The following is a 41130-nucleotide window of genomic DNA, read 5'->3' on the forward strand; positions in this document are numbered from 1 at the left end:
GAGCCAATCGGGCTTTTACAGGCACTTAACTCTCGCTTATCGTTCTTAACTGTCTTGAAATCTTGAAGCGGGAGTCTTAGTGCCTGTTAATGCGGGATACAGTGAAACTTTACTCAGTAGGGGCTCTTCATACCCTACTGAGTATTAGTTGAGCCAATCGGGCTTTTACAGGCACTTAACTCTCGCTTATCGTTCTTAACTGTCTTGAAATCTTGAAGCGGGAGTCTTAGTGCCTGTTAATGCGGGATAAATATTCATTTTATTCCCACGCACGAATCCAATTATGGTTAAGTTAGATTTATGTGCTAAGTCAATTGCTATATCTGAAGGTGCTGATCTTGATACTAGCAATGGCACTCCACGTTTTATTACTTTATTAACAATTTCTGATGTTATCCTACCTGTAGTAAGTACTATCTTATCATGAAGATCTACGTCATCTAGAAATGCTTTTCCAAACACCTTTTCTAGAGCATTATGTCTCCCAATATCCTCTTCAAAATACAGAATTTCTTCATAAGTACAAATAGCACAGCTATGTACTCCACCAGTAGCTTTAAATAACTCTGATCCATGGCTAAATTCTTTAACTAGCTCTGATATTCTCTGGTGATCAATATTAATCGAATTGATCAATACATTTTGTGGTTCTGTCACTGCAAATGATACTGTTCTTCCTTTTCCACAAGCAGTAGTTAAAGTTCTCTCTGAAATTACATGATCTCCATTATATCCAAATAAGTCCTGTGAATTTAGTTTAATATATGCCGTTGAAGACTCTTTATTTATTTTGATGTCATTTATGTCGTTAAGCTCTTTAATAATCCCTTCAGATCGTAAAAAACCTACTATTAAAGCTTCCAATGAGCTAGGGGTACATAGTAGTGTCACAAAGTATGTACTATTAATATAGATAGATAGAGAGTACTCTACTGCTATCTTATCTTCTATGATATGTTCTTGATTATTTTGTATTCTAATTATCTTGTAAGTTTTAGATTCTCTCATCTGCTGTCACCTAGCCTATTGATTTATTTATTGAATTATTTACATATTTTTCTAGATCTTCTTTTGTATTTAAATTTAAAAACATTTCCCAATTAGGACTGTATTCTCTCGCTTTAACTTCATCTATATAATAACAATTTACTTGCTTTAGTAGATGAAAAACTGACTTTCTATCCCTTAGCAAATAACTTTCTATATCACTTAATATAGATTTAGAATAAAACCCATTAAATGGCTCTATCCATTCGGTTCCAAACATAGTAATACACGCATCAGATTTTGTCTCATTAATTCTATCTTTCATGAATTTAATATAATCAAATTTAATATTTGGCATGTCACATGCAATAACATAAGCATACTCACTACTAGATTTTTTCAAGCCAATATGAATTCCACTTAAAGGACCTTTTTGAACTATCTCATCCTCTACAGTTATGCAAGGTAATCCACTATAATAAGCAGGAGTATTAGTCACTACGATAATTTCATCAAATTCTTTAGATAGCTTGTGAATAATATGATTGATTAATCGATTGTTATCGACATTTAATTGCTGTTTATCAAATCCCATTCTACTGCTTTTACCGCCTGCAAGAATAATAGCTGTTCCAAACTTTTTCATATCTACACCCCTTACGCAATGCGCATGTATTAGACGCTAGATTACAATTATTAATCATTTTTTCTCAATATCGATATAGAAGTATCCGTGAAAATATTCCACGGATACTTCTTACTGTATTATTAGAATCTAATCTCTATTTTGTTGTCAATTTTTATTATCATCCTGTAATAGATCATCATCTATTTTGTACGAGTGTATTAAAAATTCAAGTTATAAAAACCTAATCTTTTATACGCTCTATTTTAACAGCAGATACTTTAAACTCTGGTATTTTAGCAGTAGGATCTACAACAGAATTTGTCAGATAATTTACTGCGCCATCAGCAAAATGGAAAGGCATGAATACAACATCTTCCTCAACTTTATCTGTAATAGTAACTGTAGTAATTATTTCTCCTCTTCTTGAAGAAACTTTTGCTTTCGAACCATCTTCTAATCCAAGTCTATTTGCCGTAGTAGGATGGATTTCCATATAAGAGTGAGGGAATAATCTATTGATTCCTTCTACTCTCTTAGTCATAGTCGCTGTATGATAGTGATACAACATCCTTCCTGTAGTTAAGATATAAGGATAATCTTTATCTGCACTTTCGGCACTTTTTATATAATCAGCTGGTTTAAACAAACCTTTTCCTCTAGAAAACTTACCATCTTTGTGTAAAAACTTAGTACCTGGATGATCTTTATCTGGACATGGCCATTGTAATCCTTCTTGATCAATTCTATCAAAAGATATTCCACCATAAGAAGGTGTAACAGATGCAATTTCGTCCATAATCTCTGAAGCATTTGAATATACTTTATCATATCCTAGTTTGTTCATTAATGTCATTAATATTTCCCAATCTGGTTTAGAATTTCCAATACAATCGATAGCTTTTCGTACTCTCTGAATTCTTCTCTCCGTATTAGTGAATGTACCCTCTTTTTCCGCAAAACTAGCTGCAGGTAATACTACATCTGCTAATTCTGCTGTCTCAGTTAAAAAGATATCTTGTACTACGACAAAATCTATCTTTTCGAGTGCTTCTTTCACATGATTAATATCCGGATCAGAAAGCATTGGATTTTCTCCCATTACATACAGAACCTTAAGGTCACCCTCTGAGCCCTTAGTCATAACCTCAGTAACAGTAAGACCAACTTTATTAGAAAGTTCTACACCCCAAGCTTTTTGGAACTTGTTAATTACATCAGGATTCGCAACCTTTTGATAACCTGGTAAATCTCCTGGCAATGCACCCATATCACAAGCACCTTGTACGTTATTCTGGCCTCTAAGTGGATTTACACCCGCAGATTCTTTACCAATATTTCCACAAAGTAACGCTAAGTTTGAAATACTCATAACACCTTGAGTTCCTGTACTATGCTGTGTAACGCCCATTGAATAGAAAATAGAAGCTTTATCGACACTAGCGTACATTCTAGCAGCTTTTCGTATATCTTCTGCATCTATACCACAAATTTCTGCTACTCTTTCCGGAGTATAGTCTTTCATAACACTAACTAATTCATCATAATTTTCTGTGTTTTTTTCTATGTATTCTTTATCTTGTAGATTTTCATCTATAATTACATTCATCAAACCATTAAACAAAGCTACATTCGTTCCTGGTGTTATCTGAAGGAATATATCAGAATGCACCGCAAGATCGATCCTTCTTGGTTCAGCAACAATTAATTTTGCTCCTCTTTTTAAAGCTTGCTTAATATGAGATCCAATTACTGGATGAGTCTCTGTAGTATTAGAGCCAGTAACAAAAATAACTTCACTGTTTAATACTTCAAAATTACTATTTGTCATAGCTCCACTGCCTAAAGTAGTAGCTAATCCAGCCACTGTTGAAGCGTGACATAATCTAGCACAATGATCAACATTATTTGTGCTTATTACTCCTCTAAATAACTTTTGAAATAAGTAATTTTCTTCATTTGTACACCTAGCAGAAGAAAATCCAGCTATTGAATCTGGTCCAAATTCTTCTTTTGCAACTTTGATTTTTGAAGCTATTAAATCATAGGCTTCATCCCAAGTTGCTTCTACAAACTTACCCTCTTTTTTAATAAGTGGAGTTTTTAGTCGATCCTTGTGATCAATAAATCTATATCCGAATTTACCTTTTACACATAATAGACCGTTATTTGCTAATCCTTTATCACTTGGTTGAACTTCAACCACCTTATTATCTTTTACTAATAAATCCATTTGACATCCAACACCACAATATGAACATGTTGTTTTAACTTTGTTAGTTTCCCAATATCTAAACTTCTCTTTACGTTTTGGTACTAATGCCCCAACTGGACAGTTAGATACACAATTTCCACATGATACACATGTAGAATCTTTAATTTTTAATTCAAAAGGAACCGCTACATGAGTGTTATAACCTCTCTCGCTTAAGCCAATAGCTCCGACCTGTTGTAACTGTGAACATACTCGTACACATTTACCGCATAAAATACATTTGTTTTCATCATAGTAATAAAACTGATTTGTGTGATCAATTGGTTTATCTAATTTTTCATCGTCATTGTTAAAGTTAGCACTTTTCACGCCGTATTGATAACAATAATCTTGCAATTTACACTTGCCAGCTTGCACACAAGTCATACAATCTAAAGGATGTTTTGATAATAATAATTCCAACACTGTTCTTCTTGAACTTCTTACACTTTCGCTATCTGTGTATACTACCATTCCATCTGTCACAGGAATAGCACAAGATGGTGCAAGGCTTTTCGCCCCTTCAATTTCAACGAGACAAATTCTACACGCTGCGCCATCAATTATATCTAATAATTCATGGTGGCAAAACGTAGGAATAATTATACCTATCTTTTTAGCAGCCTCAAGGATAGTAGTACCTTCAGCAACTTCTAGTATCTGTCCATCGATTGTAATTTTTATCATACTCATTCAGAATCACCTCAATATGTAGTTTATACCTTATTTATATTATAGCATAATGTTATTCCATTTTATAATCATTTATAAGTATCTGTCAAGTAAACGTTGTCATTTTACATAATATGTAATAATGTCTTTTTTTGTATAACTCTAATAATATTTATTGATTTTTTATATTGTTAATTCACAAGCACAAAAAAAGTGAGTTGCCTCACTTTTTTCGTGTTTTCTATATGTTACTCTACTATTGTTGTTGTCTTCATTTGAAAATCAGCATATCCTTCGATGCCATGTTCATGTAAGTCTAGTCCTTCTAACTCTTCTTCTGCTGTTACTCTAAGTCCGATTGTTTTATCTAGTACTTTAAATAAAATAAATGAAGTTCCAATAGTCCATACTGCAACTGTTAGCACACCTATAGCTTGGATACCTAGTTGTGTAAAACCACCACCATAAAACAGACCGCCTTCTAAAGCAAATACACCTACTAAAAGTGTTCCTATAGCTCCACATATACCATGTACGCTGATAGCTCCAACAGGATCATCAATTTTTAATTTATGATCGAAAAACTCAATAGAAGCTACTACTACAAGTCCTGTTATTGTACCAATTAAAGCTGCACCTGTTGGCGATACAACTGCACATCCTGCTGTAACACCTACTAAGCCTGCTAAAGCTCCGTTTAATGTCATGCTTACGTCTGGTTTTCCATATTTTATCCAAGTATATACCATTGCGATTACCGCACCAGCTGCTGCTGATAAATTTGTAGTCACAAATATATTGGAAATTGCTGTGGCATTTTCTAAACCTGCTGCCTCTAATTGAGATCCAGGATTAAATCCAAACCAACCAAACCATAAAATGAATACTCCTAATGCACCTAATGTAATACTATGACCAGGGATAACTTTTGATTTACCATCTTTGCCATACTTCCCAATTCTTGGTCCTAATATCATCGCTCCTACTAAAGCTGCCCAGCCTCCAACTGAATGAACTGCTGTCGATCCTGCAAAATCAATAAATCCAAGTTCACTTAGGAATCCACCACCCCAGATCCAATGACCTGCTATTGGGTATATCACTAAGGAAATTACAAAACTAAAAATACAGTAAGTTATAAACTTTGTCCTTTCTGCCATCGCTCCTGATACTATTGTAGCAGCTGTTGCAGCAAATACTGTTTGAAATATTAAAAATGCCGCTGTAGGTATTCCAAAGTCGTAACTACCTCGTACAAAGAAATCCGCTTTACCAATAAATCCACCTATACTCTCACCATACATTATGCTAAATCCTACTGCCCAGAAAATAAGAGATCCAATTGAAAAGTCCATTAGATTTTTCATGATAATATTGCCTACATTCTTTGACCTTGTAAATCCTGTCTCAACCATAGCAAAACCTGCTTGCATAAAAAACACTAATGTTGCTCCAAATAATACCCATATAGTATCTATAGAAATTGCTAAATCCATTATTACCCCTCCAGTTTAATAATTATTACAAGCTTTGCTTGCTACTTTTTATGTTATAATTTCAATTTTTCCTTTTAACTTAATGCTGCAGAACCTCTTTCACCAGTTCTTAATCGTATAACTTCAGAAACATCATAAACAAATATTTTACCTGAACCTACTTCAGTTCCCACTACTTCTTGTGCAACTCTTACAACATCATCTACTGGTACAGAAGATACTACTACTTCTACTTTTACTTTAGGTAGTAGATCTATTTTATACTCAGTACCTCTGTAGAACTCAGTTTTACCTTTCTGCATACCACATCCCAGTACTTGTGTTACCGTCATACCGGTAATACCAATTTCATTCAACGCATCTTTTAATTCTTCAAATTTACTCCCCTTAATGACGATTTCAATTTTGCTAATTTTTTCAGACATTTTCACTACCTCCTTTATTTTTTTAAATTCACCCCAATAACATGCTCTAAGAGTTTCTCTGTCATACGAGTAGTCCCCAAATGATCTACGTCTTTCACGTATTATTTTCATATGATTTCTTATTTGACTTCAGCAAGCTAAGTCATACTTTCAATCATATGAAAATGCGTCTTCGACGCTATCGCTTGGCTTCTTGCCTTCGCGGTAATTAAAAAACGGAGTCTATATTTTATAAAATATAGACTCCGTCGTCATACAAACGTTATTACTTGATAAATGCTTTAACCATTATATCTTTACAAATCATAAATAGATTTATATTATATAATTGATATAAAAAAAGATCTGTATATATTAGATATACAGATCTGCATCGATCAAAATTATTAACTTTTAATTAACTATATTATATTCGCTTACAGAAAAAATGTCAACAAAAAATCGAATTATTTTTCAATCTATTTTTATATTGTTCACTTTTTCTTATATAGTTATTTGTAACAATTTTATATGTCACCCTATATATATTTAGAATTTAGTCACACGAGGCTCTGTCGTAAATGAATAAAAAGTTGCAACAGCATCTTTAAGATATAAGACTTCTGTGTTATCATCATCTACCTTATATCTATCCTTTAAACCAGGATACTCGTCTAACATATGTTGTTTTGCCTCGATTCGCTCATCCCTAATGGCTGTTGCAGCGATACGAATCCACTCTCCACCACCAAAAGCACAAATTTCAATTTTAGGATTTGCCTGCATCTGCTTTGATACCTCTTTTACTTTTCCTGTTTGAATGTATAGTTTATCCTCAAATATATCAACAGTTCCAAAAGGTCTAACCTTTGGTTCATCTCCTTCAACCGTAGCTAGATAATATGTCTGACAACTCTTTAAAAAATCATAGACTTCTTTCATCGTAAAACCTCCTAGTATTTTTGACCATTAGTGCTAACTTACTACTAAATTAACATGTTTACAAATTCTATTATATCACTTTACAAACTTTCGTAATAGATATAAATTGACATTTTTTATATGTTAGTTTGATATAGCTTTTATTCCATTTATCTATATAGCTAATTCAGTTCTACGGATTAAGTCATTCTGTCCATCAATATGTAACTCAACAAAGTATGCACTGAAGCCAGCTACCCTAACTATAAGGTTTTTATAGTCATCTGGATTCTCCTGAGCATCTGTTAAAACATCTGAACTTATTATATTTATTTGCATTTCCATGCCCCCCATCCCGAAATAGGTCTTGATGAGATTAGTAAGTTTTATTACACCTTCTTCTCCCTTCATAGCACTTGGATGGAATTTCATATTTAACAATGTACCATTAGGATACTTGCTTTGATCAATATTTGCAACAGACAATAGTACACCCGTTGGTCCATTTTTCTCCATTTGTTGAACTGGTGATATCCCATCAGCCAATGGTTCTCCTGCAAATCGTCCATCAGGAGTAGCGGCTGTTAATTTTCCAAATATTATATTTGTTGTAACCGGATATAACCCTGCACTAAACCTTCCCCTAGGACCGGTGCATGAGTTAACAGCATTGGCGAATACATCAGATGCCCATCTTGCATACTTATCAATTTCTTTATCTCCATTTCCATAATGTGGAGCTTTATATATAATATACTCCTGTAATTTTTCGTGGCCTTCCCAGTTTGATTTTAGGGCATCATACAATTCTCTTGAAGTGCAAATTTTTTCATCATATACTAAGTGTTTGATCATGGCAAGAGAATCTGCTACATTACCAATGCCTACCCCTGCAATACCTGTTGAATTGTACTTAGCACCTCCATACATTACATCCATTCCTTTTTCTAGGCAACCTTCCATTGTAGCTGATACCACTGGTAATGGTAAAACTTGCCTAGCTACATATTCAAAAGAATTTATACTACTAGCATGCCATTTGACAAAGAATTCTGTTTGTTTCTTAAAAGCTTCTAATACATCTTCAAAGGTATTCATTTCATAGAGGTAACCAGTTTCCAACCCACAGCTCTCTTCACTAGGTGGCATACCGAAGAATCCCATAGGATTCTTACCATTGTTTATTCCAAGCCATAGGGCATTTGCCATATTCCAATATGTTTCAGTTCCTGTACCACCACAGGCAGGCCATTCATCACCACATCCTGCAGGCTCTACACAACCGATAAGACAATAATTACGTGCACTCTCAAGGGAAAGCCCTCTACTCATTAATGCAGGTATTATCAGATCATCATTCTCAAAGGTAGGTACTCCGCCTGCAATTTTTGTGGTTTCTAATGCAGCTTCCCACAACTCCGCAGGAGTGTCTTTATGTATTCTCAAAGCCTGAGGTGGATCATGTAAAAGTAGTCGCCCAGACGCTTGTAGCATCATGTAAGTTACTGCATTAGAAGCATCAGTACCATCTTCTTTAATACCACCCATAGTCATCAATTGCCCACTGGTATAACCAGGATTTGATTGCGTTGCTCCGTAGCTCCATGGCTTATTCATTTCTGCTACCTTTAGATAGAATAAATCCATTAACTCCTGCCCTTGTTCTGGTGTAATTGTACCATTGGCTATATCAGCTTCATAATAATCTATAAGATATTGATCAACACGCCCAAAACTTATACCATGCATACAAGCATCTAGACACATGCATGTTTGGTACATGAATAATGTTTGAATGGTATCTTGAAAACTTCTACAAGGATTATCCATCACCCAATTTAGACTATCTGCCATGGCTTCTAACTCTTTTTTTCGTTTAGGATCTGTCGTTGTTTTTGCTTGATTTTGTGCTAGTTGAGCATATCTTTTTGTCAGAATTATCATTCCCTCTGATACAATAGATATAGAACGATAAAAATTATACTTATCTATCGTTTCTCCGAATATCCCATTATCCTCCATATCTTTAATGTAGGAATCAGCTTCAGCTTTTATTGCTCCAAACCCTTTATTTATAGCGTTTTTATAGTTGGCACAGAAATGGCCTACTGGCGATGCACTTTGCCCTTTTGGCCCAAAAAACGTAATACCATTACCGCAATGCTTAAAATATCCATCTGGTATATAAGCATCTGTCTTGGCACTCATGCATTCTTTCATCCAAAAATCACCTGTACTTAATATGTATTCTCTATCTTCCTCTGAAAGAATATATGGATCTATATCTCTTGTAGATATATATCTACTCTCTACTTCATCAATAAGCCAATCAATTGCATTTTCTGGATAAAGAGCACATGCACGGTATTTAGACGACTGTGCTCCTACAATTACTTCATCTTCATCTATGCGTACTGGTATGTTCTCGCAGATATTCTTAAAGTTTTTAGCGCGCTTCATGCTACCTGTGATATCGGGGTTCTCCATGTAAAATTCTGTGATAAGCTTATAACGAGCTATACATATTTCTGGTTGAGTCTCTCGATATTTATTACGCATTTTTTTAACTCGATTGGAAATTGGTTTCAATGTATACATAATACACCTCCTGAATTTTGTAAATCTAGCTATTTTTACTGTCTAATCATTTCTATAATAAAAACATATCATATATACTTTGTATTGTAAACGTTTTACACAATTTTTTACATTTTTGTAGTTTCCCATCTGTTTATCTAAGTATATATGTTCATCCCAATCACCTTTTCAGACTACTTCTCTGTTAAACCCAAACTTGTATAAATTTAAGTATTGTAGATTAATACAAATTATTATCTTATTAATAAGAGTACTCAACTTTTCATAGTATATTCAACTAGCAGCAAATTCATTATAAATATTTTTTTAAGATTTAATGTATCTCTTATATTTATTAACAGAGATTTTTACAAGTACCAGTAGCTGTTCTGTTTTTAATTATCCTTGAATAGCTCCTATGCGTATAATATAATAATCTTATATATACTTAAATAAATCTATTCGGAGTGATTAATATAATGAAAAATCGTTTAATAGAAGTATTCAAAGAAATAGGTTTTGACGAATATAAAGAAATTAAAATCAGTGATATCATTTTTTCTAACGATGTTTTTAACCAATGTTCTAGAAACATATGTGGTAATTATGGAAAAAGTCACACGTGTAAAGGTGGAAGTGTAGAGGAAAGCAAAGAGAGAGTATCAAAATTTCAGAACGGATTTTTAATTAACAAAATAGTACCTATAAGAACAAGAAAAGAAATGATGGACTCTATAGAATTAGTTGCTACATCGATTAAAGCTCTCCGAAGATCGTTTGAAAACGATCCTATTATGGTAATGGGCGCAGGACCTTGTACTGTATGTGAAAGTTGTACTGCCTTATTAGGTAAACCCTGCCTTTTTCCAGATAAAATACAATATTCTATGGAAGGTAGTGGAATTGATGTAGTTCGTATGTCCATGAAAGAAAAAATGACCTATAACGGTGGTGAAAAAGGAGTAGGTTACTTTACTCTAGTATTATACAATTAATCCATTAATAGTGAATTTTAGAGTCAAATTACATAAATTTATCAATTACATATCTCCTCTTTTAAGAATAATAAGAAGGACCCCAAGGTCCTTCTTATTATTTTCTATATATTTAACAACTGCCTAGATTACAAGGAACTAATTTAGCTAGTTTCTTTTGTTATTTCAGTACCGTACTTCCCATTAAATGCTTATCAACTTCTCTAGCTACGAGTTTACCTTCTTGTATTGCCCATACTACTAAGCTTTGACCCCGTCGGCAATCCCCTGCTACAAATACTTTATCTATATTCGTTTCAAATTTTTCATAATCTGCTTTAATATTGCTTCTACCATCTCTATCTAAATGCAACTCATCTGCTATGGTATCTTCTGGTCCTAAAAATCCCATTGCAATAAGGACAATATCAGCTTTCCATACTTTTTCACTTCCTGGTACTTCTTGCGGTCCAAATCTTCCATTTGAATCTTTTTCCCAAACTACATTAACAGTGTGTACTTCCGTTACTTCACCTTTACTATTACCTACAATTTTTTTAGTATTTATATTGTAGTTTCTAGGATCACTACCGTATAAGTGAATCGCTTCTTCTTGACCATAATCTACTTTAAGCTTTTTAGGCCATTCAGGCCAAGGATTATCTCCTTGTCTAGATGATGGTGGTTCAGGCATGATTTCAAATTGATAAACTGTATTACAACCATGTCTAATAGATGTTGCTACACAATCTGTTCCCGTATCGCCACCACCGATGACAATAATATTTTTATCTTTTGCTGAGATGTGTTTTTCATCTGATAATTTTGAATCTAGCAAACTTTTAGTATTAGCTTTTAAGAAATCTACCGCATTATGAACGCCCATTAAGTCAGCCCCTATTACAGTAAGTGCTCTAGGTTTTGTAGCACCACAACACAGTATCACTGCATCATACTTGTCTACTAGTTCCTCTGATGAAATATCTATTCCAACCTCTGTATTTGTAATAAACTGTACCCCAGATTCCGATAATAAATCTACTCTTCTTTGTACTACCTTCTTATCTAATTTCATATTAGGTATTCCATACATAAGTAGTCCACCTATTCGATCATTTCTCTCATATACTGTTACTAAGTGACCTACAGCATTAAGATAATAAGCAGTTGCTAGCCCGGATGGACCAGATCCTACTACTGCAATTTTCTTACCAGTTCTTTTAGTTGGCTTGTTATTTTTCACCCAACCTTCTTCAAATGCCCTATCAATTATTTCTTGTTCTATATTATTTATAGCTACTGCTTCTAATATATATCCCTCGGTACAAGAACCTTCACAAGGAGCTGGACACACTCTACCTGTAAATTCTGGAAACGGCATGGTTCTAATAAGTCGTTTATAAGCATCTTCCCACTGACCTGTATACACTAAGTCATTCCACTCTGGTATTAAATTTCGAGCTGGGCAACCTGCTGCCATTCCATTTAATAACACACCACCGTGGCAAAAAGGTATACCACAGTCCATACATCGAGCACCCTGTTTTGAAAGTTCATCGTTATCTTGTCTTATTTTAAGTTCATTCCAGTCATTAATTCTCTCTTCAGGAGGTCTCTTTGCCGGATTTACTCTTTCATACTCTAAAAAACCTGTATACTTTCCCATTACTAAATCCCTCCTTTAGTTTCCAGACTTTCTATTGATATTTTTATGATTTTCTTCAAATGCAGCCATTAATGCATCATCGCCATCTAATCCAGAAGCATAAGCTGTTTCAATATTTTTAATCATTCTCTTATAGTCACTTGGAATTACTTTAGTAAATCTTCCTACATTTTTTTCCCAGTCTTGTAATATCGTTGTACCTAATGGACTATTAGTATACTCTACATGTTTTTCAATCATGGCTTTTACCTCTTGTTGCTCTTTAATATCAACAATTTCATCCATATCCACCATTGCTTGATTACAGCAAATACCATCAAAGTCTAGAGCATACACAATCCCACCAGACATTCCGGCTGCAAAATTTCTACCTGTCTTGCCCAGAACAACAACTCTACCACCGGTCATATATTCACACCCATGATCTCCGACACCTTCAACTACTGCATTTACACCACTATTTCTAACACAGAATCTTTCTCCTGCAACACCATTAATATAAGCTTCTCCTTGAGTTGCTCCATAAAATGCAACATTACCTATTAATATATTCTCATTAGGTATAAAATCGGAATTCTTTGAAGGATATACGACTATTTTACCACCAGATAACCCTTTGCCAATATAGTCATTAGAATCACCTTCTAGTGTTAATTTCATTCCTCTTGGTATAAAAGCTCCAAAGCTTTGACCAGCAGAACCCACAAATGTCAATTGAATTGTGTCTTCTGGCAATCCTTCTTCACCATATCTTTTTGATATTTCACTTCCTACTATAGTACCTACCACTCTATCAGTGTTATTTATTTCAAGTTTACTTTTTATTGCTTTCTTATTCTCTAGTGCAGGTTTACACATTCTAAGTAATTTCCTCATATCTAGAGATTCATCTATTGAATGATTTTGTTTTTTCGTACAGTGTCTATTATTAGTGTCTTCCATATATGGCTGGTATAGTATTCTAGATAAGTCTATTCCTTTTGTCTTCCAATTTTTCATAGATTCTTTTGACTTTAATCTATCAGATCTACCTATCATCTCATCTATAGTTCTAAATCCTAATCTTGCCATTATTTCTCGCATTTCTTGAGCTATAAACATCATGAAATTAACAACATATTCTGGCTTTCCATTGAAATTTTTTCTTAGTTCTGCATCTTGAGTAGCAACACCTACAGGACAAGTATTTAAATCACATACTCTCATCATTATACAACCTAATGCAATAAGTGGAGTAGTTGCAAACCCATATTCTTCTGCACCTAATAGAGCTGCTATTGCAACATCTTTACCAGTTAATAACTTCCCATCGGTTTCTAATCTCACACGATCTCTAAGCCTATTTAACAACAGTGTTTGATGCGCTTCAGCTAGTCCTAATTCCCAAGGCAAACCTGCATTTCTTATACTAGTTCTTGCAGCCGCACCTGTACCTCCGTCATAACCACTTATTAAAATAACGTCTGCCTTTCCTTTTGCAACCCCTGCTGCAATTGTACCAACCCCGACTTCAGATACTAATTTTACATTGATTCTAGCGTCCTTATTGGCGTTTTTTAAATCGTGAATTAGCTCTGCTAAATCTTCTATTGAATATATATCGTGATGTGGTGGTGGAGATATAAGCCCTACTCCTGGAGTGGATTGTCTTACTTTAGCTACCCAAGGATATACTTTTCGTCCAGGTAATTGACCACCTTCACCAGGTTTTGCACCTTGTGCCATTTTAATTTGAATCTCTTTTGCATTTACAAGATAATTGCTAGTTACACCAAATCTCCCTGATGCCACCTGCTTAATTGCACTGCATTTCGAATCACCATTTTCCATTGGCAAAAATCGTCCAATATCTTCTCCACCTTCACCAGTATTACTCTTTCCACCTAGCCTGTTCATAGCAATAGCTAAGGCTTCATGAGCCTCTATACTAATGGAACCGTAAGACATGGCACCAGTTTTGAATCTTTTCACAATAGACTCAGCGGATTCTACTTCTTCTATTGGTATGATGTCACCACCTGCAAAGTCAAAATCTATAAGTCCTCTAATAGAGTATATTTCTTCTTTATTCATCCTTTTGGAAAATTCTTTAAATAATTCGTAGTTTCCAGAACGAACCGCTTTTTGCAACATATATATAGACTCTGGATTGTACATATGTTGTTCTCCATCGTCCTTACTCTGGAAATGTCCTCCTACTTCTAGGGTATCTGTATAAGGTGAATTCTCACTAAATCCACTTTCATGTCTCATTTTTGTTTCTTGAGCAATTTCATCTAATCCAATTCCTTCAATACGCGTTGGAGTAGCTGTGAAGTACTTGTCTACAACCGTTTGGCTAATTCCTATTATCTCAAATATTTGTGCACCATGATAACTTCTCATAGTGGAAATACCCATCTTAGATAAAACCTTCATCATGCCTTTTACTACAGCTTTTATATAGTTATTTTTTGCACTCTCAAAGTCTAAGCCTTTCAATAATCCTTTCGAATGATAATCTTGTATACTTTCAAATGCCAAATAAGGATTTATTGCTGTCACGCCATATCCAACTAATGTACAAAAGTGATGTACTTCTCTTGGCTCACCTGATTCTAATACAATACCAACTTTTGTCCTGTTTTCTTCTCTTATTAAGTGATGATGTAAACCTGCACTAGCTAGTAAAGCTGGCACGGCTGCATTATCTTCATTTACACCTTTATCAGATAATATTAATATGTTTGCACCATATCTAATAGCTTTATCTGCTGCTCTAAATATCTTTTTCATTGTTTTCTCTATACCATGTGAACCTTCGTTGGGATCATAGAGCATAGATATTGTAACCACTTTAAAACCAGAATCTTTTAACTCTTTTATACTAGCCAATTGTTCGTTTGTAATTATTGGATGGTCTAAGGTAATAGCCTTTGAATGATCTGATTCAACCTCTAGAAGGTTACCTAATGTTCCTACGAGGGTTTTGCTTGAGGTTATAAGATCCTCTCTAATACCATCTATTGGAGGATTTGTAACTTGAGCAAACAATTGTTTGAAATACAAGTATAACATTTGAGGTTTTTCAGATAAAACTGCTAAAGGGGAATCCATACCCATTGCACCAATAGGGTCAATTCCTTCTATAGCCATTGGTATAACAGTCATTGTCAAATCTTCATAAGTGTAACCAAAAGATTTTTGTCTTTTAATCAAAGATGCTTTATCAGGTATACTTTGATTTTCACTAGTTGATAAATCTGATATAGGTAACAAGTGATCTTTTGCCCATTTCATATATGGGTTTTCTTCAGCGATTTTTGCTTTAATTTCATCATCAGAAATAATTCGTTTTTCTTTAGTATCTATTAGTAGCATCTTGCCTGGTTCAAGACGTCCCTTATATTTTACATTCTCTGGTTTCACGTCTATTACACCTACTTCAGATGCCATAATCACCCTATCATCTTTTGTTACATAGTATCTTGAAGGTCTAAGTCCATTTCTATCTAAAACTCCTCCAATAATATCTCCATCAGTAAAACCCATTGCAGCTGGACCATCCCAAGGTTCCATTAAAAAATTATGATATTCATAAAATGCCTTTTTTTCTGCAGACATTTGTGCATTTTTTTCCCAAGGTTCTGGTATCATCATCATCACTGCGTGAGGTAAGGAACGACCTCCTAAATACAAGAACTCCAAGCTATTGTCAAACATTGCTGAATCGCTTCCACATTCGTCGACAATAGGGAAAACTTTTTCTATATCAGATCCAAATAAAGGTGAATTAAGACCTTTCTGTCTCGCTCTCATCCAGTTTACATTACCTCTAATAGTGTTGATTTCTCCATTATGAACAATGTATCTATTAGGATGTGCTCTCTCCCAACTTGGAAAAGTATTTGTACTAAATCTTGAATGAACCATAGCTAATGCTGATTTAAAATCTAAATCTGCTAAATCCAAATAGAAGTCTCTAAGTTGTCCAGCCGTTAACATGCCTTTATAAACTAATGTCTTACATGAAAGGCTTGAGATATAAAAAGTACCTCCCTTGCTTTCACACAAAGGCATAATAGTTTTTTCAGCTTGTTTTCTTATTTCATATAGTTTTCTTTCAAAATCCATATCTGTAGTTACAGCTTGATCTTTTTCTATAAATACTTGAATAAATCTAGGCATTGCCGCTTCTGCAGTTGATCCAATAGCTGACTTGTCAATAGGTACTTCTCGCCAACCTAGTATTTTTTGTCCCTCTTCTGCTACAATCTTTTCAAAAGCTTCTCTTTGCACTTTTCTAAAATCATCATACTTATGGGCAAAAATCATTCCTACTCCATACGATCCTAGATCAGGTAAATCAAAACCTAATACTTCACATTCTCTTTTAAAGAATTCATGAGGTATTTGTACCAATATTCCAGCACCATCACCTGTATTTTCATCTGCCCCACTAGCACCTCTATGATTAAGATTTTCTAGTACTGTTAAAGCTTCATCTATGATGCTATTAGACTTTTGTCCTTTTATATTAACTACAAAACCCATTCCACACGCATCGTGTTCGAATTTTGGATCATATAGTCCCTGTCTTATAGGTAAACCGTATTTCTGCATTTTCCTCACCCTTAATCTAGTATTGTGGAAATTATTTTATATAATATTATAAAGAAATTTATATCATAGTACAATGTATTTTTATATGTACACTCAAGATTGAATTGTTCAATAAAAACACAGATTTTAATTAATTGTATAGAAGAAGAACTGTTAATTAAATAACAGTTCCTCTTCTATTTAACCACCTAAATACGCCTTTTTAATATCGTCATTTTCTATTAAATCTTTTGCTAATCCTTGCATAACAATTTTACCAGTCTCTAAGACGTATGCTCTATTTGAAATGTGTAGTGCCCTATTAGCATTCTGTTCAACAAGAAGAATCGTAGTACCTGATTTATTTATACTTTCGATAATATTAAAAATTTGATCTACTAAAATTGGTGCTAATCCCATAGAAGGTTCATCGAGAAGAAGTACTTCTGGTCGGGACATTAAAGCCCTTCCAATAGCAAGCATTTGCTGTTCCCCTCCACTAAGAGTTCCAGCATGTTGTTTTCTTCTTTCTTTTAGACGTGGAAATCTGGTAAATATTTCGTCTAAATCACTTTCAAATTCAACCTTATTTTTTTTTCTTGAGTATGCACCCATTTCAAGATTTTCCTGTACTGTCATCTGAGAAAATACCCTTCTACCCTCAGGAACATGTGCCATACCCATTTCAACCATCTTTTGAGGAACAACATTACTCATATTCTGCCCTTTAAATGTAATTGAACCACTTGAAGGCTTAATCATTTTTGACACTGTATGAAGAATCGTTGTCTTTCCAGCACCATTAGCACCGATTAAGGATACTATTTCACCTTGCTTTACATCAAAGCTTATACCTTTAATAGCATGGATTTTACCATAGTGTACATTTAAATTTTCGACTTGCAACATGTATAATTCTCCTCCTATTCTCCTAGATAAGCTTTGATTACATTTGGGTCACATTTAATTTGTTCAGGATTACCAACGCAAATGATTTTACCATAATCTATAACTGTAATTTTTTCACATATACCCATAACTAGACTCATATCGTGTTCAATTAAAAGTATAGCTATATTAAATTTATTCCTAATTAAATCAATAGTCTCCATTAACTCTTTTGTTTCTTGAGGATTCATCCCTGCTGCTGGTTCATCTAACATTAGTATTTTAGGACCAGTAGCTAGCGCTCTAGCTATTTCTAATTTTCTTTGTTTCCCATAAGGAAGGTTCTTTGCTAAAGAATCCGCATATGGCTTCATATCAAATATATCTAATAGCTCTATGGCATAGTCATTAGCTATTTTTTCTTCTTTCCAATAGGAAGGTAATCGAAATATCCCTTCAATCATGTTGTATTTCATTTGTTTGTGATATGCAATTTTCACATTATCAATAACTGTAAGATCTTTAAATAACCTAATGTTTTGAAATGTTCTAGCAGCTCCGTAGCTAACTATATCATAGGGTCTTTTGCCTACAATATCTTGACCATCAAGAGTTATTGTACCTGAAGTTGGAAGATATACACCAGTAAGCATATTAAACACCGTGGTTTTTCCAGCACCATTAGGACCTATTAGTCCTACTAATTCATTTTTTTCTATAGAAATACTAAACTCATCTACTGCTGTTAGACCTCCAAATTTAATTTTTAGGTCTTTTACTTCTAATAACGCCATCAGAGTTCTCCCCCTTCTGCATTATCACCAGTCTTTTTAATTATGTTTTTAGAATGTTTTATTAATCCATTAATCGAAAATTCTTTTCTTCCAAGTATACCTTGAGGTCTAAATATCATCATTATTATAAGTACAAAAGAATATACTAACAACCTATATTCAGCAAACCCTCTTAGCATTTCTGGCAAAGCTGTTAATACTACAGATGCTATGATCGTACCTGTAAGACTGCCCATTCCACCTAAAACAACTATCGTAACTATCTCTACTGATTTCATAAAATTGAATGTATTAGGATCTAAATATGCCATATAATGAGCAAATAGGCCACCACCAATACCTGCAAAAAAAGCTGAGATAGTAAATCCCATTGATTTATATTTTACAGTGTTAATCCCAACTGCTTCAGCCGCAATTTCGTCTTCTCTAATAGACATAATTGCCCTTCCATGCCTAGAATTTATAATAGCATACAGTATTACAATTACCACTACGGCAATCCAAAACGAATTTGTAACATTTACTAGTTTATCAATTCCAGTAAGACCATGAGCACCTCTAGTTATTTTTAAATTATTGATTATAACCCTAATTATTTCCCCAAAGCCAAGAGTTATTATAGCTAAATAATCTCCTCGCAATCTAAGTGCAGGAAGTCCTATAAGATAACCAATGATTCCTGTTAGTAATCCTCCTACTAGTAAAGAAGTGATGAGTAGTGCCGTTGGAGGTAGTGCCATTTCTTTAATATACATAGAAAACAATGCTGATCCATAAGCACCTATTGCCATAAATCCAGCATGACCAAGAGCTAATTGACCCAAAAATCCGATTGTTAGATTCAAGCTACTTGCAACAATAACATTTATAAAGACAAAAACCATAATGCCTTGGTAATATCTACTTATAACATTATTTTTTATAAGTACATTCAGAAGAATAAATAAAAGAACCAAAGCTAATCCATTTATCAAATAAGACTTTTTATTCTTATTTTTCATAGCTACACCTTCTCCCTTATGTTCTTACCTAATATACCTGTTGGTTTAACAGATAGAACGACAATTAAAATTCCAAATACTATGGCATCAGCCCATCGGCTTGATATGTATGCCTTTGTTAGAGTTTCAATAAATCCTAAAATAAATCCACCAATCATGGCTCCTGGTATAATTCCAATCCCACCTAAAACTGCAGCTACAAATGCTTTTAGCCCTGGCAAAAGTCCCATTGTCGGCATTACTTGTGTATATGCAATAGCATATAAAATTCCACCTAATGCAGCTAATGCAGAACCTATTGCAAATGTTAATGATATAGTCGAATTTACATTTATGCCCATAAGCATAGCAGCCTCTGTATCTTGGGAAACAGCTCTCATTGCTTTTCCAGATTTTGTTTTGCTTATAAATATTGTTAAAATCACCATGAAAACCACCGAAACGAGGAATGTTATTATAGTAATATTACTAATCTGTAGCGATCCAATAGTGACAGGATTGTTTTTAATGATAGTAGGCATAACTTTAGGATCTGCCTTAAAAATGAATAATGCCAAATTCTGTAGAAACAAACTCATAGCTATGGCAGTAATTAATGATGAAATTCTCGGAGCACTTCGTAACGGTTTGTAAGCGACACGCTCAATTACCATACCTAATATAGCTGAGAGAACCATAGAAATAAGAAATACTGCCCATATAGGCATCCCGGCTACTGCTGCCAAAAAAGCAAAATATGCTCCCATCATCATTACCTCGCCATGTGCAAAGTTAATAAGTTTAATGATTCCATAAACCATAGTATAACCTAGCGCTATAACAGCATATATGCTACCGACTTGAAGTCCGTTAATTAATTGTTGTATTAGCAACATTTGTATCCCTCCTTTCGCAATCTTTATAATGCATATAGGAGAGGTTATCCTCTCCTATATGGCAACCCTATATAATAGTTTTTTAGTTAATAATTACTCAACTACGATTTTTTCTAATAATTCGTGATCTCCATCAACTATTTTTATTATAGCTATATCTTTTTGAGTAACATCTCCTTGATCGTCAAATCTAATAGTTCCAGTAACTCCACTATACTCAATTTTTGATAGAGCTGCTACTATAGCCTCACTATCAGTAGAACCTGCTGCTTTTATTGCTTCTACCAATACATAAGCTGCATCGTAACCTAGAGCACCTAATGCATTTGGATCAGTATTATATTTTGTTTTGTATGCTGAAATAAAGTTTTGTACAATATCAGCTTTATCAGTTTTTGCAAAGTGATTTACAAAGTAATATCCTTCTACTTGTTCAGCATAGTTTATTTCTACACTATCCCAACCATCTACACCTACAACAATTTGTTCAAGTCCCATATTTCTAATTGCAGTTGCAATTTTACCAACTGTATCATAGTAATCTGGCAAGAATATTATATCTGGATTTTTGTCTTTTACATTACTAAGAATAGCACTATAGTCAACTTCATTAGCAGTATAACCTTCGAAATTTGTTATTTCTAAACCGGCTTCTTCAAAAGACTCTTTATAAGTTTCTGCAAGTCCAACTGAATATGAATCATCAGTATTATACAATATAGCTGCAGATTTTCCATCTAAATTTTCAATTGAATATTTGGCTATAGCAGCTCCTTGATATGGATCTGTATAACACGCTCTAAAGATAGAAGGTGCATCCAATGTAACATCTAAGTGTGTTGCAGTAGGTGTAAGCATTGGCATACCATCAGCAATTGCTAATTCTTTTACTGCTAAAGTTTCACCACTTATAGTACCACCTATTATTGCTACTACTTCATCTTGATCTCGAAGTTTATTATAGATATTTACAGCTTCTGAAGCATCTGCTTTTGTATCATAATCAATAAGTTGTATTTGTTTTCCGTCAATACCGCCATTTTCATTAATTTCATCAATTGCAAGCTTTGCACTATTAACCATTACTGATCCATAAGCTGCAACAGGCCCTGTAAGTGGACCGAAAGTACCAATCTTGATAACTTCACTGTCGTCACCACTTGTTTCCTTTTCGCCATTTGAACATCCCGCAAACATTAAAATTGATGCAACAAGCAAAATTGCTAGTACACTTGAAATAAGTTTTCTTTTTTTCAATATTTCTCCCCCTAATTATGTAGTTTAATATACATGCATTTATATTAATATAAATTATCAGAAAATTCAAGCACTTTTTATTGGAATAACTTTCAACTGAAAATTTATATAAACAATACCAATCTATTGTGCATTATATGAGAACGCCAACTAAAAAAAGGACTAAAAGTCCTTTTTTAGTTGGCGTTCTCAGCTTCTTTTATTATACTCTGCATTAATTGCTTTACCGAAACAATCTCACTTAGTTTAAATGCACTACTACCACAAAATACTAACCCTTCCTCAATCTTACCTTTTACTGAGTTAATTAGTGCATCTGAAATGCAATATGGTGCGATTTTAGGTTCACAAGGAGTTAAACATTTATAACATTTTGTTATAGGCATTTTATTTTTTTTCATTGCATCAGTAAATTTAGTCCGAATTGCTCTGCCTGGCATACCCACTGGACTTACTACAAGCTCGATATCCTCTTCTTTTGCATTTAAGTAGGCTTCTTTAAATTCTATAGATGCATCACATTCATGAGTTGCGACAAATCTAGTAGACATTTGCACTCCTGCTGCACCGTTTTTTATATACTCGATAATATCTTTTCCATTAAATATTCCACCAGCTGCGATAACTGGTATTTTTTTATCGTATTGTACTTCAAAAGGATTAATTTCCTTAATAACTTCTTTTAGTATATCTATTAACCTTGGTGCACTATTTCCATGTAGTTCTTCTGCAGAAAAACCTAGATGACCGCCAGCTTCCGCGCCTTCCACTATAATTGCATCAGGAACATATCCATAATTTCTTGTCCATAACTTTGTAATAATTTTAGCAGCTTTACCAGATGAGACAATGGGAATAATTTTTGTATCTGAATCTTTTACGTATTTAGGAAGATCTTTCGGTAAGCCTGCACCAGCTATAATAATATCAATTTTTTCTTTTACTGCTGTTTCGATTAATTCTTTATATTGACTAGCAGCAGTCATAATATTTACTCCTATAATGCCCTTAGGAGATAACTCTCGAGCTTTTTTAATTTCTTTCTGTAAACCTCTAATATTTGCCATCATATTATTAGTTCTAAAGTCAGGCTCCCTAAATCCTACTTGTACTCCAGAAATAACTCCAATTCCACCTTCATTTGCAACTGCTGCTGCTAAAGAAGATAAAGAAACACCTACAGCCATACCGCCTTGGATAATTGGCACTTTCGCTATTAAATCTCCAATTTTTAAACTGGGTAATGACATCTATATCAACTCCAATTTCATTTGATTATCAAATTATTTGATAATCAAATAATATGATATTGACCTTTAATTGTCAAGCGTAATTGTAATAGATATAATTTCATAACTACTATTTACCAGTCACTAAAAACACCTGTCATTAACTATCTATCACTAAATATATAACTCAGTACTCATGCTACTATCCATAGGTCTAATGTCAATAGTTAATATCTTTTTGTGTTTTAAACTCATTGTAAATAGCAGCTTTTAAATTATTTATTATAGTATATGATTACTTTTATATTTTTATTTATGAAGGGAGGACTACACTTGTAATCCTCCCTTCATATTTTTAATCTTACATTACAGTTCTATGAATAATATTAAAACATATTCGATATTACTTCTGCATATATTTGTGCTAATTTTTGATGGGTACTATCTTGTAATAATAATTTTTCTTCGTTTGCATTATCATGAAACATACTTTCTACTAACAAGATGTGTTTAACTCCACCAGACTGGGCAGAATTTATAATCCCCATGTAGTCTGCACCTTTAGTTGTTTGAGATTCTCTTGTTTTTGCTCCTCGATTTGGTATACCAAATTCCTTAGATACTTTTTCGGTTAGAATAGCAGCATATTGTCTATCATTGGGTATACGAATAGAATAATAACATTCTGTTCCTGAACCTCCACCGGCATTGCTATGAATACTGAATAGCAACTGTGCACCCCAGCTAGCAGCCTGATTACCTCTTTGACGTACACTGGCAGTTTTATTCCAATCATAAGTGAGCATAGTATCAAACTTATTTGTACTGTCTAAGATTTCTTTAAGATACCTAGCAGACTTTAAATTTCCTTCCCACTCCTTATACCCTTGGCTTCCACCATTTACATTTCCAGGCTCATGACCGTTATCAATATAAACTTTTATTTTACTTGTAGGAGGGTTTGCAGGCGGTACTGCAGGAGTTTCTATTGGATTATCATCAGGTAAACTACTAAAAGGTTGCTTTAATTTTTCTAAAGTAATCGGTCCTACAATTCCGTCTACTCCTATCCTCATATCTTGTTGAAATAATCTAGTAATCCTCTCAGTTTCAGGTCCAAAAATTCCATCTACTGCTAGTTTATAACCTCTATCTAGATATTGTTGTTGAATCCAGGTGACCATACTTCCTCTAGACCCTCTTCTATATATTTGAACCTTTGTACGTCGAAGTGTTTCCATAGCTGCTCTAGTTTGATCACCAACAATTCCATCAGATACTATGTGCATATCTCTCTGAAATTTTCTTGTTTCACGTTCGGTAATATCACCAAACAGACCATCTACTTTTAAATTATAACCAAAGTACGCTAGATCAATTTGCCATTTCTCTACTTCTACATTATATATATAATTAGGTTTTTGATTTCTTAATAGCATATACTTCATCCTCTCCTAATATATTAAATATTCACTTTTTCTTTTTTTGTGCATTAAATTACTTTACTTAGGAAACAAATTATGAGAAAAACATATTATATATTGTAAAATCAGTTTTGAAAGGATGGTTATATAATTGCAAAATACAAATCAAAATTGGACACCATATATGCAATCAATGAGAGTACCTGAGCCAATGTACCCTGTAATGGACATGACAGATCAACAAATTGAAGAAATGTATCCTAGAATATATTTTATTATTTTCCCTGTAGTATCTTATCACTGTGATATGTTAGATGCTGAACATGGAGAAATGTATATTCCTTCCAATGAACACTACAAAGATATAGTCGACAACATTCATGAAAGAGTGTCTAAGGATATAGAAGATAATAAGTTACAAGGTATTGATGTAAAGCAATGGACTAGAGGTGGATTACTAAGAGATTTAGCATCAATAATTTTCTTAAGGGAACTTGCCCAAAGAAGAAGATATCCTAGACGAAGAAGATATCCATATGATGGATATGGTAGAGGCCCCGGTTACGGTTACGGTCCTGGTTATTGGTATTAAGTAGTTAAAACTATATGTATAAAATTGGTAGAATTAATTTTAAGATCCCTATTATGGGGATCTTTTTAGATATTATCCCTAAGACAAATATATAAGAGTCTGCAAGTATTACACTATTCAAACCTATGAGAACAAGCAAAGCATGTTTATTTATGTTTAGATGAATAGATTTAATTTTTCTATATAGGGTAAATACATAAAAAATGTATTATTACATAGTAATTTTTATATTCAACAATATAAAGTAATACTATCATAGCTAAAATATTTATCTATTTTATTGGGTAAAATAAAATAGATAATAGATATATTATACGGGGGTATTTCATGACTATATTAAGTAAAGCTTATGGATCTGCTCTAAGATTCACTTTTGCTATAGCAAATCCTCTAAAGAAAAAAATTATTAAAACTGAATGTGCTGTACACAAGTATATTAATTTTCAAGCTGTAAATATATTGATAGGTGATAAATATCAGAATGAATATGACTTTTTCAATAAGTACTTGTATTATATAAATGAAGGAGCAGTATGGGCAGATCAAGATTTTAAAAGTAGCAATCACTTCTATAACCCATACACTGATAAAGGCTTGTACGGTAGGAGTAACGCTAGAGAACTTGCATTAAAATACTATGAAAGATCTGTAGAATTTGTTAAAAATGGTAATATGCAAGATGGAATGTTTTATTTTGGTGCAACTGCACATCTAATTCAAGATGTAACTATACCCCAACATGCAAATATTCGGTTACTAGATGATCATCGTCAATATGAAAATTTTGTAATAAAGACTTATCAAGTTGTAGAAGAATACAGAGCTGAAACAGGTGTTTATAAATTAAACGATGTAGAACATTATATAAAATTTAACGCACGAGTTGCTCTAAAGGTATATAAACACTATAAACATATAAAAGATGACGAAAATAGATTTGATAGAATTTCACGTTGTATACTTCCTCTAGCAGAACGAACAACAGCAGGATTTATGTTAAGTTTTTACGAGGGTGTTATAGTAAATTAAATCATATTTTGTTATGCACCTATTATATTGTGCCAACTCTGTATTTTCTTAATTGTTGCTAGTGATTCTTCAAATATGATAAAATAAAGTGAAACTTTATTCAGTAGGGGTTTTCTTCATAAAAAAACTATAAATAATAGGGTGATCATAATGAAGTATATAATTATATTAGTCGATGGTGCTGGCGACTATACAATAGAAAGCATTGGCAACAAAACTCCATTAGAAGTAGCAAATATTCCAAATATCACTAATCTTGCTCAAAACGGTGAAATTGGTTTAGTTCAAACAATTCCTGTAGGTATGCAGCCTGGTAGTGATATTGCAAATCTGTCTGTTATGGGCTATGCTCCAGAAAAGTATCATACTGGTAGATCGCCTTTAGAAGCAGCTAGCATGGGTGTCCCTTTAAGTGATACTGATATAACCTTTAGATGCAATCTAGTAACACTTTCAGAGGATAAACCTTATCAAGAAAAGACTATTCTAGATCATTCTTCCGGAGATATTACTACAGAAGAATCTACTCAGCTAATAGAAACTCTTAGTAAACAGTTGCAGACAGAATTTATTAAGTATTATCCTGGAGTAAGCTATAGACACTTAATTTTGTGGAAAAATGGGCTAAAAAGCAGCACATATGATTTTGATCTTACACCACCGCATGACATATTAGGACAAAGCATCTCAAATTACTTGCCAAAAGGACCTCATCAAGAATTATTAACTAACATGATGGAAAAATCATATGATATTTTAAAAAATCATCCAGTAAATGTTTTGCGTACTAAAAAAGGTCTTAATCCTGCTAGTTCTATTTGGATATGGGGAGAAGGTAAAAAACCACGTTTAGATTCTTTTAAAGAAAAATTTGGTTTAGCTGGTTCCGTTATTTCCGCAGTTGATTTAATTCATGGGATAGGGATTTTAGCAGGATTAAAGCCAATTAAGGTTGATGGTGCGACTGGTACAATACATACTAATTTTTCTGGAAAGGCTTCTGCTGCCGTTAAAGCATTACTTGATGGCGACGATTTTGTTTACTTGCATCTAGAAGCACCTGACGAATGTGGACATCAAGGAAATCTACAGGAAAAAATAGAGTCAATTGAGATTATAGACCATAAAATTGTAGGACCCATAAAGACTGCTTTAGAAGAGGCAAAAGAAGAATTTAAAGTATTAATTTTACCAGACCACTTAACACCTATAAAACTTAGAACACATACTTCAGATCCTGTTCCTTATGTAATATATGATAGTCGTACAAATAGCAAAAAATCAGATAATAGGTTTACTGAAAAATCAGCCAAAGAATCTGGGAATTTCTTTTTAACAGGTCCTGAACTGACATCATATTTTTTTAAATAAAAAATAGACAGGGGCATGTCTGCCCCTCTATTTTTCAAATATCGCCTTATCTAAAATCAGTTTTTCTTTTATATACTTTTTTAGTTGTTTAATAGCGTATTCTCTTTTCATAGCTTCCTGTTTGGTTGGAAGCGTTTCTTGGTGCACTAAACGAACTGGCAATCTAGCACGAGTGTATTTCCCACCAATACCCTCATTGTGTTCTTCTAATCGTCGTTTAATATCAGTAGTCCATCCAGTATATAGAGAATTATCTTTACATCTTAACATATAAACGTAATACATCTAATTTCCTTTCTTAATTCATTTTTCATTTATATATTACTTATTATCATTTATTGTATATTGTAGTCTTTGACAATCTTTTATTAGTATCCTAAAACTGTATTCAATAATATAACGATACACTCGTTGTTTTATTCTGTCAATATTTGTTTTAGTTAATATAAACAAGCCTATGTTAATTTGCGAGCTTAATTAACTTCCCTATCTGTTCGTTATTAGTATTAACTAATAACGAAATTGCCACTTCCAACATACTATAAAAGATAAGTATCAATAATATCGTATTATTAATAAAAAATTACGAGGTGTATTATGAATAGTAACAAACAATATCAAAATGCTATAGCATATGTTACAGGCGGTCCTTTGGCCACATCTATTCAAGGAACTGTAATATTTCGAGAAACTACTAATGGAGTAGTGGTCTGTGTAAGTATTGTGGGACTTCCTGACTATCAACCTAGTGTAGGAGATCAGCCGCCAATTGGTCCCCATGGATTTCATATCCACGAGCATGGTAGTTGTGCTATCGGTGATGCAAACGATCCTTTTCAAAATGCAGGAGAACACTGGAACCCAGATGGTCAACCTCACGGTAATCATGCAGGAGACTTTCCAGTTTTATTTTCAAATAATGGTATATCAAGAAAATGTTTTTTTACTAATAGGTTCAAAGTATCGGAAATAATTAACAAGTCTATTATCATACATGAAAATCCCGATGATTTTCGTAGTCAACCTAGTGGTGCAGCAGGAAAACGCCTTGCTTGCGGTATTATCCAACCACAATATACGTATTAATTGTTTTTTAATATCATAATAATCCTTCTACCCATAAGTTATAATTTTATATTGGGATTTTCACTAAATAATAGTGATAACTCTTATGATTATTTCCTTACTTTTGTATAATAATATAGTATAATTGTACAAGTAAATAATGTAATCTGAAAAAAGAGGAGAATATAATGATTATAGCTTACCTAGCAGGAATTCCCGCTTATTACGAAGGCGAAGATATTGAAATTAGATATAGCATCTACGAAAACGATAAGTTGATATGCAAAAAAGCATATTACCAAGATTTTGTTAAACCTGCCGTAGTTGGTTTAAAGGCAATAATAGCTTTATTTGATGAATTGCAAAAGATTGATTCAGATAACTTTACTGTTATCATTAACGACCCCGCATTAAATGAGCTTATTAAAGGAACCTCTACAACTAAAAACGGAGAAGTTTTAAAAGTTTCAAGTATGGCAAGACGTAAATTGCAACGTTTCCCAAAAGAAGTCTTAATAAAAGATATCTCAACTAACCATCTTGAGATTTTAAAATGGGATGAAGCCCTAAAGGCATAAGAGATAGCTGATAGCTCTTAGCTATCAGCTATCTCCTTGCATGATGGAATATGTACTATTTCATCGATAATAGCTTTTGTTGAAACTAAGACACTAACATCAAACAGTAGAGTTCTGTCTAATATTACTGGTGTACTTGTTAATTTAGTAGATGTATTTATTATAAATTGTACGCCTTTCTCTTCGGCGAAAGCTGGCAGATATAACTTTGCCTTTTGACTTCCTTCAATAGTACCTTTCATAATATACCTTTGTTCGTATTCATCTTTTGAGCCAATGAAATAAGGAATATAAAAATCGTATTTTAGAATTGAATAGTCTTTATTATTAACCATTCTTTTTATATCTTTCGTTCCATCTATTATTTGACATCTTTTAAATACTATTTCTTCTGTATTTATCATAGATTGACCTCTTGAAGGTATTTGAATTGATACCTGTGGAAAAACCATTTCTTCCTCATATACAGACAATACTTTCTTAGCTAATATGGTAGTTACCTCTTGTATTATTTGATTATTAGATTCTTCTAAAGCACCAGGTTTATCATCTATGTCTATATCTTGTTCTAATTGTTCTTCTTTTTCAGTTTTTTTCTGAATAATAACTCCCATATCATATGGAACACTATTATTATCATTCAATGTAAATGTTTCAAAAACCTTATTATTATTTGTATCTATTTTATCAACTACAGACTTACCTTCATTATTAATGCTAATTGCAAATAGTATCTTTTTATTAGGAGACAATTTAATTCTTTGTATCTGGGGTAAAGTAGTTTTAATATTCGCTATAGTTTTCCTCTCTTGTACACAGATTACTTCAATCTGATTTAGCCCGGTATTTACAGCATATAAATAATTATCTCTATATTGTAAAGCTGTTATGGCAGTTCCTTTTTTAAAATCTATATATGAAACACTACCTGTACTTATATCTATGATAGAAATATTTCCAGTACGATTTAGTCTGTTTGCTCCTTTATTTGCAGTATAAATATACTTTTCATCTGGTTCTATAATCATATCTTTAGGTGCAACGCCTATATCTTTATATCTCTTTATTAATTGTAGGTTTGTAGTATCATATACTTTTATATCACATTGTAATACATCAAGAATAAACAAATGTTTTTTATCCATATTCAATTCTATATTATTAGCAGCAATAAACCCAGTTAGGCAACCAGTTTTTTCTCCTGTGGTACTGTATATACATACCTCTTCTGTATTACATACATATATCTTTTGAGCAGTTGCATCTACTTGGATATTTCCATTATTGGGCATATTCCATGTTTTATCTGACTCATATAAATCGTGAATAAGTGTAACTTTGCTATTACTTGCAATATATACATTATCATTTTCATCTACAATTATATTTTGCGGTCTTGAACCTACATCAACTTCTTTTATAATTTTATTATTGTCTCCACCTATAATAGATACCTTACCTGTTGTTAGATTTGATATATAATAGATCATACTCTCACGATTATTTAACATTACTTACATCTACTCCTTCCTTGCATAAAATTTCTATATTAATATTGACCTCCTCTCAATAACCTAGCAATTATAGATTGTTTTTTTTCTATTTTATATTCTTCGCTACTTTTTTTTTTCTTCTATTATATTGTCATCTTTATTTCTCGTTAAATTATTTTTTTCTTCATATTCTTTTAATTTATTTTCGGCACTTGCTCTAAGATTTTTCTCTTCTATTAACTGTTTTTTTATTTGATCTAGCTCATTTTTAATATTCTCTTGTAATTCCAAAGATAAAGTATAATGTTTATCAGATATATGTTTTTCATCTAAAACTCTCGCTATACGATCTTCATAATCACGTACAGTGCTCTGCTTTTTGATTAATTGGATGTTTAATAATTCATTCGCATTTTTCAACTCATTATTCTTTTCTTTAAATTTTGATAGTTGTGATTTTAATTGTTGTAAAGATTCTTCTTCTTGTTTATCAATCAAGTCGTTTTTTTTATTTACCTTATACTTTAATGAATCATTCTCTCTGTTTACAAATTGACCTGGTATGTATAGACTTAATTCCTTACTAGTTCCATATATTTTCGTCATTTCAATAGCATCTTTCTCAGAAGCAATAAAACATTGATATCTCACTAAAGAACTTTCATGTTTACTATTAAATAAAATTGGTTTACTCCATTTTTCATCATCAAAACAAGAAAAGAAAATCTTATCTTCTTCCAACCAACAAGAATATAATTTATCCCCTTGAGTAAATAAAATAAGATCACGTAATTCCACAGTACTTTCATATACTTTAAAATCTTTTGTTTTTCCATCACTTTTTATATAAACATGGTCTATGTAATATGTATCGTTCTCTATAGATTTATTTAGGATATGAATATCTTGTTGCTTCTTTACAATTTCGAAAGTAATACCATCTCCTTCAATACCATAAAGCCTTGTAATAGGACTCCATTCAAAATTTTGAAAACTACAATGGTTTAAAGATATCTCGTTTCTCTCATCTGAAACGAATACTAAATCAATATTATTAATATCATCTACACTTACTTGATAATTTTCTTCTAAATCAGATACTAAAATAAGATCGCGAACTATATCCTCTTTAATATTTTCCCCATCCCATACACAATGGCTTAGTAATCTATGACCATTACTACCCTTATCCACGAGCAAATAAAAGATATGCATCTCACTGCCAATAACTTTCACTTTTAAATTTCGTATTTCAAACTCATCAATAGACTTCTGGTGAATTTTTATACCCATCCATTGTCTATCTTTCATAGTACAGTATTTAATTTCACCTTTTATATTGGTATAAATGATATGTATTCTATCGTCTATCTCAATAAATATAGAATAATCTAATACATCTTTATCAATTAAACTCTCCTTTGTCCATTTACCTTCATCATATAGAATTTTATAACATAATTCTCTATTGTCATTTAATGAAAAACTCCATATATTATTTATATAATCCATATATATCCAATTGGGTTTACTATTCATACGCAACTCCTCCTTTATATGATTATATTTTTAATAAATTTTATTATTCCATTTCTATAAATTAAAAATATAATTTACTAAATTATTATTGTAACCTCTTTTGTAAATTAACATATGATGGAATATAACTATAAATAAAATTACCATTTATATTAATCTCTCAAAAGGAGGAGAATTTATGTCTATCAACTTCAACAAATTTGTACCACGCCCCGGTCTTGTCAACAAACAAGGACGTTTACCAGATCCTTCAGAGTTAGTTTGCATTGAAGTACCTAAAGTATTTGATCAATGCTTAATTAAAAGATGTCTAGTATATAATAAAGGCCGTGACACACTTACAACGGATTGCGAACTTAGAAGCAACCCCCTTAACGACCCAAAGAGGTATTTAGGTAGTAGAGACTTTAAAGTAAACCTTATTTCGGTTGAAAAAATTCCAATTAAAGGTCTTTGCGATTATAAAAAAATTATTCTTAACTACATGATATCTTTCATAGCTGATTATATTGATTGCGATGGTGTAAACAGATGTGAACTCTTTGAAATAAATAGAACAGATGTGATAGGTAAGTTTTACTGTCCTGATTCTATAGCACAAATTTCATCAAGCTCTACACCTAGTAAATATTGTAAAGATGCTGAAACAAATATTATAAAACTTGAAATGGTAGCAGAAGCTTTAGAAGGCGAATTATTAGTTGACCGTGAAGGTAATAATGTTCTAGATATAACTCTTGGATACTTTATTGTAGTAAAATGTCAGCTTATTGTACAGCTTCTTGTTCCAGCTTATGACTACTGTCCAGTTCCAAGCAAACCATGTGAAGAAGAACCAGAAGAAGACCCATGCGAAAGATTTATTAATGCACCAGTTCCTAAGTTCTATCCAGATCAAAAATTAAAACCATTATTCCCTGACTGTGATATTGTTACTACTGAAATAGATAGCTAACAATTGGTTGATATCTATTTTGCACCTTTTTTCTAAAAGATGCATATATAAATAGTAATAAAACTTAAAAAACAACTATATTTAATTATTTATATTATTACAAATTAAAATTAAAATTTTTAGGAGGATTTCATTCATGAATTCAAGATCTAATTATAGAGATGATTTTGACCCTTGTAGACAACAACATTTTGACCCTTGTAAGCAAAAAAAACAAGTAGATAAGTCTTGCCCAACTATTATAAAATGTGGTGCTGCTGGTGCAGTTACAATACCTCTTGCAACTGTTGTAGGAACTACCTTTACACCAACTTCTCTTTCTTTAAATACAGATTGCATATGCAATCCAGTTGTTAAGCTAGAGTTTACAAGTAATATTGTTGCTACCGCTTTTACTGGTACCATAAGTTTTCAAATATTTAAACAATGTACGAATCAATTTACACCAGTGCCTATAGGCCCAGCCTTTACCTACGATAGATTAGTGGCAATTACTGAATCAGATACATTCACATTCTTTGTTTGCGATTGTGATTCTTGTCATAATGACTGTTGCACCTATACTGTAGTTGTAACTGTAAATGCAGTTACTGTAGGTGTCTTAAATATAAATAATGCAACACTAGGAGCAATTGCAACTTGTCAAACAAGTGGTTGTTGTTAGATACTATCCAGAATAGGCGCCAAAATAGTGTATTCAACGCTTATTGAAATACACTATCAAAGTTTGAACGTACAATCTAGTCCAGTTTTCATATCATAAAATCGAGAATAAGAGGATTAACCTCTTATTCTCGATTTTTTAGTTTTTTGTAGTTATCATATTTTTTCCTTAAATGATCTCAATTTAAAGCATCTCTTAATTCCTTTACAAACTCTGAAACTAAGTTAACTACCTTGTTCTCGACAATACCTTCCTCAATCTTCTTTATTATAGCGCTTCCCACAATTAAACCTTGTGCTAAATCTTTTAACTGTTTAACACCTTGTACATCAGATATACCAAATCCAATTGCCAGTGGAACATCAGTATGTAATTTAATATTATCCATAAACTCTTTAATATTGGAGTCAAAACTATTCCTAGCACCTGTAACTCCTAATGATGAAACACAATAAATAAAGCCTGTAGCATCTTTCACTAGGTCTTTAATTCTCATTTCTGAAGTCGGAGCTACTAATGGTATTAGATCAATATTTTTTCCATCTAAGATCTTTTTAAAATCAGTACGTTCTTCTAAAGGTAAATCTGGAATAATTAGACCATCGACACCTGCTTCCATACATTTGTTAATAAATTTGTCTATACCGTATCTATATATAGAATTGTAATACAGTAAAAAAGCTAATGGCACTTGAGTATTTGTCCTTAGTTTTCTAACTAATTCAAATACTATATCTATATTCACACCTTTATTTAACGCTCTTGAAGCAGCTCTTTGAATGACAGGTCCATCTGCTAAAGGATCTGAGTATGCAATGCCCAATTCGATAATATCTGCACCGGCATTCTCCATAGCATATACTAATTGTTCAGTTGTATTAATATCTGGATCACCTGCAGTTACATATGTAATTAATGCTTTTTTATTTTTTTTCTTTAATTCATTAAATTTTTGTGAGATTCTACTACTCATGTTTTTTACCTCCTAGGATTTCTGATATAGTATGCACATCTTTATCACCTCTACCAGATAAATTAAGAATAATAATATCTTCTTTATGAGTCGTCGGCGCTAATTTTGCTAAATATGCTAATGCATGAGCGCTTTCTAATGCTGGTATAATCCCTTCACACCTGCTTAATGTTTGAAAAGCTTCTACTGCTTCACTATCCGTTATAGCTACATACTCTACACGGCCACTGTCATGTAAGTAAGCATGCTCAGGTCCAATTCCAGGGTAATCTAGCCCTGCTGATACAGAATGAGCAGGTAGAATCTGGCCATAATCATCTTGTAATAAATAAGTCATCATTCCATGCAAAACACCAACTGTTCCGAGGGTTATAGTTGCAGCGTGCTTATGAGTATTTACCCCTTCTCCTGCAGCCTCTACCCCTATAATTTTAATATTGTCTTCTTCTATAAATGGGTAAAAAAGTCCCATTGCATTACTTCCCCCACCCACACATGCTAATAAGTAATCAGGCATTCTACCTTCTTTTTCTAATATTTGTATTTTAGTTTCATCTCCAATAATCCTTTGAAAATCTCTAACCATTGTTGGATATGGATGGGGTCCTACTACAGACCCAATAACATAATAAGTATCCTCAACATTTGTCACCCAATCTCTTATAGCCTCATTCGTTGCATCTTTCAATGTCTTAGTACCAGAAGTAACTGAATTTACTTTGGCACCCAATAGTTCCATCTTAAATACATTTAAACCTTGTCTTTGGATATCTTCTTCTCCCATATATATTTCACATTCTAGATTAAACATAGCACAGATAGTTGCTGTTGCAACTCCATGTTGACCTGCTCCTGTTTCAGCTATAATTCTCTTTTTTCCCATTCTATTAGCTAATAGTACTTGTCCTACTACATTATTTATTTTATGAGCACCTGTATGATTCAAATCTTCTCTCTTTAAGTATATTTTGCCCCCACCATATTTTTTAGTTAAATTCTCAGCGTAATATAAAGAGGTTGGTCGCCCAGAATATTCTTGTAGATAATACATATACTCTTTAATAAACTCCTCATCATTCATAGCTTCCTCATACATTTCTTCTAATTCAATAAGTGCATTCATTAATGTTTCAGGTACATATTGTCCACCGTAATTACCAAATCTCTTTGATTTTTTATTATCCAATTTCTCTCACCCTTTCAATCAGTGTCTTAATTTTATCGAAATCTTTAATTCCATTAGTCTCAACGCCACTGCTAATGTCTATTATTTGAGCATTAGTTTCTCTAATAGCATTTTGCACATTATCTGGTGTAATGCCACCAGCCAAGATAATTTCTTTATCTAAACGTGCATCTTTAACTAGGCTCCAATTAAAAGAACTTCCTGTTCCTCCAAATTGATCTACATCATAGGCATCTAACAGGTAACCATCTACTTTATATTCCTTTAATTTATCTAAACTATATTTGTCCTTCACTCTAAAAGCTTTCCAAACTTTGCTATTTATATCATTACACATCTCTTGCTTTTCATTACCATGTAATTGAACAATATCTATTTTACAATAATCCACAATATCGTTTATTTCTTTAGGACAGCTATTGACAAATACACCTACAACCTTGATATCACTATCTAGTAAACTAATAAGTCTCTTGCACTTATGTGGATCTACTTGACGTTTACTCTTTGCAAATACAAAACCAATATATTCAGGCCTTGTACTATTTATAAAATAGATATCTTCTTCTCTAGTTAAACCGCAGATTTTAATTCCTGTCATATTATAGTTCCCTCAGTTCTTGTAATTTTTTCTCTATTGATGAAGCTGCCATCAAACTTTCACCAATAAGAGCTGCGTTAACTCCTAAATCCTTTAAATATTTTATATCTTCATTTGATTTTATTCCACTTTCACTAACTACTATTATATCTTTTGGTATCTTCTCCATAATTATCTCTGTATTCATAATATTTACTTCGAAAGTATTTAAATTTCTATTATTGATACCGATAATTTGTGCTCCACATTCAAGAGCAACTTCTAATTCTCCAATATCATGGACTTCAACGAGACATTCTAATCCTATGCTAGTAGCGATATTTATGTATGCACTCAGTTTTTCTTTAGTCAGTATTGCCATAATCAATAAAATTGCATCTGAATTTATGGCCTTAGCTTCGTAAATTTGGTAAGAATCAATTATAAAATCTTTCCTTAAAACTGGCACTGTAGTGTTCGTTTTTGCATCTGTCAAAAATTGATTATTTCCGAGGAAATATGTAGTTTCTGTTAACACAGATATTGCATCAACTTTGTTTTTTTCATATTCCACTGCAATTTTTAGAGGATCAAAGTTTTCCTTAATAATACCTTTTGATGGCGAAGCCTTCTTAATTTCTGCAATAATTGCTAATCTATCTTTAAGTACAATGGCATTGGAAAAGCTTCTATGAGAATAATCAGTAGGTATTTCTGACAATAAAATATCTAATGGTTTAAGTTCTTTTGTTTGTTCTAAACTCTCTAATTTAGTCTTAACTATTTTATCTAATATCAACTTATTCACTCCTATTCGTATATGCTATCAATTCATTCAATTTATTTAATGCACTTTTAGAATCCACTGCCTCTTTTGCTTTTAGTATACCTTCCTCTAAGGACTTAGCACCATTTCCTATATAAATTGCAGCACCAGCATTGATTAAAGTAATATCTCGTTTAGGACCTGATTCACCTTCTAATATATTTAATATAATTTGTGCATTTTCTATTGACCCATTCCCTTCAATCTCACCATTATTCTCATAATAAAATCCATAAGTCTTGGGTTCTATATAGTGTGTCTTAATATCTCCATCTATTAAAATAGTTGCCTTAGTCTTTGCACTAATACTTATTTCATCCATTCCGTCCAAGCTATTAACAACCATGGCTCTTTTCACACCTAATTCCTTTAAAACTCCTGCCATAAGCTCAGTTAAAGCAGCATCATATACTCCCATCACTTGACAATTAACCTTAGCAGGATTTGTCAATGGTCCTAACATATTAAATACGGTTCTAATACCTAGTTCCTTACGTGAACTTGCTACGTGCTTCATTGACGAATGAAAACTTTGTGCAAACAAAAAACCAATACCAATTTCTCTAATACATGAGCTAATATTTTCACTGCTTAAATCTATTTTAACACCTAAAGCCTCCAATACATCTGCACTACCACATTTGCTAGAAATAGATCTATTACCGTGTTTGACAGTAGTTACACCTGCACTAGCAGCAACAATAGCAGATACTGTAGATACATTGAAAGTGTTTTTACCATCTCCACCAGTACCACAAGTATCTACTGCATCAATAACTCCTATATCTATAGGTTTTGCCATCTTACGCATTACTTTAGCAGCACCAAGAACTTCTTCAAGAGTTTCACCTTTTCCTCTAAGCCCAGTTAAAAAACCACCAATTTGAGCAGGAGTTATCTCACCTAACATAATTGAATTCATTGAATCCATCATTTCCATCTCTGTTAGATTTATATGGTTTACAAGTTTTTCTAATATTTCTTTAAATAACATGCTAAAATCTCCTTTCTCTTACCTACTAACTAATTTTTCTATAAATCTAAGAAGTTTTTAATTAGAGCTTTACCACTATTAGTCATTATAGATTCGGGATGAAATTGAACACCATATATTGGGTAATGCTTATGTTTTATACCCATTACTTCATTTTCTTCTATACTCGCAGTCACTTCTAGCACTTCACTTATGGACGATTCTTCAACTATTAAAGAATGATAACGCATCACTTCAAGTGGATTTACTATACCTCTAAATAAATCTCTGCCATTATGTTTTATCATAGAAGTTTTTCCATGAACCATTCTATTTGCTTCTATAATTTTACTACCAAATACTTCAGCAATTGCTTGATGACCCAAACAAACACCCAATATAGGGATTTCTTTACCTAAAACCCTTATTACATCTTTAGATATACCTGCATCTTTTGGATATCCTGGACCTGGAGAAATAATAATATGACTTACTTTCATTTTCATTATCTCTTCAACTGTGATCACATCATTTCTAAAAACTTCTACATTAGGATTTAACTCGCCTACAAATTGATACAAGTTATAAGTAAAAGAATCGTAATTATCTATAATTACTATCATTATTTAGATACCTCCTAGCTTAAGTGCTTCTAGCATAGCACCTGCTTTCTTAAGTGTTTCTTCATATTCAGATTCCGGTATCGAATCGGCAACAATTCCTGCACCTGCTTGTAATACAGCTTTATTGTTGTGAAATATTACAGTTCTAATAGTAATACACATATCCATATTGCCATTAAAACCAAAATATCCAATGCTTCCAGCATATATTCCTCTTTTTTTATTCTCCAATTCATCGATGATTTCCATAGCTCTAACCTTAGGTGCACCCGACACAGTACCTGCTGGTAATGAGGATATAAGTACATCAAACATATCGTATTTACTGTGGAGTTTACCTATTACATTAGATACAATATGCATAACATGAGAATACCTCTGTACCTCCATAAAGTGAGTGAGTTCAACAGATCCAAATTCAGATAATTTTCCAATATCATTTCTTGCTAAATCTAATAACATCAGATGCTCTGCCTTTTCTTTTTCATCATTTAACAAATCATCAGCAAATTTATCATCTTCAACATTATCATTTCCTCTCGGCCTAGTACCGGCAATAGGACAGGTTTCAATATTATTGTCTTTTAATTTTACTAATAACTCCGGTGATGAACCTACCACTTGATAATCCATAAACTCAAAGTAGTACATATACGGAGATGGATTTAAACTTCGAAGCAATCGATAAAATTCAAGTGGGTCAGTATTCGTTTCAATTTCTAATCTTTGAGATAGCACCACCTGAAATATATCACCCTTTCGAATATAATCTTTTGCTTTTTCAACTTTTTCCATATAAGAAGATTTAGTCTCATTACTAATATAAGATGAGGACTGCTGAACTACACCCTTCTTAAAATATACCTTAGCACTGTGTATTTCTTCTTCAACTTTATCGATTCTTTGAATTGACTGTTCATATGAATTATTATTGTCCTTCACAAAATCATTAATAATAATGAGAATCTTTTGCCTCATATGATCGTAAACAATAATCTCCTCCATAACTAACAAATGAATATCTGGCAATTCCATATTATCTTCATTGACTAGCAATAGTCTCTCATAATCTCTTATGACATCGTAGGCAATATATCCGACACCTCCTCCTACAAAATCAGGCAAACCATCATTCTTTGGCATTTGATACTTCTTGAAAATATCTCGTAAGCAATCTAAATACTTACCAGATATCACTTCGACACCGTCTTTATTTTCTAAAAAGAGCTTATTGTCACTCCCCTTTATAGTAAGATGAGGCTTTCGACCAATAAAAGAGTATCTCCCCCACTTATTTCCTACCTCTACGCTTTCAAGTAAAAAACTCACTTGATCTTTACACAGTTTATTAAATAAAGTAATAGGTGTATCAATATCACCAGGAATTTCTTTTACTACAGGAATAACAGAATATTCTTTTATCAACTCTTGGTATTCACTTAAAATAGGGTATATCATGCCGTACCTCCTTCAAATAATTTAAAAATATAGCGACTCGGATAACTCGCTTCGCGAGTTACCCTCTACGCGGTCATTCGCCAAATGAAAACAAGTTTTCATTTGTTCTTTTGTCGCGAAGGTAACGAGCCAAGCGGCTGCATCGAAGACGCATTTTCATAGAATTGAAAGTTTGGCCAGCTTGCTGAGTTAAACAAGAAATTCTATGAAAATACTACGTCGAAGACGTAGATCATTTGGCGACTACCCGCGCAACCACGATAAACTTGTTTATTGTGGTTGTTAAAACAGCCAAATTGGCAAGCCATTTGTCTGCTTCCTCAAAAGAACCTCTCAATGCATCGACAAACTCGCTTCGCGAGTTTGTCTCTACGCGGGCATTCGCCAAATGAAAACAAGTTTTCATTTGTTCTTTTGTTAAAACAGCCAAATTGGCAAGCCATTTGTCTGCTTCCTCAAAAGAACCTCTCAATGCATCGACAAACTCGCTTCGCGAGTTTGTCTCTACGCGGGCATTCGCCAAATGAAAACAAGTTTTCATTTGTTCTTTTGTTAAAACAGCCAAATTGGCAAGCCATTTGTCTGCTTCCTCAAAAGAAC

General features: G+C 32.9%; 35 protein-coding genes. 8 read left to right on the top strand and 27 right to left on the bottom strand.

From position 1 onward, the window contains the following. Positions 1-195 precede the first annotated feature (195 nt). From fdhD to GC105_RS12905, 7 genes are all read right to left on the bottom strand, one after another. Positions 196-1008, bottom strand: a complete 813-nt coding sequence (fdhD, locus tag GC105_RS12875) for a formate dehydrogenase accessory sulfurtransferase FdhD (protein WP_152805450.1) — start codon at positions 1006-1008, stop codon at positions 196-198. 10 nt (positions 1009-1018) lie between these two features. Then, positions 1019-1633, bottom strand: coding sequence for a molybdenum cofactor guanylyltransferase (gene mobA, locus GC105_RS12880; protein WP_152805453.1), 615 nt, complete (start codon positions 1631-1633; stop codon positions 1019-1021). A 223-nt stretch (positions 1634-1856) separates the two neighbouring features. Beyond that, positions 1857-4559, bottom strand: coding sequence for a formate dehydrogenase subunit alpha (gene fdhF, locus GC105_RS12885; protein WP_484476969.1), 2703 nt, complete (start codon positions 4557-4559; stop codon positions 1857-1859). Between the two features lie 227 nt (positions 4560-4786). Then, positions 4787-6034 carry an ammonium transporter gene (locus GC105_RS12890; protein WP_152805455.1) on the bottom strand — a complete coding sequence of 416 codons (1248 nt, stop codon included), beginning with the start codon at positions 6032-6034 and terminating at the stop codon, positions 4787-4789. A gap of 74 nt (positions 6035-6108) precedes the next feature. Then, the gene (locus GC105_RS12895) at positions 6109-6459 is read right to left on the bottom strand and encodes a P-II family nitrogen regulator (protein ID WP_152805458.1); all 351 of its coding nucleotides are present in this window, start codon (positions 6457-6459) and stop codon (positions 6109-6111) included. A gap of 528 nt (positions 6460-6987) precedes the next feature. Beyond that, positions 6988-7380, bottom strand: a complete 393-nt coding sequence (locus GC105_RS12900) for a pyridoxamine 5'-phosphate oxidase family protein (protein ID WP_152805460.1) — start codon at positions 7378-7380, stop codon at positions 6988-6990. A gap of 153 nt (positions 7381-7533) precedes the next feature. After that, entirely contained in the window at positions 7534-9957 is a 2424-nt protein-coding gene (locus GC105_RS12905; RefSeq protein WP_152805462.1) for a glycyl radical protein, read from the bottom strand. Between the two features lie 458 nt (positions 9958-10415). Between GC105_RS12905 and GC105_RS12910 the strand changes: the two genes are divergently transcribed. Further along, positions 10416-10931, top strand: a complete 516-nt coding sequence (locus GC105_RS12910) for a DUF2284 domain-containing protein (protein WP_152805465.1) — start codon at positions 10416-10418, stop codon at positions 10929-10931. Between the two features lie 160 nt (positions 10932-11091). Here GC105_RS12910 and GC105_RS12915 read toward each other — a convergent pair whose 3' ends face one another. From GC105_RS12915 to GC105_RS12955, 9 genes are all read right to left on the bottom strand, one after another. Continuing rightward, entirely contained in the window at positions 11092-12576 is a 1485-nt protein-coding gene (locus GC105_RS12915; protein WP_152805468.1) for a glutamate synthase subunit beta, read from the bottom strand. Positions 12577-12591: 15 nt separating this feature from the next. After that, the gene (gene gltB, locus GC105_RS12920; protein WP_152805471.1) at positions 12592-17178 is read right to left on the bottom strand and encodes a glutamate synthase large subunit; all 4587 of its coding nucleotides are present in this window, start codon (positions 17176-17178) and stop codon (positions 12592-12594) included. Positions 17179-17358: 180 nt separating this feature from the next. After that, positions 17359-18066 (bottom strand): ABC transporter ATP-binding protein, encoded by a 708-nt coding sequence (locus tag GC105_RS12925; protein ID WP_152805474.1) that lies wholly within the window; start codon positions 18064-18066, stop codon positions 17359-17361. A gap of 14 nt (positions 18067-18080) precedes the next feature. Then, positions 18081-18839 carry an ABC transporter ATP-binding protein gene (locus tag GC105_RS12930; protein ID WP_152805477.1) on the bottom strand — a complete coding sequence of 253 codons (759 nt, stop codon included), beginning with the start codon at positions 18837-18839 and terminating at the stop codon, positions 18081-18083. Continuing rightward, positions 18839-19840, bottom strand: a complete 1002-nt coding sequence (locus GC105_RS12935) for a branched-chain amino acid ABC transporter permease (RefSeq protein ID WP_152805479.1) — start codon at positions 19838-19840, stop codon at positions 18839-18841. Before GC105_RS12935 ends, GC105_RS12930 begins: the two co-directional genes overlap by 1 nt. 2 nt (positions 19841-19842) lie before the next feature. After that, entirely contained in the window at positions 19843-20715 is an 873-nt protein-coding gene (locus GC105_RS12940) for a branched-chain amino acid ABC transporter permease (protein ID WP_152805482.1), read from the bottom strand. Positions 20716-20808: 93 nt separating this feature from the next. Next, positions 20809-21972, bottom strand: coding sequence for an ABC transporter substrate-binding protein (locus tag GC105_RS12945; protein ID WP_246169841.1), 1164 nt, complete (start codon positions 21970-21972; stop codon positions 20809-20811). A 176-nt stretch (positions 21973-22148) separates the two neighbouring features. Continuing rightward, the gene (locus GC105_RS12950; protein ID WP_152805485.1) at positions 22149-23222 is read right to left on the bottom strand and encodes an NAD(P)H-dependent flavin oxidoreductase; all 1074 of its coding nucleotides are present in this window, start codon (positions 23220-23222) and stop codon (positions 22149-22151) included. A gap of 365 nt (positions 23223-23587) precedes the next feature. Next, entirely contained in the window at positions 23588-24640 is a 1053-nt protein-coding gene (locus GC105_RS12955; protein ID WP_193708416.1) for an N-acetylmuramoyl-L-alanine amidase, read from the bottom strand. 136 nt (positions 24641-24776) lie between these two features. On the opposite strand from GC105_RS12955, the gene GC105_RS12960 reads away from it, so the two are divergent. The 3 genes from GC105_RS12960 to GC105_RS12970 all read left to right on the top strand — a co-directional run bounded on the left by GC105_RS12960 (position 24777) and on the right by GC105_RS12970 (position 27617). Further along, entirely contained in the window at positions 24777-25217 is a 441-nt protein-coding gene (locus GC105_RS12960; protein ID WP_152805489.1) for a hypothetical protein, read from the top strand. A 327-nt stretch (positions 25218-25544) separates the two neighbouring features. Further along, on the top strand, positions 25545-26246 hold the full coding sequence (locus tag GC105_RS12965) for a zinc dependent phospholipase C family protein (protein ID WP_152805492.1): 702 nt from the start codon (positions 25545-25547) through the stop codon (positions 26244-26246). A gap of 150 nt (positions 26247-26396) precedes the next feature. Beyond that, positions 26397-27617: a cofactor-independent phosphoglycerate mutase gene (locus GC105_RS12970; protein WP_152805495.1), complete on the top strand. Its 1221-nt coding sequence runs from the start codon at positions 26397-26399 to the stop codon at positions 27615-27617. A 27-nt stretch (positions 27618-27644) separates the two neighbouring features. On the opposite strand, the gene GC105_RS12975 is transcribed toward GC105_RS12970, so the two are convergent. Further along, entirely contained in the window at positions 27645-27902 is a 258-nt protein-coding gene (locus tag GC105_RS12975) for a GIY-YIG nuclease family protein (RefSeq protein WP_152805498.1), read from the bottom strand. Positions 27903-28214: 312 nt separating this feature from the next. Between GC105_RS12975 and GC105_RS12980 the strand changes: the two genes are divergently transcribed. Next, on the top strand, positions 28215-28703 hold the full coding sequence (locus GC105_RS12980; RefSeq protein ID WP_152805501.1) for a superoxide dismutase family protein: 489 nt from the start codon (positions 28215-28217) through the stop codon (positions 28701-28703). A 167-nt stretch (positions 28704-28870) separates the two neighbouring features. Further along, positions 28871-29260 (top strand): hypothetical protein, encoded by a 390-nt coding sequence (locus tag GC105_RS12985; protein WP_152805504.1) that lies wholly within the window; start codon positions 28871-28873, stop codon positions 29258-29260. A gap of 17 nt (positions 29261-29277) precedes the next feature. On the opposite strand, the gene GC105_RS12990 is transcribed toward GC105_RS12985, so the two are convergent. Both GC105_RS12990 and GC105_RS12995 read right to left on the bottom strand, forming a co-directional pair. Then, positions 29278-30771 (bottom strand): YncE family protein, encoded by a 1494-nt coding sequence (locus tag GC105_RS12990; protein ID WP_152805507.1) that lies wholly within the window; start codon positions 30769-30771, stop codon positions 29278-29280. Between the two features lie 105 nt (positions 30772-30876). Beyond that, on the bottom strand, positions 30877-32292 hold the full coding sequence (locus GC105_RS12995) for a hypothetical protein (RefSeq protein WP_246169842.1): 1416 nt from the start codon (positions 32290-32292) through the stop codon (positions 30877-30879). Between the two features lie 178 nt (positions 32293-32470). Between GC105_RS12995 and GC105_RS13000 the strand changes: the two genes are divergently transcribed. Both GC105_RS13000 and GC105_RS13005 read left to right on the top strand, forming a co-directional pair. Next, positions 32471-33247 (top strand): hypothetical protein, encoded by a 777-nt coding sequence (locus tag GC105_RS13000; protein ID WP_152805509.1) that lies wholly within the window; start codon positions 32471-32473, stop codon positions 33245-33247. A gap of 136 nt (positions 33248-33383) precedes the next feature. Next, entirely contained in the window at positions 33384-33911 is a 528-nt protein-coding gene (locus GC105_RS13005) for a DUF4489 domain-containing protein (protein ID WP_152805512.1), read from the top strand. Between the two features lie 178 nt (positions 33912-34089). Here the strand turns inward: GC105_RS13005 and trpA are convergent, their stop codons facing one another. The 8 genes from trpA to GC105_RS16955 all read right to left on the bottom strand — a co-directional run. After that, a complete protein-coding gene (trpA, locus tag GC105_RS13010; RefSeq protein WP_152805515.1) occupies positions 34090-34884 on the bottom strand; it encodes a tryptophan synthase subunit alpha in 795 nt (264 codons plus the stop codon). After that, positions 34877-36070 carry a tryptophan synthase subunit beta gene (trpB, locus tag GC105_RS13015; protein ID WP_281350131.1) on the bottom strand — a complete coding sequence of 398 codons (1194 nt, stop codon included), beginning with the start codon at positions 36068-36070 and terminating at the stop codon, positions 34877-34879. Before trpB ends, trpA begins: the two co-directional genes overlap by 8 nt. Then, a complete protein-coding gene (locus GC105_RS13020) occupies positions 36063-36671 on the bottom strand; it encodes a phosphoribosylanthranilate isomerase (protein ID WP_152805518.1) in 609 nt (202 codons plus the stop codon). The genes trpB and GC105_RS13020 overlap by 8 nt, the downstream gene beginning before the upstream one ends. A 1-nt stretch (position 36672) precedes the next feature. Then, positions 36673-37449, bottom strand: a complete 777-nt coding sequence (gene trpC / locus GC105_RS13025; protein WP_152805521.1) for an indole-3-glycerol phosphate synthase TrpC — start codon at positions 37447-37449, stop codon at positions 36673-36675. A 1-nt stretch (position 37450) separates the two neighbouring features. After that, the gene (gene trpD / locus GC105_RS13030) at positions 37451-38470 is read right to left on the bottom strand and encodes an anthranilate phosphoribosyltransferase (protein ID WP_152805524.1); all 1020 of its coding nucleotides are present in this window, start codon (positions 38468-38470) and stop codon (positions 37451-37453) included. A 38-nt stretch (positions 38471-38508) separates the two neighbouring features. Next, a complete protein-coding gene (locus GC105_RS13035; RefSeq protein ID WP_152805527.1) occupies positions 38509-39072 on the bottom strand; it encodes an anthranilate synthase component II in 564 nt (187 codons plus the stop codon). Between the two features lie 3 nt (positions 39073-39075). Continuing rightward, the gene (gene trpE, locus GC105_RS13040; RefSeq protein ID WP_152805530.1) at positions 39076-40530 is read right to left on the bottom strand and encodes an anthranilate synthase component I; all 1455 of its coding nucleotides are present in this window, start codon (positions 40528-40530) and stop codon (positions 39076-39078) included. A 232-nt stretch (positions 40531-40762) separates the two neighbouring features. Further along, positions 40763-41130, bottom strand: a 368-nt coding sequence (locus GC105_RS16955; RefSeq protein ID WP_193708417.1) for a hypothetical protein, incomplete at its 5' end; no start/stop codon positions are given.

Origin of the sequence: Alkalibaculum sporogenes, assembly GCF_009362815.1 — a bacterium.
GTDB lineage: Bacteria > Bacillota > Clostridia > Eubacteriales > Alkalibacteraceae > Alkalibaculum_A > Alkalibaculum_A sporogenes.

Excerpts from the sequence above, each read along its gene's own strand:
- fdhD (WP_152805450.1), bottom strand. The coding sequence starts at position 1,008 with ATGAGAGAATCTAAAACTTACAAGATAATTAGAATACAAAATAATCAA.
- mobA (WP_152805453.1), bottom strand. The coding sequence starts at position 1,633 with ATGAAAAAGTTTGGAACAGCTATTATTCTTGCAGGCGGTAAAAGCAGT.
- fdhF (WP_484476969.1), bottom strand. The coding sequence starts at position 4,559 with ATGAGTATGATAAAAATTACAATCGATGGACAGATACTAGAAGTTGCT.
- GC105_RS12890 (WP_152805455.1), bottom strand. The coding sequence starts at position 6,034 with ATGGATTTAGCAATTTCTATAGATACTATATGGGTATTATTTGGAGCA.
- GC105_RS12895 (WP_152805458.1), bottom strand. The coding sequence starts at position 6,459 with ATGTCTGAAAAAATTAGCAAAATTGAAATCGTCATTAAGGGGAGTAAA.
- GC105_RS12900 (WP_152805460.1), bottom strand. The coding sequence starts at position 7,380 with ATGAAAGAAGTCTATGATTTTTTAAAGAGTTGTCAGACATATTATCTA.
- GC105_RS12905 (WP_152805462.1), bottom strand. The coding sequence starts at position 9,957 with ATGTATACATTGAAACCAATTTCCAATCGAGTTAAAAAAATGCGTAAT.
- GC105_RS12910 (WP_152805465.1), top strand. The coding sequence starts at position 10,416 with ATGAAAAATCGTTTAATAGAAGTATTCAAAGAAATAGGTTTTGACGAA.
- GC105_RS12915 (WP_152805468.1), bottom strand. The coding sequence starts at position 12,576 with ATGGGAAAGTATACAGGTTTTTTAGAGTATGAAAGAGTAAATCCGGCA.
- gltB (WP_152805471.1), bottom strand. The coding sequence starts at position 17,178 with ATGCAGAAATACGGTTTACCTATAAGACAGGGACTATATGATCCAAAA.
- GC105_RS12925 (WP_152805474.1), bottom strand. The coding sequence starts at position 18,066 with ATGTTGCAAGTCGAAAATTTAAATGTACACTATGGTAAAATCCATGCT.
- GC105_RS12930 (WP_152805477.1), bottom strand. The coding sequence starts at position 18,839 with ATGGCGTTATTAGAAGTAAAAGACCTAAAAATTAAATTTGGAGGTCTA.
- GC105_RS12935 (WP_152805479.1), bottom strand. The coding sequence starts at position 19,840 with ATGAAAAATAAGAATAAAAAGTCTTATTTGATAAATGGATTAGCTTTG.
- GC105_RS12940 (WP_152805482.1), bottom strand. The coding sequence starts at position 20,715 with ATGTTGCTAATACAACAATTAATTAACGGACTTCAAGTCGGTAGCATA.
- GC105_RS12950 (WP_152805485.1), bottom strand. The coding sequence starts at position 23,222 with ATGTCATTACCCAGTTTAAAAATTGGAGATTTAATAGCGAAAGTGCCA.
- GC105_RS12955 (WP_193708416.1), bottom strand. The coding sequence starts at position 24,640 with ATGCTATTAAGAAATCAAAAACCTAATTATATATATAATGTAGAAGTA.
- GC105_RS12965 (WP_152805492.1), top strand. The coding sequence starts at position 25,545 with ATGACTATATTAAGTAAAGCTTATGGATCTGCTCTAAGATTCACTTTT.
- GC105_RS12970 (WP_152805495.1), top strand. The coding sequence starts at position 26,397 with ATGAAGTATATAATTATATTAGTCGATGGTGCTGGCGACTATACAATA.
- GC105_RS12975 (WP_152805498.1), bottom strand. The coding sequence starts at position 27,902 with ATGTATTACGTTTATATGTTAAGATGTAAAGATAATTCTCTATATACT.
- GC105_RS12980 (WP_152805501.1), top strand. The coding sequence starts at position 28,215 with ATGAATAGTAACAAACAATATCAAAATGCTATAGCATATGTTACAGGC.
- GC105_RS12985 (WP_152805504.1), top strand. The coding sequence starts at position 28,871 with ATGATTATAGCTTACCTAGCAGGAATTCCCGCTTATTACGAAGGCGAA.
- GC105_RS12990 (WP_152805507.1), bottom strand. The coding sequence starts at position 30,771 with ATGTTAAATAATCGTGAGAGTATGATCTATTATATATCAAATCTAACA.
- GC105_RS12995 (WP_246169842.1), bottom strand. The coding sequence starts at position 32,292 with ATGAATAGTAAACCCAATTGGATATATATGGATTATATAAATAATATA.
- GC105_RS13000 (WP_152805509.1), top strand. The coding sequence starts at position 32,471 with ATGTCTATCAACTTCAACAAATTTGTACCACGCCCCGGTCTTGTCAAC.
- GC105_RS13005 (WP_152805512.1), top strand. The coding sequence starts at position 33,384 with ATGAATTCAAGATCTAATTATAGAGATGATTTTGACCCTTGTAGACAA.
- trpA (WP_152805515.1), bottom strand. The coding sequence starts at position 34,884 with ATGAGTAGTAGAATCTCACAAAAATTTAATGAATTAAAGAAAAAAAAT.
- GC105_RS13020 (WP_152805518.1), bottom strand. The coding sequence starts at position 36,671 with ATGACAGGAATTAAAATCTGCGGTTTAACTAGAGAAGAAGATATCTAT.
- trpD (WP_152805524.1), bottom strand. The coding sequence starts at position 38,470 with ATGTTATTTAAAGAAATATTAGAAAAACTTGTAAACCATATAAATCTA.
- GC105_RS13035 (WP_152805527.1), bottom strand. The coding sequence starts at position 39,072 with ATGATAGTAATTATAGATAATTACGATTCTTTTACTTATAACTTGTAT.
- trpE (WP_152805530.1), bottom strand. The coding sequence starts at position 40,530 with ATGATATACCCTATTTTAAGTGAATACCAAGAGTTGATAAAAGAATAT.